Raw genomic sequence first — 42,458 nt, 5'->3', positions numbered from 1 at the left:
CGCGCCCGGCCCGCACTGGTTCGTGATCGATCCGGCGGGGCGGACGGGGTACGCCCGCCCACTCTCGTACGTCCGGCCGTGCCCGGCTACGGTCTGCGGGCCGAGGTCACGCGGTAGACGTCGTAGACGCCCTCGACGCCCCGTACGGCCTTCAGGACGTGCCCCAGGTGCTTCGGGTCGCCCATCTCGAAGGTGAACCGGGAGGTGGCCACCCGGTCGCGCGAGGTCTGCACGGCCGCCGAGAGGATGTTGACGTGCTGGTCCGACAGGACCCGGGTGACGTCCGACAGCAGCCGGGACCGGTCCAGCGCCTCGACCTGGATGGCGACGAGGAAGACGGAGGACTGGGTCGGGGCCCACTCCACCTCCAGCATCCGCTCGGGCTGCTGGGAGAGGGAGTCGACGTTGACGCAGTCGGCGCGGTGAACCGATACGCCACTGCCGCGGGTGACGAAGCCGATGATCGGGTCGCCCGGGACCGGGGTGCAGCAGCGGGCCAGCTTCACCCACACGTCGTCGACGCCCTTGACCACCACGCCGGGGTCGGCGTTGCCGCGCCGCTTGGTGCGGGCGCGGGACGGCGGGACGCTCTCCTCGATGTCCTCGTTGGCGGCCTCCTCGCCGCCGAGGGCCTGCACCAGCTTCTGCACGACGCCCTGCGCGGCCACGTGGCCCTCGCCGATCGCCGCGTACAGGGAGGAGATGTCGGGGTAGCGCATCTCGTGCGCGAGGGTGACGAGGGAGTCGCCGGTCAGGATCCGCTGGATGGGCAGGTTCTGCTTGCGCATGGCCCGCGCGATGGCGTCCTTGCCGTGCTCGATGGCCTCGTCGCGGCGCTCCTTGGAGAACCAGGCGCGGATCTTGTTGCGGGCCCGCGGGGACTTGACGAAGCCCAGCCAGTCGCGGGACGGGCCGGCGCCCTCGGCCTTGGAGGTGAAGACCTCGACCAGGTCGCCGTTGTCGAGGGTCGATTCGAGCGGCACGAGCCGCCCGTTGACCCGTGCCCCTATGGTGCGGTGGCCGACCTCGGTGTGGACCGCGTACGCGAAGTCCACGGAGGTGGCCCCGGCGGGCAGCGCGATGACGTCGCCCTTGGGCGTGAAGACGAAGACCTCGTTGCGGGAGAGGTCGAAGCGCAGGGAGTCGAGGAACTCGCCCGGGTCCTCCGTCTCCTTCTGCCAGTCGAGGAGCTGGCGCAGCCAGGCCATGTCGTTGACGGTGTCCTGGCCGGCGCTGCCCTTGGCGGCCTGCGGGACGTCGGTGCGGATCTTGGAGGCGCCGGCGACGGTCTGCTGCTTGTACTTCCAGTGCGCCGCGATGCCGTACTCGGCGCGGCGGTGCATGTCGAAGGTGCGGATCTGGAGTTCGACCGGCTTGCCGTTGGGTCCGATGACCGTCGTGTGGAGCGACTGGTACATGTTGAACTTGGGCATCGCGATGTAGTCCTTGAACCGGCCGGGGACCGGGTTCCAGCGCGCGTGCACGGTGCCGAGGGCGGCGTAGCAGTCCCGGACGGTGTCCACGAGGACGCGGATGCCCACCAGGTCGTAGATCTCCGCGAAGTCGCGGCCGCGGACGATCATCTTCTGGTAGACGCTGTAGTAGTGCTTGGGGCGGCCGGTGACGGTGGCCTTGATCCGGGCGGCCCGGAGGTCGACCATCACCTCGTCGGTGACGACGGCCAGGTACTCGTCGCGCTTCGGCGCCCGCTCCGCCACCAGGCGCACGATCTCGTCGTACATCTTGGGGTAGAGGATCGCGAAGGCGAGGTCCTCCAGCTCCCACTTGATCGTGTTCATGCCGAGGCGGTGGGCCAGCGGCGCGTAGATCTCGAGGGTCTCGCGGGCCTTCTTCTCCTGCTTCTCCCGCTTGAGGTAGCGCATGGTGCGCATGTTGTGCAGGCGGTCGGCGAGCTTGATGACGAGGACGCGGGGGTCCTTGGCCATGGCGACGACCATCTTGCGGACGGTCTCGGCCTGGGCGGCCTCGCCGAACTTGACCCGGTCGAGCTTGGTGACGCCGTCGACGAGGAGGGCCACGGCGTCGCCGAAGTCGCGGCGGAGCTGGTCGAGGCCGTACTCGGTGTCCTCGACGGTGTCGTGCAGGAGGCCCGCCATCAGGGTGGCGGGGTCCATGCCGAGCTCGGCGAGGATCGTGGTGACCGCGAGCGGGTGGGTGATGTACGGGTCGCCGCTCTTGCGCTTCTGGCCGCGGTGCCAGCGTTCGGCGACCTGGTACGCCTGCTCGATCTGGCGCAGCGTCGCCGTCTCGATCTTCGGGTCGTTGCTGCGGACTATACGGAGCAGGGGTTCCAGTACCGGGTTGTACGGGTTGGAGCGCTGCACGCCGAGACGGGCCAGCCGGGCCCGCACCCGGTTGGAGGACCCGGCCGGCTTGGCCGGGAGGGGCTTGGCCGGAAGGGGCTTGACCGGCGGGGCCGGCGGGGGCGTCGCTGCGGCCGCCGCGGCCGGATCGGCCTTGGGGTCGGGCTGCGCGGCGGAGAGTGGCTGGACCTCGTCTGGCAAGAGCGCTCCTCATGCGGATCCGGGGCCCGGTCAGGTCCGGATAAACCATGGTAGCGAGGGTTCCGCCGGCTCGTTCTCCCCGGCCGCTCCGCGAGATCCGGCCCCGCCGCCGTTCGAGGCCCGCCCCAGCCGTCCGCTACGCGGCTGCGGACGAAGCGGAACGGCGGGCCCCCGGGTGTCCCGGGAGCCCGCCGCCGCGACAGGGGTCAGACCACGATCAGCGCGTCCAGCGGAGCCCCCGCGAGGGCCCCGGCCAGCTTCGCGCGGCCCGGGAGGAACGACAGCTCCATCAGGACCGCGACGCCCGCGACCTCGGCCCCGGCCCGCCGGATCAGCTCCAGCGAGGCCTCGGCGGTGCCGCCGGTGGCGAGGACGTCGTCGATGACCATGACCCGGTCACCGGCCGACAGGTCCTCCGCGTGGACCTCGATCTCCGCCGTCCCGTACTCCAGCTCGTACGCCTGGGAGAGGGTGGCGCCCGGCAGCTTTCCGGCCTTGCGCACGGGGATGAAGCCGATGCCCGCCTTCACGGCGACCGGGGCGGCGAGGATGAACCCGCGCGCCTCCAGCCCGACGATCTTCGTCGCGCCGTACCGGCCGGCCAGCTCCACCAGGGTGTCGGTCAGCGCGCCGAACGCCTTGGGGTCGGCGAGCAGCGGGGTGATGTCCTTGAACACCACGCCCGGCTTCGGGTAGTCCACCACGTCCGTGATCCGGCTGAGCAGCAGCTCGCGGACCTCGGGGGTGCAGGAGGCGGTGGTCACCGGCGCCGCCTCCCCTGGCCGCCCTGGGAGACGACCTGCGGGTCCTCGTCCCGGCCGTCGGTGTCCGCGTCGACGTCCTCGCCCTTGGCGGCCGCGGCCGCCCGCTTGGCGAGCACCCGCTTCTTCAGGGCCTTCATCGCCGGCTCGCGCTCCTTCAGGTCCACGACCAGCGGGGTCGCGATGAAGATCGAGGAGTACGCGCCGGCCGCGAGGCCGACGAACAGCGACAGCGAGATGTCGTTGAGCATGCCCGCGCCGAGGAAGCCGCCGCCGATGAACAGCAGGGCCGCGACCGGCAGGAGCGCCACGACGGTGGTGTTGATCGAGCGGACCAGCGTGCCGTTGATGCTGCGGTTGGCGACGTCGCTGAAGGTCCAGCGGGTCTGCTTGGTGATGTCCTTCGCGCCCTCCTTGAGACCGTCGAAGACGACGACGGTGTCGTAGAGGGAGTAACCGAGGATGGTCAGCAGACCGATCACGGTGCCCGGGGTGACCTCGAAGCCGACGAGCGCGTACACGCCGACGGTGATGGTGAGGTCGTGGATCAGCGCGATCAGGGCCGCGACGGCCATCCGCCACTCGAAGGCGATGGCGAGGTAGACCACCACGAGGACCATGAAGATCGCGAGGCCGGTCCAGGCCTTGTTCGCGATCTGCTCGCCCCAGCTCGGGCCGACCAGGTCCGCGTTGATCTGGCCCGCGTCGACCTTGAGGTCGGTGCCGAGCTGCTTCTTCACGGAGGCGGCGGAGTCGGTGTCCAGACCGGAGATCTGGATGCGCAGGCCGCCGGTGCCGAGCTCCTGCACGATCGCGTCGTGCCCCGAGGCCTTCTCCGCGGCCTCGGTGGCGTGGGCGACGGACACGCTCGTCTTCGGGGTGGTGAAGACGGCACCGCCCTTGAACTCGATGCCCATGTTGAGGCCCTGCACGGCCAGGGCGACGGCCGCCGTGATCGTGATCAGGATGGAGACGCCGTACCAGACGAAGCGCTTGCCGACGAAGTCGTAGCCGACCTCACCGCGGTACAGCTTGGCGCCGAGATCTCCCAGCTTCGACATCTCACGCCTCCTTTGCGTCGACGGGGGCGGGGACGGGGCCGGTGCGGCGGGACCGGCGCAGCGGGGGCTTGGCGCCGAGCCGCTTCGGGTCCAGCCCGGACCACGGGTGACCGCTGGAGAAGAACTTCGTCCGCGCCAGCAGCGTCATGACGGGCTTGGTGAAGAGGAACACCACGACCACGTCGAGCAGGGTGGTCAGACCCAGCGTGAAGGCGAAGCCCTGGACCTTGCCGACGGTGACGATGAAGAGCACCGCGGCAGCGAGGAAGGACACGAAGTCGGAGACCAGGATCGTGCGCCGGGCGCGCGGCCAGGCCCGCTCGACGGCCGGACGCAGCGTGCGGCCCTCGCGGATCTCGTCGCGGATGCGCTCGAAGTACACGATGAACGAGTCCGCGGTGATGCCGATGGCGACGATCGCGCCGCAGACGGCGGGCAGGTTCAGGGCGAAGCCGATGCCCTTGCCCAGCAGCGCCATGATCGTGTAGGTCAGGACCGCGGACACCAGGAGGCTGATGATCGCGATGAAGGCCAGGCCGCGGTAGTAGACCAGCAGGTAGATCACGACGAGGGCCAGGCCGATGGCGCCGGCGATCAGACCGGCCTTCAGCTGCTCCCCGCCGAGCGCGGCGGTGACGGTGGTGACGCTGTCCTCCTGGAAGGACAGCGGCAGGGCGCCGTACGAGAGCATGTTGCCCAGGTCCTGCGCGGACTGCTGGGTGAAGCCGCCGGAGATCTCGGCGTTGCCGCCGGTCAGCGCCTGGCTGACGGACGGGTCGGAGATGACCTCGCCGTCGAGGACGATCGCGAACTGGTTCTGCGGGGGCGTCTTGGTGGCGAGCTCACCGGTGATCTTGGCGAACTTGTCGGCGCCCTTGTCGGTGAACTGCATGGTGACGATCCACTGACCGCGCTGCTGGTCGATGACGCCCTTGGCGTCCTTCACGTCCGTGCCGGCGACCTGGGCGGGACCGAGGATCCACTTGCCCCACTGGGCGCCGCGCTTGCCACAGGCGATCATCGGGTCCTCGGGCTTGACGCCCTTGCCCGCGGCGGCGCGCTGCTCCTCGTCGGTGCAGTTGAGCGCCGCGAACTTGGCCTGGAGCCCGGCGACGGCCGGGTCGGCCGGCGGCGTCGGCACGGGGGCCGGGGCCGAGGGGGAACCGGAGGCCTGGGCGGACGGCGTGGCCTTGTTGTCGTCTGCCTTCTTCGACTCGCTCGCCGAGGGCGAGGGAGTGGGGGTGCCCGGGGCCTTGAGGGCCTCGCTGAGCACACGGCCCTGGGAAGTGGCGCTGGACGACGGGGTGGCCTGCGCGGACGGCTTGGAGCCGCCCTCGGCCTTCGGGGCGCCGGAACCGCTCGCGGAGGGGCTCGGGGAGCCGCTCGGCTTGGTCTCGGGGGCGGCGGGGGCGCCGTCCGCGAAGGCGAGCACGGGGCGGAAGTACAGCTGGGCGGTGGTACCGACCTGCTCGCGCGCCTGCTGCTCGTTCGTCCCCTTGGGGATGTTCACGATGATGTGGTCGCGGCCCTGGGTCTGGACCTCGGCCTCCGACACGCCGAGACCGTTGACACGGCGCTCGATGATGCCGACCGCGGTGTTCATGTTGGTCTCGTTGACCGCGTCCGGCTTGCCGGGCTCACTCTTCGCCTTGAGCGTGATGCTCGTGCCGCCCGCGAGGTCGATGCCCAGGCGAGGGGTCGTCTGATGAGAGAGGAACATCCCCGTGGTGAGCGCCACCATCGCGATCAGGATGAGGGCCAGGGCGCGCCCCGGCCTCCCCTGAGCCCCCGTGGGCCGCCGGCCCTTCTTCGGTGCTGCCACCTTGTCGTATCTCCCTGTCCAACCGTCCCGCGCCGGGTCAGCGCGCGGACGGCCACGAAATGTGTGGTGGGGACCCCTGCCCCCCGCAGAAGTTCACTGCGGGAACCGCGGCGGATGCCGGTCGGACACCACCGCGGCCCCTGCCCGGCGCTACTTGGCGCCGGGCTCGCCGTCGGTCTTGCCGTCCTTCGGCTCGTCGTCGCCCTTGGGCTCGTCCTTCTTGCCCAGGTCGAGCTTGGGGGCGTCGCCCTCGGTCAGCGAGGAGGCGTCGTCGGGGACGACCGGAGTGTCCTCCGGGGTCTCGGTGATGCCGTGGACGATGCGGTTGTACTCCTCGTCCTCCAGCACGGCGCCGATGGAGTTCTTCGCGTAGATCGCGTGGACGCCGGGGGCCACCTCGAGGGTGACGGTGTCGTCACCGATCTCCTTGACCGTGGCGTACATGCCGCCGATGGTGCGGACGCCGGTGCCGGGCGACATGTGGTCGCGCATCTGCGCGGCCTGCTGCTGCTTCTTCTTCGCGGAGCGGGTCATCAGGAACATCGCCCCGATGAGCACGATGAACGGGAGGAGTGTCACGAGATTCACGGGACGGAGATCCTTCGCACGACCGCACGGGAGACGGCCTTTTTCTACGGGGGTGGGCACGCCGACCCGAAGGGTCGGCATCGGCGGAGTCTAGGCGAGTCAGCGCCGATGGAACAACGCCCAGCATGGCACCGCAGTTCCTGACCGGTCGAACCTCCGCGCCGTCAGGCCCCGAACAGGCCCTGTTGTCCGCTTGATCCGCCGGCCGGGTGCTGCGGGGGAACAAGTCCCAGGTGAGCCCATGCGGCGGGGGTCGCGACCCGGCCCCGCGGGGTACGGGCGAGCAGGCCCTCCCGGACCAGGAAGGGCTCGGCGACCTCCTCGACCGTCTCCCGCTCCTCCCCCACGGCGACGGCGAGGGTGGACAGGCCGACGGGGCCGCCGCCGAACAGCTTGAGCAGGGCTTCGAGCACGCCCCGGTCCAGCCGGTCCAGTCCGCGCGCGTCCACCTCGTACACCTGGAGGGCCGTGGCGGCCACCTCGCGGGTGATCACCCCGTCGGCCCTCACCTGCGCGTAGTCGCGGACGCGGCGCAGCAGCCGGTTGGCGATGCGCGGGGTGCCTCGGGAGCGGCCGGCGATCTCGGCGGCGCCCGCGGTGTCGATCTCCACGTCGAGGAGGCGGGCCGAGCGGTGAATGACTCGTTCCAGCTCCTCGGGGGCGTAGAACTCCATGTGCCCGGTGAAGCCGAAACGGTCCCGCAGCGGCGGGGGCAGGAGGCCGGCCCGGGTCGTCGCCCCGACGAGGGTGAACGGGGGCAGCTCCAGCGGGATCGCGGTGGCGCCGGGGCCCTTGCCGACGATCACGTCGACGCGGAAGTCCTCCATGGCCATGTACAGCATCTCCTCGGCGGGCCGGGACATGCGGTGGATCTCGTCGAGGAAGAGGACCTCGCCCTCCTGGAGGGAGGAGAGGATCGCGGCGAGGTCGCCGGCGTGCTGGATGGCCGGGCCGGAGGTGATCCGGATGGGAGCGCCCATCTCCGCGGCGATGATCATGGAGAGGGTGGTCTTGCCGAGGCCGGGCGCGCCGGAGAGCAGGACGTGATCGGCGGTGGCGCCGCGCTGGCGGGCCGCCTTCAGGACGAGGTCCAGCTGCTGGCGGACCTTCTCCTGGCCGACGAACTCGCCGAGGTCCTTGGGGCGCAGGGCCGCCTCGACGGCGGTGTCCTCACCGTCGGCCGCCGCCGCGACCAGCCGGTCCGGCTCGGTGGTGTCGGTTTCGTCGTCCCAGTTCACTCTGCTCAGTCTGCCTTCTCGCTATGAAGAGCCCCGCCGGCCTTCGGGGCGGCGGGCGCGCAGCGCGCGTGGGGGACCCGCGGTCAGCGGGTGCGGTTGAGGGTCTGGAGGGCGGCCCGCAGCAGCTGCGGTACGGGGGCCGGCCCGCCGGCGGCGATGGCCGCCTCCGCCTGCGGGGTCACCGCGTCCACCGCGTCCTCCGCCTCGCGGGAGGCGTAGCCGAGGCCGATGAGCGCCGCGGTGAGCTGCTCCGTCCAGGGGGCCGGTCCGGCCGCCACGGGGGCCCGCTGCGCCCCGACCACGGCGGAGGCCGCGCCCAGCTTCCCCTTCAGCTCCAGGAGCAGCTTCTGCGCCCCCTTCTTCCCGATCCCCGGCACCGCCACGAGCGCCTTCTCGTCCCCCGACTCGACGGCGAGGCGCAGCGCGTCGGGGCGGTGCACCCCGAGCATCGCCTGGGCCAGCCGCGGCCCGACCCCGCTGGCGTTCTGGAGCAGCTCGAAGACCTGGCGCTCGTCGTCGTCGGCGAAGCCGTAGAGGGTCAGGGAGTCCTCACGGACCACCAGGGAGGTGGCCAGCCGGGCCGGTTCGCCGACGCGCAGCCCCGCGAGGGTGTTCGGGGTGCAGTGCACGGCCATGCCCACTCCCCCGACCTCGATCACGGCCAGGGCGGGGGCGAGCGCGGCGACCGGGCCGCTGACGAAGGCGATCATCTCGTACGGCCTTTCAAGGCGGAGGCGTGCTGGGCTGCCGCCTGCTGGAGGCGGTTCTGGGCGGGGGCCCGCCAGATGTGGCAGATGGCGAGGGCCAGCGCGTCGGCGGCGTCGGCCGGCTTCGGCGGTTCGGCCAGCCGCAGCAGCCGGGTGACCATGGCCCCGACCTGCGCCTTGTCGGCCCGGCCGCTGCCGGTGACGGCGGCCTTGACCTCGCTGGGGGTGTGCAGCGCGACGGGTATCCCGCGGCGCGCCGCGCACAGCATGGCGACGGCGCTGGCCTGGGCGGTGCCCATCACGGTACGGACGTTGTGCTGGCTGAACACCCGCTCCACGGCGACGAGTTCGGGCCGGTGCTCATCGAGCCACTCCTCGATGCCGCGCTCGATGGCGACGAGCCGCTGCCCGAGCTCGGCGTCCGCGGGGGTCCGTACGACGCCGACGCCGATCATGGTCAGGGGCCGCCCGGCGGCCCCCTCGACGACGCCGACACCGCACCGCGTCAGCCCCGGGTCCACACCCAGTACCCGCACCACGCCCCCTCCGATTGACAGTCGCGCCGTCAGACTAACCGCCGCCTCTGACAACAGGACGGGCCGACGGGGTGTGTCCCCGTCGGCCCGTCACTGGTGCCGCTGTGCCGGTCAGGCGTCGACCTTCTCCATGACCTCGTCCGAGACGTCGAAGTTGGCGAAGACGTTCTGCACGTCGTCGCTGTCCTCCAGCGCGTCGATCAGCTTGAAGATCTTGCGTGCGCCCTCTTCGTCGAGCTCGACCTGCATGGTCGGGACGAAGCTGGAGTCGGCGGAGTCGTAGTCGATGCCGGCCTCCTGGAGCGCGGTGCGGACCGCGACCAGGTCGGTGGCCTCGCTGATGATCTCCCAGGTGTCGCCGTTGTCGTTCACCTCTTCGGCGCCCGCCTCCAGGACCGCGTCGAGGACGTCGTCCTCGGAGAGCTCGGCCTTGGGCAGCAGGATGACGCCCTTGCGGTTGAACAGGTACGAGACCGAGCCCGGGTCGGCCATCGAGCCGCCGTTGCGGGTCATGGCGACGCGGACGTCGGAGGCGGCACGGTTGCGGTTGTCGGTGAGGCACTCGATGAGCACCGCGACACCGTTCGGGCCGTAGCCCTCGTACATGATCGTCTCGTAGTCGGCGCCGCCGGCCTCGAGGCCGCCGCCGCGCTTGACCGCGGAGTCGATGTTCTTGTTCGGGACCGACTGCTTCTTGGCCTTCTGAACGGCGTCGAACAGCGTGGGGTTGCCCTCGATGTCGGCACCGCCCATACGGGCCGCGACCTCGATGTTCTTGATCAGCTTCGCGAAGAGCTTGCCGCGCTTGGCATCGATCACGGCCTTCTTGTGCTTCGTCGTAGCCCATTTAGAGTGGCCGGACATCCGCCTGTCTCCTTCGCGTAACCAACAGTGTTCATCTCAGATCCTACCGGGACCTGATTACAGCACCGCGCGCACCATGTCGACGAAGTACGCGTGGACGCGGTCGTCACCGGTCAGCTCCGGGTGGAACGAGGTCGCGAGGACGTTGCCCTGGCGCACGGCGACCGTGTGGCCGTCGTACGTGGCGAGGACCTCGGCGGAGGCGCCGACCGACTCGACCCAGGGGGCGCGGATGAAGACGCCCTCGACGGGGCCGCCCGCTATGCCCGAGAACTCGATCTTCGCCTCGAAGGACTCGTTCTGGCGGCCGAAGGCGTTGCGGCGGACGATCATGTCGATGCCGCCGAGCGTCTCCTGGTCGTCACGGCCGTCGAGCAGCTTGTCGGCGAGCATGATCATGCCGGCACAGGTGCCGTACACGGGCATGCCGGCGCGGACGCGCTCGCGCAGCGGCTCCAGCATGCCGAACAGGACCGCGAGCTTCGACATGGTCGTGGACTCGCCGCCGGGGATCACCAGGGCGTCGACCTCGGCGAGCTCCTCGGGACGCCGGACCGGCCTGGCCACGGCGTCCGCCGCGGCCAGGGCGATCAGGTGCTCCCGTACGTCGCCCTGGAGGGCCAGGACACCGATCACGGGGGGGTTGTTCATCGTGGGGTGCCTTACCAGCCGCGGTTGGCGTAGCGCTCGGCCTCGGGGAGGGTGTCGCAGTTGATGCCGACCATGGCCTCGCCCAGGTTGCGGGACGCGTCCGCGATGACCTTCGGGTCGTCGAAGAAGGTGGTGGCCTTCACGATGGCGGCGGCGCGCTTGGCCGGGTCGCCGGACTTGAAGATGCCGGAGCCGACGAAGACGCCCTCGGCACCGAGCTGGCGCATCAGCGCGGCGTCGGCCGGGGTGGCGACGCCACCGGCGGAGAACAGGACGACGGGGAGCTTGCCGAGCTCGGCGACCTCCTTGACGAGCTCGTACGGGGCGCGCAGCTCCTTGGCGGCGGCGTACAGCTCGTTGTTGTCGTAGCCGCGCAGCTGGGCGATCTCGTTCTTGATCTGGCGCAGGTGGCGGACGGCCTCGACGACGTTGCCGGTGCCGGCCTCGCCCTTCGAGCGGATCATGGCCGCACCCTCGGCGATGCGGCGCAGGGCCTCGCCGAGGTTGGTGGCGCCGCAGACGAAGGGGGTGGTGAAGGCCCACTTGTCGGAGTGGTTGATCTCGTCGGCCGGGGTCAGGACCTCGGACTCGTCGATGTAGTCGACGCCGAGGGACTGGAGCACCTGGGCCTCGACGAAGTGGCCGATGCGGGACTTGGCCATGACCGGGATGGAGACGGCCTCGATGATCTCCTCGATCATGTTCGGGTCCGACATCCGGGCCACGCCGCCGTCCTTGCGGATGTCGGCCGGAACCCGCTCCAGGGCCATGACGGCCACGGCGCCGGCGTCCTCGGCGATCTTCGCCTGCTCGGCGTTGACCACGTCCATGATCACGCCGCCCTTGAGCTGCTCGGCCATGCCGCGCTTGACGCGGGAGGTGCCGATGGCCGACTCAGCGGACTGGGGAGAGGTGGGAAGCGTGCTCACGGTTGACCTCACTGGAAGGGAAGACGGGGTACTACTCGGCAGAGACAACCCCACCGACCAGTCCACTACAAGGGCCAATATGGAGCCGGTGGCCCTTTGATTTGTCCCCGACGGCGCTGGTGGACCCCGATCGGCCCAGTCCCGCGCCCGTCCGCGTCCTCCCGCCGGGGTCAGGCCGGGCGGTCCGCGAGGTCGGCCGGGGGTTCGTCGTCCATCTCGAAGGCGAGCGGGAACGGCGCGTGCCCGGCCAGCCGGAACCAGCGGACCTTGCGGTGCCGGCGCAGGGCGCGGGCGGCCCGGACGGCGTCGTTGAGGAAGCGCCGGGCCATCGGGACCCGGCGCACCGCCGCGGCCAGCTCCTCGGCCGCCTCCACGCCCCCGGGGGCGGTCTTGAGCACCTCGACCTGGTCGGCGTCGGCGAAGACCGCGCGCAGCGCCTGGCTGAGCTCGCTCTCGGCGACCTCGCGGTGCTCCTCCTCGGCCTGCCGGGCGGCGTGGGCGGCCTCGTAGAGCACGAGCGAGGAGGCGGGGTCGAGCGCCCCGGAGGTGGCGACCTCCAGGACGACGGAGGCGCGCCGCACGAGCTGTGCGTCCAGGGCGGCGCGGGCGGCGTCCATCCGGGTGTGCAGCCGGTCCAGCCGCCCGGCGGTCCAGCTGAGGTAGACCCCGACGGCGCCGAGCGCCAGCGCGATCCAGACAAGGTTTTCGATCACGGGCGGCGACACTACCGGCTCCGGCGTGCCGCCCGCCCGTCGCGCCGGTCTCCCGGGAGCCCCGGGAGAGCTACGACTCCCGGGAGAAACCGAGGCGGGTGCGCAGCGGGACGCGTTCGTCGGCGGCCACCGCCGCCGCGCCGTCGGTGACGGTCTCGTAGACGGCCAGGATGTCCGCGCCGACCGTCGACCAGTCGAAGCGGCGCACGTGCGCCGAGCCGCGGGCGCTCAGCTCCGCGCGCCGGGCCGGGTCGCGCAGCAGGGCGGTCGCGGCGGCCGCCAGGGAGTCGGCGTCCTCGTTGGCGAAGAGCTCCCCCGCCGCCCCCTGGTCCAGGACCTGGGCGAAGGCGTCGAGGTCGGAGGCGAGGACGGCCGCCCCTGCGGACAGGGCCTCGACCAGGATGATCCCGAAGCTCTCGCCGCCGGTGTTGGGGGCCACGTACACGTCGACGCTGCGCAGCAGCCGGGCCTTGTCCTCGTCGGAGACCATGCCGAGGAACTCCACCCGCGAGCGCAGCTCGGCCGGGAGCGAGGCGACGGCCTCCTCCTCGTCGCCGCGGCCGGCCACGAGCAGCCGTACGTCCGGGCACTCGGCGACGATCCGCGGGAAGGCGGCCATGAGCACCGGCAGGCCCTTGCGGGGCTCGTCGATGCGGCCGATGAAGCCGAGGGTCTGCCCGCCCCACTCGGGCTTGGGGTCGGCGTCGGCGAAGAAGTCCACGTCGACGCCGTTGGGGATGACGACGGCGTCCCCGCCGAGGTGCTCGACGAGGGTGCGCCGGGCGTACTCGCTGACCGCGATCCGCGCGCTGATCTTCTCCAGCGCGGGCTGGAGGATCGGGTAGGCCGCGATCATCGCCCGGGAGCGGGGGTTGGAGGTGTGGAAGGTGGCCACGATGGGCCCCTGCGCCGCCCAGCAGGAGAGCAGGCCGAGGGAGGGGGAGGCCGGCTCGTGGATGTGGATGACGTCGAAGACCCCCTCGTGCAGCCAGCGCCGTACCCGGGCGGCCGAGAGGAAGCCGAAGTTCAGGCGGGCGACCGACCCGTTGTAGGGCACCGGCACGGCGCGCCCGGCCGACACCACGTAGGGGGGCAGCGGGGTCTCGTCGTCGGCGGGGGCCAGGACGGACACCTCGTGGCCGCTGCGGATCAGGTGTTCGGCCAGGTCGCGGATGTGGAACTGGACGCCGCCCGGTACGTCCCAGGAGTACGGGCAGACGATGCCGATCTTCACTACGGGCGCTCCTCCAGGTCGTCGAGCCACAAGCGCTGGAGCATGTGCCAGTCCTCCGGGTGCTCGGCGATCCCCGAGGCGAAGGCGTCGGCCACCGCCTGGGTCATGGCGGCGGTCTTATCGGCCCGGGTCCCGTCCGCGGGCACCTCCACCTCGGGGTGGATCCGGCCGTACATCTTCGGGGCGTCCCCGTAGTACAGGGTGGCCGGCAGCAGGGCCGCCCCGGTCTGCTGCGCCAGCAGCGCGGGCCCGGCGGGCATCCGGGCGGTGGCGCCGAAGAAGTCGACCTCGACGCCGGAGGACGACAGGTCCCGGTCGGCGACCAGGCAGATCAGCCCGCCGGAGCGCAGCCGGCGGGCGAGGGTGCCGAAGGCGGCTCCGCCGCTGTGCGGCAGGACCTCCATGCCCAGGCTCTCCCGGTAGGCGACGAAGCGGTCGTAGAGGGACTCGGGCTTGAGCCGCTCGGCGACGGTGGTGAAGGGGATGCCGAGGTGGCCGGTGACCCAGGCCCCGGCGAGGTCCCAGTTGGCCAGGTGCGGCAGGGCCACGATCACTCCGCGCCCGGAGGCGAGGGCCTCGCGCAGGATGTGCTCGTCCTTCATGGTCACGTCCGTGCCGAACCGCCGGGGGTCCATGGCGGGCAGCCGGAAGGATTCCATCCAGTAGCGCATGTACGAGCGCATGCCCGCCTGCGAGAGCGCGCGCAGCCGCTCGGGGCCGGCGTCCGGCACCACCCGGGCCAGGTTGGACTCCAGGCGCAGCACGCTCTTGCCGCGCCGCTTCCAGGCCACGTCCGCGATCTTCCGGCCGAGGGCCGCGGCGGCCGGCTCGGGCAGCTTCTTGACGCCCGCCCAGCCGAGTCCGTAGAGCCCGTCGACGAGCTTGTCCTTGCCCGAGGCCATCAGGCCGCACCGCCCTCGGCGGGGGCCGCCGCGTCGGCCTCGGCGGCCTCACGGCGTACGGTGACCACCCGCTGGACCAGCGTGACGAGCGAGCCCGCCGCCACCACCCACAGGGCGATGGGCAGCAGGACCCCGATCCACGAGGGGACGCCGAAGGTCTGGAGCCCGGACACGCCGGCCGCGACCAGCGAGATCACCAGGCGTTCGGCGCGTTCGACGAGCCCGTTGACGGCCACCGGCAGGCCGATCGCCTCGCCTCGGGCCTTGGTGTACGAGACCACCTGGCCGCTGGCCAGGCAGAAGATCGCCACCGCGCACAGCACGTTGTCGTTCCCGGAGCCCGCGTACCAGAGCGCGAGGCCGCCGAAGATCGCCGCGTCGGCCACCCGGTCGAGGGTGGAGTCGAGGAACGCGCCCCAGCGGCTGGAGACCCCGGCCTGGCGGGCCATGTTCCCGTCCACCAGGTCGGAGAAGACGAAGAGGGTGATGGTGATCGTGCCCCAGAAGAACTCGCCCCGGGGGAAGAAGACCAGCGCCCCGGCCACCACGCCGGCGGTGCCGATCAGCGTGACCGCGTCGGGGCTCACCCCCCGACGGAGGAGAAATGCGGCGAACGGCGTGAGAACACGCGTGAAGAACGCACGCGCGTACTTGTTCAGCATGGCCTTCCCGGAGGGTCGCTGGGCCGCGCGGCCACCACGGCCACCGGCTGGCCCATCGTAGCCAGCGCGCCGGGTGCGGGGCGCGCCGCACCCTCCGGTTCGCCGGGCGCAATGCTTCGGCCATCCCCTCCCGGGTGCCCCTTCACGCCGCCGCCCGTGACCGGTACGACGTATGGACGCAGTGTGACGCCGGTGCAAAGCTCGAATAACCCCGATCACCCTCCTTCACCGCGACACCGGGAGGCACGAGCATCATGGGACCCACATCACACCAAGCCGGGGCCGCCGGCAGGGCACTGACGGCCGACCGCCCCGACTCCGTACGGAACGTCGTGCTGGTCGGCCACAGCGGCGCAGGCAAGACCACCCTGGTCGAAGCCCTGGCCCTGACCGCGGGGGCCGTGAACCGCGCCGGACGGGTCGAGGACGGGGGCACCGTCTCGGACTACGACGAGATCGAGCAGCGCCGCCAGCGCTCCGTCCAGCTCTCCCTGGTCCCGGTCGAATGGGCCGGAATCAAGATCAACATCTTGGACACCCCCGGATACGCCGACTTCGTCGGGGAACTGCGGGCCGGGCTGCGCGCCGCCGACGCGGCCCTCTTCGTCGTCTCCGCCGCCGACGGGATCGACGGGGCGACCCGGATGGTGTGGGACGAGTGCGAGGCCGTCGGCATGCCGCGCGCCATCGTCGTCACCCATTTGGAGGCAGCCCGCTCCGATTACTCCCAGATGGCCTCCGTGTGCGGCGAGATCTTCGGCGCCGACGACCCGGACGCCGTGATCCCCCTCTACCTCCCCCGCTACGGCACCCCCGGCCCCGACGGCCACGCCCCCGTCACCGGCCTGCTCGGCCTGCTCTCGCGGCGGGTCCACGACTACGCCTCCGGCGAGCGCGCCGAACGGGACCCGGACCCCGACGAGCTCGCCCTCATCGACGGCGCCCGCTCCCGCCTCATCGAGGGGATCATCGCCGAGAGCGAGGACGAGACCCTCATGGACCGCTACCTCGGCGGCGAGGACATCGACCTCAAGACCCTGGTCGACGACCTGGAGCGGGCCGTGGCCCGGGGCACCTTCCACCCCGTCCTGATGGCCGCGCCGGCCGCCGACGGGGCCCGCCAGGGCCTGGGCACCGTGGAACTCCTCGAACTGGTCACCGGCGGCTTCCCCACCCCCGCCGAACGCGCGCCCCTCACCGTCACCTCCCCCGACGGCAGCCCGCGCCCCGACGTCGTCTGCGACCCCGCCGGGCCGCTGCTCGCCGAGGTCGTCAAAACCTCCTCCGACCCCTACGTCGGCCGCGTCTCCCTCGTCCGCGTCTTCTCCGGCACCCTGCGCCCCGAGGAGACCGTCCACGTCTCGGGACACGGGATGGAGGACCGGGGCCACGAGGACCACGATGTCGACGAGCGCATCGGCTCCCTCACCTCCCCCTTCGGCAAACAGCAGCGCACCCTCGGCACCTGCATCGCCGGCGACCTCGCCTGCGTGGCCAAACTCACCCGCGCCGAGACCGGCGACACCCTCTCCGCCAAGGACGCCCCGCTGCTGATGGAGCCCTGGGCGATGCCCGAGCCGCTGCTCCCCCTCGCCATCGAGGCCCACAGCAAGGCCGACGAGGACAAGCTCTCCCAGGGCCTGGCCCGGCTCGTCGCCGAGGACCCCACGATGCGCCTGGAGCAGAACGCGCACACCCACCAGCTCGTCCTGTGGTCCCTCGGCGAGGCCCACCAGGACGTGGCCCTGGAACGGCTGCGCACCCGCTACGGGGTCCAGGTCGACCCCGTCCCGCACAAGGTCAGCCTGCGCGAGACCTTCGGCGCCAAGGCCGCCGGGCGCGGCCGGCACGTCAAGCAGTCCGGCGGGCACGGCCAGTTCGCCATCTGCGAGATCGAGGTGGAACCGCTCCCGCCCGGCAGCGGCATCGAGTTCGTCGACAAGGTGGTCGGGGGCGCGGTGCCCCGCTCGTTCATCCCGTCCGTGGAGAAGGGCGTACGGGCGCAGGCGGCCCGAGGCGTCGCGGCCGGCTACCCGCTGGTGGACGTACGGGTCACCCTGCTCGACGGCAAGGCGCACTCGGTGGACTCCTCCGACGCCGCCTTCCAGACGGCCGGCGCCCTGGCCCTGCGCGAGGCCGCCGCCCAGATCCCGGTCCACCTGCTGGAGCCCGTCGCCGAACTCGACGTCCTGGTCCCCGACGAGTACGTGGGCCCGGTCATGAGCGACCTGGCCGGACGCCGGGGCCGCGTCGTCGGCACCGAACAGGCCGAGCCGGGCCGGACCCGGGTGCGCGCCGAGGTGCCGGAGATCGAGATCGGCCGCTACGCCGTCGACCTGCGCTCGGTGTCCCACGGCACGGGCCGGTTCGGCCGCAGCTACGCCCGGCACGAGCCGATGCCCCCGCAGCTGGCGGACAAGATGCGCGAACAAGCCGAGAAGGGAAGCCCGGTGACATAGCGTCACATCACACTCCGGCCACCGCCCACCCAACCCGCTTGCGGTGGGCGGTATTTCCCTGTCCCATGACCATGGGGTCGAGTACGCCGTTAGGCTCTTCGGCGCGGACGGCAAGACGGCAAGACGAGCAACACGGCATGACGAGCACGACGGCACGACGAGCAACACCGGCAAAGAGCACAGTGGCACGGCGATGGGGGCAGCGGTGGCGGACGACGGTTTCGACTTCAGGCCCGGAGCACAGATCCCTCTGCAGGGCGGCGGCGGACAGACCGCCGCGACCAACGCGCTGGCCTCCGCCGCGTACCGCGACGGCGGCGCGGACACCAAGCTGAGCACCATCCTCGGGGCCAACAGCGAGAACCACCCGGCCTCGGTCAAGGACCCGAAGATCTCCCTCTTCGAACCCAACCTCGGCGAGGCCTTCTGCCGCGCCGTCGAGGCCCGCACCCTGGGCGGGGGCCGCAAGCCGCTCATCCAGTCCTTCGGCGCCGACCCGCAGACGGTCGTGGAGCACTGCCTGGCCGCCTCCCGCATCCGCCGCGAGCGCGACCGCCGGCTGCGCCTGCTCATGCTGGTCTGCGGGGTGCTCTTCCTGCCCGGTCTGCTGATGTGGCTGGGCCTCTTCCAGCTGCGCAAGACCCTGGCCAAGGGCGGGGGCAAGAAGAACAGCTGGATCGGCACCGCCCTGCTGGTCGGCGTCGCCCTCGTGGCCGCCGTCCTGCTCTACCGGGTGGCCTACCGCCAGCCCGGCAGCGGGCTGCTGGAGCTCTACCTGCTCGGCGCCATCGTCGCCCCCGTCCTCGGCTGGTACGGCGCCCGCCGGATCTGCGAGCGGACCGCCGCCGACCTGCGCTCCCGCTGGGACGGCCTGCTCGGCGGCGGTGGCGTGGTCACCGCCAAGGTCCCCGAGGCGGTCCCCGGCAACCCGGACGAGAAGGCCCGCGAGGACCTCCGCCACCAGCTGGCGAAGCTCACCGCCGAGGACCGCAGCAACTCCGTCTTCTACGCCGGCCCCAAGGGCATCCTCGGCATGGGCACCCGCTGGGGCAGCTGGCAGATGGCGGAGGAGCTGACCCCGAAGACCGAGGGCCACGAGATCCACCCCTTCCGCAGCTGGGACGTCATACGCGCGATCGACACCCAGCTGCGCAAGCTGGAGCGCGGCCCCCTGCACACCGGCGGCTTCCCGCCCGCCTCGATCCAGCACTGGATCGTCACCCCCGTCGGCGAGGGCGCCGCCGAGGTGGCCCGCCCCGGCGGCGAGGACGTGGACACCTTCCTGATCAAGCCGCACGAGATCACCCGCATCTGCAACGAGCAGCAGTTCAGCGCCGGCAACCGGCACTACCTGGGCATCCAGTGGCCGCTCTGGGACGGCCAGCTCGTGATCACGATGCTGGTCACGGTCACCGTCCTCTACAAGACCCTGCGCGTGGACGTCACCGCGCACGCCCTCGGCCCGGTGCACGGACTGTTCACCACCAAGTCCAAGCCGCCCGTCGTCGAGGTCCCCAAGTCGATCCGGTTCTGGGAGACGGTCGAGCGCCCGCTGCCGCTGGTGGACGCGAGCGAGGTGGTACGGCTCGCGGTGCGCGCGCCCCTGACCTGGTACCCGCCGCTGCTGGACTACTTCGGCGGCAAGCTGGTCCTGCCCGAGCCGTTCGGCCTGCGCCACGTCTGGGCGGGCTCGATGTGGCGCCACCGCTTCATGGCGGACGACGCCCTGCGCACGGTGGCCCCGGTCCTGCGCGCGGTGCACGCGGCGGCCTTCAAGGTGCTCGACGAGAACGGCGTGGACACCTCGGCCTTCACCAACCGCTCCTCGATCATGAACGGCCTGATCCAGGAACCGGCCCCGCGCAAGGCGGACGTGTACGACGCGTAGGTAGGCTGGAGGGGTCCGAACCGCCCCGGGGAGGTGCCGCCGTGACCGAGCGCAAGCCGCCCGGGGTCAGCTTCGAGTCCTTCGTGGACCGGCAGATCAGGGAGGCCGCCGAGCGGGGCGAGTTCGCCCGGCTGCCGGGCCTCGGCAAGCCGCTGGCCTCCCTGGACGCCCCGTACGACGAGCTGTGGTGGATCAAGGGGAAGCTGCACCGCGAGGGCTTCTCCGCACTGCCGCCCGCGCTGGCGCTGCGCAAGGAGGCCGAGGACGCCCGCGAGGCGGCCCTGGCGGCCCCGACCGAGCGCCGGGCCCGGGAGCTCCTGGCGGGGGTCAACGAGAAGATCCGCACCGCCCTGCGCCGCCCCCCGCCGGGACCGCCGCTGAACCTCACCGAGTTCGACGTGGAGGCGGTCCTGGCGGAGCGGCGGACAACCCGTTCCGCCGAGTAGCGACCAGTCAAGGAGGGGGAGACTGACCCCGCATTCCCTCGCGTTCTACGTGGACGTGATCACATCCGGAACGGTCCTCGGGGCCCGGCCGACGGACGGCCCCGACCGGGTCACCGAGATCCTGGGCACCGGCTTCGCCGAGAACCGCGCGTACGCGGACACCATGGCGCGCGACTACGGACTGGTCGAGTTCTTCTGGCTCCGCCAATCGCCCGACCACCCCTGGGAGGGGCACCACTTCACCCTGCAGGTGCACCGCCTCGCGTACTGGGGCGGCGGCATCGTCAACCCGGCGATCCGCGACCGGTACGGCCGCTTCGACCGCCATCTGCGCTTCGACCGGCTGCGGCGGCTGCTGGCCAACCGCGGCGTGGGCCTGGAGGACGTCCCGGACGCCAACGCGCCGGCCTACACCCTGCACTGGCAGCCCGCTTCACAGGTCTCCGTCATGGCCTTCCGGAAACGCGAGTGGGGGCGGGCTCCCCGGCGCGGCAACCGGCTCGTCGGCGACGTGAACAGCATCTCGTCGTCGATGACCGCCGAGCAGGTGGCCTGGAACAGGGCGCGCTACGGCCCGCAGGACGCCCCGGGGCCGTCGCGCCGCGGCTAGTCGTTCGGCCAGGAGTCGGCGAGCATCTGGCGGGTGTCCGCGAGGAGTTGCGGGAGGACCTTGGTGTGCCCGACGACCGGCATGAAGTTCGTGTCCCCGCCCCAGCGGGGGACGATGTGCTGGTGCAGGTGCGCGGCGATGCCCGCGCCGGCTGCGGCGCCCTGGTTCATGCCGATGTTGAAGCCGTGCGCCCCGGAGGCCTTGCGCAGCGCGACCATGGCCCGCTTGGTGAGGTCGGCCAGCTCGGCCGTCTCGGGGCCGTCGAGCTCGGTGTAGTCGGCGACGTGCCGGTACGGGACGACCATGAGGTGGCCGCCGTTGTACGGGTAGAGGTTCAGCACGGCGTAGACGTGCTTGCCGCGGGCGACGATCAGGCCGTCCTGGTCGGACATCTCCGGGATCCCGCAGAAGGGACACCCGTCCCCGGCCTCCGGGCCGGTCGGCTTGTTCTCGCCCTGGATGTAGGCCATCCGATGAGGGGTCCACAGCCGCTGGAACCCGTCGTGCGTGCCCACACCGTTCTGCCGCTCCGGCTCAGTCGTCATAGGACGCAGCATATGACCTCGTCCGGAGGAACGAGGAAGGCCCCCGGAAAGTGATCACCAGGTGATCGCTCCCGGGGGCCTCCGCCCGGATCAGACCTGGTCGCGGTCGGCGACGACCTTGGCCAGCTTCGCCAGCGCCTCGTCCTTCGGGATGCCGTTCTCCTGCGAACCGTCGCGGTAGCGGAAGGAGACGGTGCCCGCGGCCATGTCCTCGTCACCGACGATGATCATGAACGGGACCTTGAGCTTCTGGTGGTTGCGGATCTTCTTCTGCATCCGGTCGGAGGAGGCGTCCACCTCGACCCGCAGGCCCTGCTTCTTCGCCGCGGCGGCGAAATCCTGCAGGTACTCGACGTGCCCGTCGCCGATCGGGATGCCGACCGCCTGGACCGGGGCCAGCCACGGCGGCATGGCGCCCGCGTAGTGCTCCAGCAGCACCGCGAAGAACCGCTCGATCGAGCCGAACAGGGCGCGGTGGATCATGACCGGGCGCTGGCGGGAGCCGTCGGCCGCGGTGTACTCCAGGTCGAAGCGCTCCGGCAGGTTGAAGTCCAGCTGCACGGTCGACATCTGCCAGGTGCGGCCGATGGCGTCGCGCGCCTGCACGGAGATCTTCGGGCCGTAGAAGGCCGCGCCGCCCGGGTCGGGGGTCAGCGGGAGGCCCTGCTTCTCGGCGACCTGCTGGAGGACCGCGGTGGCCTCCTCCCAGACCTCGTCCGAGCCGACGAACTTCTCCGGGTCCTTGGTGGACAGCTCCAGGTAGAAGTCGGTCAGACCGTAGTCGCGCAGCAGGTTCAGCACGAAGGTGAGGGTGCGGTCGAGCTCGTCGGCCATCTGCTCACGGGTGCAGTAGATGTGCGCGTCGTCCTGGGTGAAGCCGCGGGCCCGGGTCAGGCCGTGGACCACGCCGGACTTCTCGTACCGGTACACGGTGCCGAACTCGAACAGGCGCAGCGGCAGCTCACGGTAGGAGCGTCCGCGCGCGTCGAAGATCAGGTTGTGCATCGGGCAGTTCATGGGCTTGAGGTAGTAGTCGGTACCACCGTCGAGCTGCATGGGGGGGTACATGCCCTCCGCGTACCAGTCCAGGTGGCCGCTCTTCTCGAAGAGGGCGCCCTTGGTGGCGTGCGGGGAGTAGACGAACTCGTAGCCCTCCTCCTCGTGCCGGCGGCGCGAGTAGTCCTCCATGGTCCGGCGGATGATGCCGCCGCGCGGGTGGAAGACGGCGAGGCCGGAGCCGATCTCGTCCGGGACGGAGAAGAGGTCGAGCTCGTTGCCGAGCTTGCGGTGGTCGCGCTTCTCGGCCTCGGCGAGGAAGTCGAGGTGGGCCTTCAGCTCCTCCTTCGACGGCCACGCGGTGCCGTAGATGCGCTGGAGCATCGGGTTCTTCTCGCTGCCGCGCCAGTAGGCGGCGGCGTTGCGCATCAGCTTGAACGCCGGGATGTTGCGGGTGGTGGGCAGGTGGGGACCGCGGCAGAGGTCCTTCCAGCACAGCTCGCCGGTCTTGGCGTCCAGGTTGTCGTAGATGGTCAGCTCGCCGCCGCCCACCTCGACGTTCGCACCGTCGTCGGTGGACGCGGAGCCCTTGATGCCGATGAGCTCCAGCTTGTACGGCTCGTCCGCGAGCTCCTCGCGGGCCGCCTCGTCGGAGACCACGCGGCGGGCGAACCTCTGGCCGCGCTTCTGGATCTCCTGCATCTTCTTCTCGATGGTCTTGAGGTCATCGGGAGTGAAGGGCTTGGCGACGTCGAAGTCGTAGTAGAAGCCGTCGCGGACCGGCGGGCCGATGCCCAGCTTGGCCTCGGGGAAGAGCTCCTGCACGGCCTGCGCCATGACGTGCGCGGTCGAGTGGCGCAGGATGTTCAGGCCGTCCTCGGAGGAGATCTCCACCGGCTCGACGGTCTCGCCGTCCCGGACCTCGTACGAGAGGTCCTTCAGCTCGCCCGCGACGCGCGCGGCGACGACGGTGCGCTCGCCGGCGAACAGCTCGGCCGCCGTAGTGCCCGTGGTCACCACGCGCTCGTCCCGCTCGGAATCGCGTTGGATGATCACACGGACGTCTGACACCGGTTTCTCCTGAAGTCTGGGGGCCCTCCCCGGCGGCAGCCGGGCGGGGAACGCGCCGGTGGTCCCGGCGCGTGTGAATCGTACCGAGCGGAGCGGCCGCGCCGCTAAACGGTTATGCCGGACGCCCCGCCGGCCGGGGTCGGGCGGGGCGGCCGGGGCGGCGGAATTCCACCGCGTGGTGCCGGGGCGCGCGGGTAGCGTGGCCGGGCCGTGTCCGCCGCGTCCCGAAGGGAACCCTCCCCCGTGCCGAACCCCCTCCTCCGTCCGCTCGACCTGGGCGACGAGGCCACCGCCGTCGCCGTGCACCGGATCGGGCGGGCCGCGTACGCGGTGGAGGCGGAGCTGATCGGGTTCGACGGGATCCCCGCGCTGGGCGAGAGCCTCGACCAGCTGCGGGGCCGGCCGCTGCGCTGGCTGGGTGCGGTGGCGCCGGACGGGGCGGTCGCCGGGTTCGTGGCCTGGGAGGAGCCGGAGGCCGACGGCCCCGTCACCCTGGACCGGCTCTGCGTGGACCCGTCCCGCTTCCGCGGCGGCACCGCCTCGCTGCTGCTGCGGCACGTACTGGAGGAGCTCTTCCCGGGCCGGCCGGTGGAGGTGACCACGGGCGCGGCCAACGCTCCGGCGGTGGCCCTGTACGAACGCCTCGGCTTCGTCCGGGGCGCCGACTTCTCCCCCGCCCCCGGCCTGCGGATGGCCTCCTTCCGGCACGGCGGGTAGCCGGTAGGGGCCCCGGGGAACCGGTTCGCCGCCGGGTGCGTCCCAGGGGGGCTCGGAGCAGAGCCGTCCAGGGGATCGAGGGACCATGCGCCGTACCGCCGTCACGTTCGCCGGCCTCGCCGCCGTCACCGCCGCGCTGGTCGGGGGCTGCGGCGGCGCCGCCTCCGGCCCGGCGGCTCCCGCGCCGCTCCCTACGTCCGGGGCGGCGGCGCCCCCCTGCCCGGGCGTCGACCGCCCGGCCACCGCCGCGCCGCCCACCACCGTCGGCGGGACCCCGGAGAACACCCCCGAGGCCGCCCGCCTGTCGCAGGCCGTCGGGGCGCAGGGCCGGGGGGCCTTCGCCGACGTCTACGGGAGCCACGTGACGGACCAGCCGCCCGGCCGGGTCGCGCTGTGCGTCACCGACCTCGCCCGGGGCCGGAAGCTGCTGGAGGCCGCCCGCAAGGCCGATCCCGCCGTCGACCCGGGCCGCGCGGACCTCTACCTGAGCCGCTACACCCGGCGTGCGCTGAACCAGGCCGTCGGCCGGCTGACCGCCGACCGGGCCCGCCCGCAGTTCCCGCTGTACAGCTTCTCCGCGGCCTCGGACGCCTCCGGGGTCTTGGTGACGAGCACCGACGGGGGCGTCGCCTCGAAGGAGCTGAAGGCCCACCTGGAGCAGCTCACCGGGGGCGTCCCCGTCACCGTCGAGCGGGGCGACCCCCTCACCGCCGCAGTGGGGGACCCGTCCGCCGGCGCCTCCGACCCGGCCCCGTGAGGCCGCGGGACCCGGGCCGCGGTCCCCCGCCGCGCGGTCAGTCGTCCGACGGCAGGACGTCCTCGGGGTCGAAGGCCGCGTCCAGGGACTTCATCAGCCGGTCCCGCTCCACCTCGTCGAGCGGGACCGGCGCCACGTCCGAGGCGTCGGCCAGCCGCCGGAAGCCGCCCCGCCGCGAGAGCCGGCCGCTGATCCGCACCGGGAGCCCGGCCAGGTGGGCCTGGACCGCGGTCCGGTACGCCTCCTCCCCGAGCGCGGCCCGGACGTACGGCACCTCCGCCCCGGCCAGCACCCGCAGCCGTACCGTCCCCCCGACCCCCGACCCCGCCCGGCGCATCCGCACCACGGCCCCCGCGAGCCGTACGGAGACGGCCGGCTCGGACCGGGTGTAGCGGGCGGAGGCCTCCCGCAGCACGGGCAGGTCGCCGGGCGAGAACTCCACCGGCTCCGGCCGGGCCGCGCACCCGGCCGGGACCCCCGCCGCCGGGGCCCAGGCCAGGGCGATCCGGGCCCCTTCCGAGCCCTGGACGAGGGCGATCAGCGCGTCGGCGAGCTCCCGGCTGACCCCGGCGGCGACGGCCGCGTCGAAGGCCTCCATGCCGCCGGTGGCCCGCTGGTAGTCCACCGCCTCGCGGGCCGCGTGCAGGGCGTGGTGCAGCCGCGTCACCAGCCCGCGCCCGCCGTCCACCGGCACGTAGGCGGCGAGCCGGCGGCCGTCGGGGCCGGGGCCGACCAGCACCTCGTCCAGGGCCCGCTCGGCCTGGGCGCGGTGGCGGGCCCCGTGGTAGCCGGCCCGGGCGCGCTCGGCGAGGGCCCCGGCCAGCAGCAGGCGGCGGGCCGCCGAGCGCAGCCGCTCCTGCGCCGTCCAGGCGGCCTCGCCGTGGAACCCGTACGGCGCCTCGGGGACCTCGCGCTCCCACCGGATCTCGTCGCTCGGCACGCTCAGCCCGAACAGGACCTCCCGCGCCGACGGCAGCCCGCTGCGGGACAGCGCGGTCAGCGCCTCCTCCAGCAGGTCCGCGCAGTCGGGGAAGGTCCGGGCCTCGGGGACGAGGAGGCTGGTGCCGCCGTGCCCGGGCGGGGTCCAGCGCCCGTAGCGGCCCGCCGCCCCGCCGCGCCGCAGCCAGCCGTGCCGGTGCAGGAGGGCCCCGAGGACCCGGGGGTCCACCTGGGCGGGATCGGGGGCGCCGGGGACCGCCGGCCGTACGGGCGGCGGCGGGAGCGGTTCCAGGCGCGGTGCGTGACGGTCCATCAGGGTGTCCCTCCCGACCCGACCCGGGTCATGATCTCGCACAGCGCCCGGTCGTCGAAGATCCGCGCGGTCGGGATCCGTACGGTGGTCCGGCGCCGGCCGGTCACCGGATGCCCGGCGAGGTTGGTCCAGTAGCAGCAGTGCCGCAGGTCGAGCCGGTCGTGCCCGGCACTCAGCCACTGCTCCCGCTCCCGCGGCACGAGCATCACGACGAGGATCTTGTGCACCGCGACGGGGGTGCGGGCCAGCTTCACCAGGTGCTCGTTGTCGAGGGTGAAGCCGAAAGTGGGCCCCGCCGGGCGCGGCGGGATCTGGTAGGTGGCCTTCAGCTGCACCTTGATGGTGACCTCGTCGTCGACGACGTGCTCGGGCGCGCCGTGGCTGACGTGCCAGTCGATCCCGTTGTCCGGGAACGGCTGGGACAGCGAGCAGCCGGCGGCGGCCGCGACGGCGTGCAGGTATCCCACCTGAAGGGTCTCCATACATGCGGTGGTGGCGAGTGTGCCGCGCAGCGGACCGGATCTCGCTCCGGTGTCCGCGTCCAGCACCCCGCCCGGTTCGGGCTGCGCGAGCGCCATGGCCGGCTCCCCATGCCTTCCGGGCTCTGCCGTGGGTGTGGTGGTGGTGACGGAATGCGGGGTGACGGCCGGTCACGTGTACGACCCCCCAGGGGAGTTGTCTCCGCACCCGGCCCGCCGCAAACGGCGTACGGGGTGAACGGCCCGGGTATCACGGAATCGGCGGGGGCGGCAAGGTCCCGGGGCGCCGACGCCCGGTACGCCCCATCTGCCGATCGGGGACGAGGAGTTCGCCATGACACGCTGGTACGAGGGGCCGCTGGCCGCCTTCGACACGGAGACCACCGGGGTGGACGTCGAGCAGGACCGGATCGTGTCCGCCGCGCTCGTCGTGCAGGAGTGCGCGGGCGGCCGGGTGCGCGCCACGCGCTGGCTGGTCAATCCCGGCGTCCCGGTGCCCCCGGGCGCCACGGAAGTGCACGGGCTGACCGATGACCACCTCCAGCGCAACGGCCGCTGGCCCGCTCCGGTGGTGGAGGAGATAGCCCGCGCGCTGGGCGAGCAGCAGGTGGCGGGCCGGCCGGTGGTGGTGATGAACGCGCCGTTCGACCTGACGCTGCTGGACCGGGAGTTGCGCCGGCACCGGGCGTCGACGCTCGCCCGGTACCTGGACGACCGGCCGCTGACGGTGCTGGACCCGCGGGTGCTGGACAAGCACCTGGACCGCTACCGCAAGGGCCGCCGGACGCTGACGGACCTGTGCGCGCACTACGGGATAGAGCTGGAGGGGGCGCACGACGCGTCGGCGGACGCGATGGCCTCGCTGGAGCTCGTACGGGCGGTGGGGCGGCGGTTCGCTTCGCGGCTGGAGCGGCTGACCCCGGCGGAGCTGCACCAGCTGCAGGCGGTCTGGCACGCGGCGCAGGCGCGCGGGCTCCAGGCGTGGTTCGCCCGGCAGGGCACGCCGGAGTCGGTGGATCCGCACTGGCCGCTGCGCCCGGAGGTGCAGGCGGCGGCCTGAGGGACCGTGGAACGCGGCCTTGGAATGCTGCCGTGGAACGCGGCCTTGGAATGCGGCCTTGGAATGCGGAAGGCCGGTCCGTCATCAGACGGACCGGCCTGTCCCGGTGGGCGATACTGGGATCGAACCAGTGACCCCTTCGGTGTGAACGAAGTGCTCTCCCGCTGAGCTAATCGCCCGGGAACGGACTGAACAATACAAGAGCCCCGGGGTCTGTTCAAACCGCTTCAGGCGGAGCGGTCAGCCGGGCCGCGAGGCCGCGCCGTCCGGCCCTCATCATCAGGGCGTGGTTGAGCCGCAGGACGGGCCGTCCGGCGAGGGCGAACCGCCGCAGCGGCGGGGCCCGCACCTCGACCTCCTGCTCGTAGACGGCCCGGGTCCGGCCGGGGGCGGCCCCGCCGCGCGGGCGTACCGTCCAGCGGGCCCAGCCGTCGAGGTCCCCGCCCAGCGCCACCTCCAGGACGCCCCGGTCGGGGTCGCGGAGCAGGCCGGTGAGGGTGACGTGGATCTCGTACGGGAGGACGGAGCGGATCACGGCGGTCCCGGAGCGCTCGTCGGCCGGGGTGACCCGGCGCACCTGCGGCCACCAGCCGGGGTAGTGCCCGGGGTCCGCCAGCAGGGGGTAGACGCGGGCGGGCGGGGCGTCGAGGTCCCACACGCCGCGGAAGCGGTAGTGCGTCCAGCGGGTCATGACACCAGTGTGCCGCCGGGCCGGGGCGTACTCAGGGGCGATCTGAGTACGCACGCCCATGTCCTGACGGCGTGACGGGCGACACACTCCGGCTATGGACACCCCTCTGCCGCCGGCCCGGGAGCTGGCGCTCATCGACGCCGAGCTGGCCCGACTGGACGCCCGGCGCGCCCACTTGCTGGCCCGCCGGGACTGGCTGCTGCGACTGCTGTGGCCGGCGGGGCCGGCGGCGGCGGGCGCGTTCGGCCCGCCGGCCGCGCCGTTCTCCCCCGCCGGTCCCGCCACCGCCGGTCCCGCGGCCGCCGCGGCCGCCGCCAAGCCGAGTGCGCAGAACGTGCTGCTGGTGCTGGGCGCGGTGCTGCTGGCGGTGGCCGCGCTGGCCTTCACCCTGGTCAGCTGGGGTTCCCTGGGCATCGGGGGCCGTTCGGCGGTGCTGGCCGTGCTGACGGCGGCGGCGCTGGCGGCGCCCGTGGCGCTGCTGCGGCGGGGACTGCGTTCGACGGCCGAGTCGGTCGCGGGGGTGGCGCTGGCGCTGACGGTGCTGGACGCGTACGCGCTGCACGCGGTGGGCCTGCCCGGCGCCGACGGCCTGGCCTACGCGGCGTGGGCGTCGGCGGCGCTGGCGGGGCTCTGGGCCGGGTACGGGGCGGGACTGCGCGGGCTGCGGCTCGCCCCGCTCGCGGCGGTGGGGGCGGCGCAGCTGCCGTTGCCGCTGGCGGCGGGCGCTGCGGGCGCGGACCTGACGGGGGCCGGCTGGGCGCTGCTGGTGACGGCGGCGCTGGACGCGGGGCTCGCCGTGGCGGTCGCGCGGCGGGCGGTGCGGGTGCCGGCGTGGGTGTGCGCGGCGGTGCTGGGCGGTTCGGCGTCGGTGGCGGGGCTGGCGGGCTCGCTGGTGGCGCCGGGGGCGGCCGGTCCGGCCCTGCTGCTGGCGGCGGGGGCCCTGCTGGGCGTGGCGGTGGCCTGGCGGGAGCCCCGGGCCTCGGCGGCCGCGGTGGCGGGCGGCCTGGCTGCGGTGTCGGCGGCGGGTGCGCTGGTCCCGGGCGGGACGGGTTCCGTGTGGTGGCCGGTGGCGGTGCGGGTGGCGGCGGGGCTCGCGCTGGTGGCGGCGGTACGGGTGGACGCGCTCCCGGAGCGGGTGCGGCGCGGGCTGGCCGGGGCCGGGGCGGGGGTGGCCGCCCTGGCCGCGCTGGCGGGGCTGCCGGCGGTGCTGTGGGCGGCGGTGTCGCGCCTGTCGGTGCCGGGCGAGGTGTGGGCCCCGACGGCCGTGCGCCCGGAGGCGGCGGGGCCGGGCCTGGCGGTGACCCTGCTGCTGGCGGCCGCCGCCTTCGGCCTCCTCTCCCGGGCCGGGACGACGGGGGCGGCACTCTCCGGCACCGCGCGCCGGGACGGCGCGGTCCGGGCCGACGGCTCCGCCGCGGCGACCGGTCCGGGCATGCCCGACGGAGCCGCGGCGGCGGGCGCCGCGCGATGGGCCGGAGCGTCCGCCGCGACCGGCGGCAAGGGCCGGACCGGCGCTTCCGCGGCGGCGGGCGGCACGCGCCCCGTCGGATTGCGCCGGAACGTCCCGGGGGTGCCGCTCCGGGTGTCCGGGGCGGCGGCGGTGGTGTGCGGGTGGGCCGGGCTGTTCGTGGCGCCGGCCGGGGCGGGGGTGCCGGTGGCGGCGTTGCTCGTGGCGCAGCTGGCGGTGACGGCGGCGGCCGGCGCGGTGGCCCTGCGGGCCGTGGAGCCGGCGGTGGTGCGGGCGGCCGGCGGGTGCGCGGTGGCCGGGGCCCTGGGGGTGTCCCTGGCTGCGCTGGACGGCCGTGTGGCGACCTTCTCGGTGTTCGGGGCGCTGGGCGCCGGGGGCGCGCTGGCGGCCTCGTACGGGGGCGCCCGCGCGGCCGTGCGGGGTGCCGGGGCGGTGGCGGCCGTCGGGTACGCGGCGGGGACGGTGGTGGCGCTGGGCGCCCTGGCGGACGTGGCGCCGGCCTGGACGGGGGCGGCGGTCCTGGCCGTCCCGGCGGTGGTGGTGGCCCTGGGGCCGCGGCTGGGCCCGGTGCGGGTCCCGGCGGAGGCCGCGGGTGCGGCGGCGGGGCTGCTGGGGCTCGCCCTGACGGCCGGGGATCCGCCGGTGTCGGCCCTGGTGCTGGCGCTGGGCTCGGTGGTGTGCGCGGCGGGGGCCGTGCGGGCCGACCGGCGGGGGCTGGGCTGGGCGGCGGGGGCGCTGGGCGTGGCGGCGGCCTGGGTGCGGCTGGGGGCGTCGGGGGTGGCGGTGCCGGAGGCGTACACGCTGCCGGTGACGGTGCTGGCCCTGGCGGTGGGGCTGGTGCGCCGCCGCCGGGATCCGGGGGTCTCGTCCTGGGTGGCGTACGGGCCGGGGCTGGGGGCGACCCTGCTGCCCGGCGTGGTGGCGGTGTGGGGTGACCCGTACTGGCCGCGCCCGCTGCTGCTGGGCGCGGGGGCGCTGGCGGTGACCCTGGCGGGGGCGCACCGCCGGCTCCAGGCCCCGCTGCTGCTGGGCGGGACGGCCCTGGCGGCGGTGGCGGTGCACGAGCTGGCCCCGTACGTGGTGCAGGTGGTGGGGGTGCTGCCGCGCTGGCTGCCGCCGGCGCTGGCGGGGCTGCTGCTGCTGGCGGTGGGGGCGACGTACGAGCGGCGGCTGCGGGAGGCCCGCAGGCTCCGGGAGGCCCTCGGCCGGCTGCGCTGAGGGGCCGGGAACGGCAGAGGCCCCGGAGATTCATGAGAATCTCCGGGGCCTGTGCTCCGGGTGGGCGATACTGGGATCGAACCAGTGACCCCTTCGGTGTGAACGAAGTGCTCTCCCGCTGAGCTAATCGCCCGGGCACACCGCAAACATTACCGCATGTCAGCGGTGCTCCATGACCACCCCCGGACGATCACTGGTCCTTGAGGTGCCAGGGCAGCGTGAGGCCGTACTTCCACAGGTAGAAGCCGACCAGCGCGCCGGCGATGACCAGGCCCACGCTGGTGAGGATGATGTTGCGGCGCCGGACCCTGGGGTCCAGCGCCTTCTGCGCGGCCTCGGTGACCTTGCGCTTGGTCCAGCGCAGGACGAGGTTGGCCCACGCGAACTCGGTGGCCCAGATCGCCAGGCCGGCGAAGATCGCGACCCAGCCCGGTCCGGGCAGGACGAGCATCGCGACGCCCGCGCCGATGACGACCAGGCCGACGACGAAGACGCCGACCTGCCAGCTCAGGTGCAGGCTGCGGTTGGCCTTGATGAAGGCGGGCGCCTTCGAGACGTGCGGCGCCTCGTCGGCGGCCACCCCGGCCGTAGCGGATTCGTTGATTCCGCGATCACTCCCCGTATTCATGGGGGCGAATCTACCGGAGCTCGAAGCACACGTGAATGCCGCTTTGGATCCGCCGTCCGAGGGACCCAGAGGTCCGCAAAACGGTCAGAGGGGTTTACAACGGCACCGTAGGTGGCATGTCGATTTCGCCGACGTGCGAATCCCCGAGCGCACACTGAGCGAAAGGCCCTGGCGCTTATGAACACCACGGTCAGCTGCGAGCTGCACCTGCGCCTCGTTGTGTCGAGCGAGTCCTCACTGCCTGTTCCGGCGGGCCTGCGGTATGACACGGCCGATCCCTACGCCGTGCACGCCACCTTCCACACCGGCGCCGAGGAGACGGTCGAGTGGGTCTTCGCCCGCGACCTCCTCGCTGAGGGCCTCCACCGGCCTACCGGTACCGGCGACGTCCGCGTCTGGCCGTCCCGCAGCCACGGTCAGGGCGTCGTCTGCATCGCCCTGAGCTCACCGGAGGGAGAAGCGCTGCTGGAAGCGCCCGCCCGAGCCCTCGAGTCGTTCCTGAAGCGCACGGATGCCGCGGTCCCGCCCGGGACCGAGCACCGGCACTTCGACCTCGACAAGGAGCTCTCCCACATCCTGGCCGAAAGCTGAGCCAGGCTCCTGACCGCACGGCACCGTCCGACTCGGGGCGACGGTGCCGCACGGACAACCCCATACGGCGGTACCGGCGCTGTTCCCGCGGGAGCCACCCGCGGGGGCGGCGCCGGTGTGCTGTCCCGGCGGCCTGTTGACGCCAACCGCTAGAGTCGGCCACCGGCGGCGGCACCGGCCCGTCGCCGCCAGGCCGGCCCTCCAGGAGCGACCCCCGTGCAGATCCCCCACGACACCCGTCGCGCGCTCGACGTCGTCGTCGCGCTGGTCAACACCGCGGCCGAGCCGGACCGGCCCGACGGGCTGGCCGACGTCGGCGCCCTGCGCGGCTTCGTCAAGGAGCACTCGATCAGCGACGTCGGCGAGCTCGGCGCCCGCGACCTCTCCGGCGTCCGGACGGTGCGCGGCAAGTTCGCACAGGTCTTCGCGGCGCCCAACTCCCGCGCCGCGTCCGCGCTGATCAACGAGCTGGTGGCCACCGCCGGCACCACCCCGCAGCTGACCGACCACGACGGCTACGACTGGCACGTCCACTACTTCGCGCCGGGCGCCTCGGTGGGCGACCACCTCGCGGCCGACGGGGGCATGGCACTGGCCTTCATCGTGGTCTCGGGCGAGCAGGAACGGCTGCGCCGCTGCGAGGCCCCGGACTGCCGGCGGGCCTTCGTGGACCTCTCCCGCAACCGCTCGCGCCGCTACTGCGACAGCCGCACCTGCGGGAACCGGCTGCACGTCGCCGCGTACCGGGCCCGCCGCAAGGGGGCCGACAGCCTCCCGGAGGGCGCCGGGTCAGAGCAGGTAGAGATCGTGCACGGCGGCGAGCAGCAGCAGTAGCCCGATCACCGCGAGGAAGATCATCAGCGGCGGCTGGGACAGGGCGAAGAGACAGCCGCGCGCCTCGGCGGGGGCGGGGGGCGCGGGGGCCAGGGCGACGGGGGCCTCGGCAACGGGGACGGGAGCCGGCGGCTCACCCTGTGATGTGTCGGGCATGTCGGGGCGATGATCGCGCGGCGAACCCCCCGGAAGCCCCCAACACGCCATGAATCACGCGGTAGTTCGCGGACTCTCCCCAGTTCGGGTGGTTTCCCCCGGGTTCTCCCCCGTGCCGCCCGGCCGGTGCGCTAGACGCCGCGACCCATCCCTAGATGCCGTGCTTCTTGAGGATCGCCTCGATGTCGGAGAAGTCCTCCGCCGGGGCGCCCTGCGGCCTCGGGGCGGGACCGGTGGCACCGCCGCCGAGGGCGGGGGCCGAGGCGCCGGGGGCGACGGCCTCCGGGGCCTTCGCGGAGCCTCCCGCGGCGCGGCGCTCCACGGCCCGGGTGGCCGTCAGCAGCACCCACGCCAGACCGAGCAGCCCCAGACCGATCCACACGGTCGGCTTGAAGACGATCCCGGAGAGCCACGCCACCACGCCGGTCAGCACCAGCCCCACCGGCACCAGCGCGTACGCGGCGATCCGCGCGGCCCTGAGGAACCGCCTGCGGTAAGCCGTCACGGCGGCGATGCCCAGGCCCGCCGCGGACACCGCGGAACAAATGGTCTCGGCGAGCATGCGGTCCTCCGGCGGTCTGCGGTGGGCGTTCTGTCCCTTCCATCCTGCACCGGCCACCGCCGCCGGGGCCATGTCCGCGCCCCCTCCCGGCCCGATCTCCGGGACATCTCGGGGTCGGATCTCCTCCCCGGGTGCCCCCGGGAGGTCTGGGAGACTGTCCGCATGACCGATTCCGTGATCCTCGACGTCTGGTGCGAACTCCAGTGCCCGGACTGCCACAGCGCTCTGGACGACGTGCGCGCCCTGCGGGCCCGCTACGGCGACCGGCTGGACATCCGGCTGCGCCACTTCCCGCTGGAGAAGCACAAGCACGCCTTCGCCGCCGCGCAGGCCGCCGAGGAGGCCCTGGAGCAGGGTCAGGGCTGGCCGTACGCGGAGGCGGTGCTCGCCAAGACCGCCGAGCTCGGCGCGCGCGGCGAGGCCGTGCTGCTGGACGTGGCGCGTGAACTTGGCCTGGACGCCGAGGAGTTCGACACCGCGCTGATCGACGGCCGGCACATCCTGATCGTCGACGCCGACCAGGCCGAGGGCAAGGCCATCGGCGTGACCGGCACCCCGACCTACGTGATCGACGGCCAGCGCCTCGACGGCGGCAAGAGCCAGGAGGGCCTGCGCGCCCGCATCGAGGAGATCGCCGACCGGCTGCTGGCCGCCGGCTGACCCGGCCTGGAGCCGGCCTGGAGCCGGCCGACCCGGCCTAGATGAGGTCCTTGGCGTAGTCGACGTCGGTGGTCCGGTAGCCGAGGGACTCGTACAGCCGCAGGGCCGGGGCGTTGCCGGCGAAGACGTGCAGCGCGATCACCCGGTGGCCCCGCTCGATCGCCGTGCGCTCCGCGAGGAGCATCAGGTCCCGGCCGTGGCCGCGGCCCCGGTGCTCCTCGACGACCGCGACGTCGTACACGTACGCCCCCGCGCCGCCCTCCCCGCGCGGCGCGAGCCACACGTGCCCGACCACCGTCCCGGCCGCCTCCAGGACGGCGAAGTCGGCCCCCGGGGTGTCCAGGCCGCGCGGGAGCAGCGCGTCGTGCTCCGTCTCCGATTTGGCCCGCGCCGCCTCCGCCCCCATCCCCCGGGCCGTCCAGCTCGCCGCGTACTCCTCGCGGGCCCTGGCGTCCCACGACGTGTACTCGGCCGACGTCATCGGGCGGCCCAGCACCCCTGCGGAGAGGGCCGGGGGGCGCTCCGGGAGCTCCTTGGCCATCTTCCGGCCGGTCTCCGCGTACCCGAGGGCCGCGGCGAGCCGCAGGCCGCCCGCGGAGCCCGCCGGGACCGAGATCCGCACCCGCCGGCAGCCCCAGCCGCGCAGCACTTCCTCGGCGGCCAGCGCGGCGACCGTGGCACGGCCCCGGCGGCGGTCCGGCTCGTCGACGGCCAGGTCCCGGATCTCCCCCACCGTCGGCCCGAAGGGCGTGTCGGCGGCGATCAGGAGCGTCCCGACGCGCCTGCTGTTGACGCGTACCTCGTACGGGCGCGAGCGCGCGCCGCCCTCACTCTGCTGAAGCGGCCCGCTGGGCCGCAGGGTCGTGGTCATCCGTCGAGTTCTACCCGCCCCGCGCGCCGGTGACCACGGTGCGCGTCGGCTCAGGGGTCGACGTCGGCGGCGGCGCGCTCCCGGAAGACCCTCATGGCCCCGGCGGTGACCGGCCCGGGGGCGGCGGCCAGGGTGCGCCCGTCGACGCGGTGGACGGCCTGGACGTCGCGCAGGGTGGAGGTCAGGAAGACCTCCTCGGCCCGCTCCAGCACGTCGAGGGGCAGGTCGCTCTCGCGGGCGCCGGTCCACTCGACGGCCAGGGCGCGGGTGATCCCGGGGAGGCAGCCGGAGGACACGGGCGGGGTGTGCGCCTCGCCGTCGAGGACGACGAAGACGTTGGATCCGGTGCCCTCGCAGAGCTGCCCGACGGTGTTGGCGAAGAGGGCCTCGGAGGCCCCCTCCCGCTGCGCCCGCGCGAGGGCGACCAGGTTCTCGGCGTACGAGGTGGCCTTCAGGCCGGCCACCGGGGAGCGCTCGTTGCGCACCCAGGGGACGGTGATCACGGCCGTGGTCCGGGGCGCGGGTGCGGTCGCGCCGAGGGCGACGGAGAGGGTCGGCCCGGTCCCGGCCCCGCCGGGGCCGAGCGGGGCCGGGCCGCCCGTGTAGGTGATCCGCAGCCGGCCGAGCGGCATCGGGTGGGCCTCCAGGACGGCGGCGCAGGCGCGGCGCACCTCGTCCGGGTCCGGGTCGGGCAGGCCGAGGCCGCGGGCGGAGCGGGTGAGCCGCTCCAGGTGCCGGGTGAGGGCGAAGGGGGTGCCGTTCTCGGTCTTGAGGGTCTCGAAGACCCCCTCGCCGACGGTCAGCCCGCGGTCGAGGACGGACACCTTCGCCTCGTCGGCCTCGCGCAGCGCCCCGTCGAGCCAGATCCTCACCGGACGGTTCCTCCACTCAGGTCGTGCGCCGCCCCGTCCGGACCCGGTACGGGCCCGCCCGAGGCCAGCGCGAGCAGCCGGCCGGCCTTCAGCTCGGTCTCGGCCCACTCCCGCTCGGGGTCGGAGCCCCAGGTGATCCCGGCGCCGGTGCCGAAGCTCAGGCGGGGGCCGCCGGGGGCCTCGCGGTCGATCCAGAAGGTGCGGATGCCGACGGCGAGGGAGGCGGTGCCCCGGTCGGCGTCGACCCAGCCGATGCCCCCGCAGTAGGGGCCGCGGGGGGCGGTCTCCAGCTCCTCGATGATCCGCAGGGCGGAGGACTTGGGGGCGCCGGTCACCGAGCCCGGCGGGAAGGTGGCGGCCAGCAGCTCGGGCCAGCCGGCGCCCTCGGCGAGCTCGCCGCTGACGGTGGAGACGAGGTGGACCAGGCCGGGGTGCTCCTCCAGGGCGCACAGCTCGGGCACGGCGACCGATCCGGTGGCGCAGACGCGGCCCAGGTCGTTGCGGACGAGGTCCACGATCATCACGTTCTCGGCGTGGTCCTTGGGCAGCAGGTCGGCGGCGGTGCGGCCGGTGCCCTTGATCGGTCCGGACTCGACCCGGCGGCCGGCCCGGCGCAGGTACAGCTCCGGGGAGGCGGTGGCGATCTCCACGCCGTGGGCGCGGAGCCGAATCGTTCCTGCGTAGGGGGCGGGGTTGCCGCGCGCGAGGAGGGCGGTCAGCGCGTCCACGTCGGCGGTGGCCGGATCGGGCAGCGGCGCGGAGACCACGCGGCAGAGGTTGGCCTGGTAGACCTCCCCCGCCGCGATGTACTCGCGGATCCGGCGGACGCCCGCGACGTACGCGGAGCGGTCCAGGGAGGAGGACCAGCGGTCCGCGGCGGGTCCGCGCCAGGCGCCGGGGACGGGCGCGGGGACGGGGTCGGGGCGTATGTCGCCGAAGCGCGCGCAGATCAGCCGGCCCTCGAAGTCGGCGCTCACCACCCAGAACCCGGTGGAGTCCAGGGCGGAGGGGTCGCTGGTGACGTCTCGGAGGTCGGTCGCGAGGAGGCCGCCGAAGCGGGCCAGGGGAGGCAGGTCGTGCACGGCTGCGAGTCTATGACCGGTGGCGCGATGGCGCCGGTGAGGTGACCGGCGGGTGACCTCTGGTGATCGGGTCGCCGGCACGTCGGCAGCACGCTGCGGAAACGCGTTTTTGAGCTGGCCCGGGAATCCGCTAGAGTTCAACACGTCGCCAGGGAGCGAAGGGGAAAAACCCCGGAGCGAACACGGTGACACTGCGGACGTAGCTCAGTTGGTAGAGCACCACCTTGCCAAGGTGGATGTCGCGAGTTCGAGTCTCGTCGTCCGCTCTGAGTGGGGGATCTTCCCGAGACCCCGCACACTCCGAGGTGGAGTGGCCGAGAGGCGAGGCAACGGCCTGCAAAGCCGTCTACACGGGTTCAAATCCCGTCTCCACCTCCAAGGACGATTAGCTCAGCGGGAGAGCGCTTCCCTGACACGGAAGAGGTCACTGGTTCAATCCCAGTATCGTCCACTGGTCCGCAAGGACCCGGTCCGCAAGGATCCCCGCGCGATTAGCTCAGCGGGAGAGCGCTTCCCTGACACGGAAGAGGTCACTGGTTCAATCCCAGTATCGCGCACGCAGTACCATCAGTACCCTGCACCACCTGTATGACCTGCGGTTCCTTACCGCAGCCCGCGCGATTAGCTCAGCGGGAGAGCGCTTCCCTGACACGGAAGAGGTCACTGGTTCAATCCCAGTATCGCGCACAGCAACCGGAAGCCCCGGCCGTCTCGACGGCCGGGGCTTCCGTGCGTGTACCGCTGTGAGAGGGCGCGATCGGGCGGGATCGGGCGTGAAAAAGGGTGTTGCCCGTCCGGCTCCCCAGCCGTACGGGCAACACCCTTCAACTGCCGTCCGTCGTTCCCCCGTCCCCACGGGGTTCGACGGGCCGATGTCCCGGTCCGGGCCGCTCTCCCGGACCCGGGGCGCCGCTCAGCGCCCCAGCATCAGGCCCACGGACGACGCCTGTGCCGCCACCTGGTCGAATCCTCCGAAGAGGAAGAACAGGAGGGCGGCCAGGGGGAGGACCATGGCCGCGGCCACCAGCGGGTGGCGCGTACCGGACTGATGGCCGTTGAACGCGAAGGGCTTGCGTCCCTGCCGTGCGATGTCCGCCATGATCCTCTCCCTGTCGTCTGGCAGCGGCGGGCTCGTGACCTCGGGGGACGAGTGCGCCACCCGCCGCTTGTCTTCAACACTAGGCGGCCGGAAGGCCCCTGGCCTCATGCCCTCGTACCCATTGCCGGGCCTCCAGGAGGATGAGGCGCACACCCCCGGACTACTCCCCTGGGTGGAGACGCGTCCCCCGCACCGGGGGTCTTCCCGGAGGGGACGGCATCAGGGGTCGACCGGAGGAGGTATCCGGAGGGTAGTGACTTCGCTCACTTCCGTCACTCCCCGCGCACGCGTGTCCTCGTACGGGGTGCTGACGGCGCTCGCGGGGGGCCGTGGGCGCCCTCCCCCGGCCACCGCCGCCAGGAAGGCCCCTGACGAGGCCAATCCCCTTGGTCCGAGGGCCCCTTGGGGGTGGCGGGTGAGGCAGTCCGGACGGGGGCCGAATCGTCTGGCACACCCTCAAGTGGCCTGCCCCGCACTGACGATCGAAACTCCGGTGGAGGGCGCGGCCTCTGAGCGCTCGTGCCGGATGGTCCGTAAGCTGTGCCAGGTCAGCAGGGCGACCGTCAGCGGGGTGGACATGGCGATGATGCGGCTCCGGCGCGAGGATCCGCGTGTCGTCGGCTCCTTCCGGCTGCACCGGCGGCTCGGCGCCGGCGGCATGGGCGTCGTCTACCTGGGGTCCGACCGGCGCGGCCAGCGCGTCGCCCTCAAGGTGATCCGGCCCGACCTGGCCGAGGACCAGGAGTTCCGCTCCCGCTTCGCCCGCGAGGTGTCCGCCGCCCGGCGGATCCGCGGCGGGTGCACGGCCCGGCTGGTGGCCGCCGACCTGGAGGCCGAGCGGCCCTGGTTCGCGACCCAGTACGTGCCCGGCCCCTCGCTGCACGACAAGGTGGCCGAGGAGGGCCCCCTGACGGCCGCCCAGATCGCCGCCGTCGGCGCCGCGCTGTCCGAGGGACTGGTCGCCGTCCACGAGGCCGGGGTCGTCCACCGCGACCTGAAGCCCTCCAACATCCTGCTGTCCCCCAAGGGGCCGCGGATCATCGACTTCGGCATCGCCTGGGCCACCGGGGCCAGCACCCTGACCCACGTCGGCACGGCGGTCGGCTCCCCCGGCTTCCTCGCCCCCGAGCAGGTGCGCGGGGCCGCCGTCACCCCGGGCACCGACGTGTTCTCCCTCGGCGCCACCCTCGCCTACGCGGCGATGGGCGACTCCCCGTTCGGGCACGGCAGTTCCGAGGTCATGCTGTACCGGGTCGTGCACGAGGAACCCCACCTGGTCGGCGTCCCGGACGCGCTGGCCCCGCTGGTGCGGGCCTGCCTGGCCAAGGACCCCGAGGAACGCCCGACCACCCTCCAGCTGTCGATGCGGCTCAAGGAGATCGCCGCCCGCGAGGCGCAGGGCCTGGGCGACGGCCGCCCGCCGGCGCAGCGGGCCCGCGTCGAGCGGCCCTCGGGCCGGCTGCCCGAGCGGACCGCCGGGTACGCGGGGCCGGACACGGAGCGGCGTACGGGCGGCGGGCGGACCGCCTCCGAGCGCGTGGGCGAGCGTCCCCCGGGCGCCACCCCCGCTCCCCGGCCGCAGGGGCCGCACAGCGGGGCGCGGCCGCGCCCGTCGGGCTCCCGCAACCCCGGGTCGACGGCGGGGCGCACGGGAGGCCGTACGGGGCCCCGCACCGGGCCGCGCACGACCGGTACGGGACGGCGGCCCTCGCGGCCGGACCCGAAGCTGCTGCGGCAGCGGCTGATCGTGTTCGTGGTCGTGACGCTGCTGGTGGCACTGGGGATCGCGCTCGCGCAGAAGCTGTGAGGCCGAGACGGCGAAGGGGCGCCCCGCCTTGCGGCGGGGCGCCCCTTCGGTGTGTGCGGGCGCTCGGCCCTAGGCGCGGGCGCCGCCCGCGACCGCGTAGAAGGCCACCGCGGCGGCCGCGCCCACGTTCAGCGAGTCCACGCCGTGCGCCATGGGGATCCGCACCCACTCGTCCGCGGCGACCAGCGCCTGCGTCGACAGGCCGTCGCCCTCGGCGCCCAGCATCAGCGCCACCCGCTCCAGGGTGTGCGGGGCCGCCACGTCGATCGGCGAGGCCTTCTCGTGCGGGGTGAGGGCGAGCAGCTTGAAGCCCGCCTCGCGGACGGTGTCCAGGCTCTTGGGCCAGGCCTCCAGCCGGGCGTACGGGACGGAGAACACCGCGCCCATCGACACCTTCACCGAGCGGCGGTACAGCGGGTCCGCGCAGTCCGGCGACAGCAGCACCGCGTCCATGCCGAGGGCGGCGGCGCTGCGGAAGATGGCCCCGATGTTGGTGTGGTCGTTCACCGCCTCCATCACGGCCACCCGGCGGGCCGAGCCGAGGATCTCCTGGGCCGTCGGCAGCGGCTTGCGCTGCATCGAGGCCAGGGCTCCGCGGTGCACGTGGTACCCGGTGACGCGCTCGGCGAGGTCCGGGCTCACGGCGTAGACCGGGGCCGGGATCTCGTCGATGACGTCGCGCATGACGTCCACCCACTTGGCGGACAGCAGCATCGAGCGCATCTCGTACCCGGCGTCCTTGGCCCGCCGGATGACCTTCTCGCCCTCGGCGATGAAGAGGCCCTCCGCGGGCTCTCTGCGCCGCCGCAGCTCGACGTCGGTCAGGCCCGTGTAGTCGCGCAGGCGGGGGTCGTCGGGGTCTTCGATGGTGATGAGATCAGCCACAGGGTGATACTGCCTTGTCCTGGGTGTGGTGCCAACGGCCTGTCAGGCGCCGGCGGTGGGGAGCTCGCCGGGAGCGGCGCCGGGGGTGTTCACGCGGACCACCTCGCCGATGACGATGACCGCCGGCGGGCGGACCTCCTCGGCACGGACGGTCTCGCCGACCGTGGCCAGGGTGGCGTCCACCCGGCGCTGGGTGGCGGTGGTGCCCTCCTGGACGACCGCGACCGGGGTGTCGGCGGAGCGGCCGTGCTTGACCAGGGCCTCGGCGATCAGCCCGATCTTGTCGACGCCCATCAGGATGACGAGGGTGCCGGTCAGCTTGGCCAGCGCGGCCCAGTCCACGAGGGAACGCGGGTCGTCGGGGCCGACGTGGCCGCTGACCACGGTGAACTCGTGCGCCACGCCGCGGTGGGTGACGGGGATCCCGGCCGCGCTCGGGACCGAGATGGAGCTGGAGATGCCCGGCACGACCGTGCAGGGGATGCCGTGCTCGGCGAGGGCCTGGAGCTCCTCCATGCCGCGGCCGAAGACGTACGGGTCACCGCCCTTGAGCCGGACCACGGCCTTGCCGGCCTTGGCGTGCTCGATGAGGGCGTTGTTGATGGCCTCCTGGGCCATGAACCGGCCGTACGGGATCTTCGCCGCGTCGATGACCTCGACGTGCGGCGGGAGCTCGTCGAGGAGGTCGCGGGGGCCGAGCCGGTCGGCGATCACGACGTCGGCCTCGGCGAGCAGGCGCCGGCCGCGCACGGTGATCAGGTCCGGGTCGCCCGGGCCGCCGCCGACGAGGGCGACGCCGGGGGTGTGCGGGCGGGCGGCGGTGAGCGAGCCGTCGCGCAGCCCCTCGACGACCGCGTCGCGCACGGCGGCGGAGCGGCGCGGGTCGTTGCCGCTGAGCACGGCCACGGTCACGCCCTCGACCCGGCCGGTCGCCGGGGTCCAGGCGGTCGCCGCCTCGGCGTCGTCGGCCCGGACGCACCAGACCCGCCGGGCCTCGGCCTCGGCGGAGGCGCGGTCGTTGGCCTCGCGGTCCCGGGTGGCGATCAGGGCGTACCAGGCACCGTCGAGGTCCCCGTCCTGGTAGCGGCGGCGCTCCCAGCGGATCTCCCCCGTCTCGGCCATCGCGTCCACGGAGGGGGTCGCGGACGGGGAGACCAGCAGGACGTCCGCACCGGCGGCGACGAGGGCGGGCAGGCGGCGCTGGGCGACCTGGCCGCCGCCGATGACGACGACGCGGCGCCCGGTCAGGCGCAGTCCTACGGGGTAGGCGGGGTGTGCCGGGTTTCCCATGGCGGTTGCGGCTCCTGATGCGGCGGGTGTGTTCGGCGGGCCGCTGCTGCGCTGGAGCGGCTGACGGACCGTGCGGGCGCCCGTCCGGCACCACGATACGACCCATAGCCGCTGGTGGTACCTGCGGGGGCGAAGTTTGGCGGGGTGGTGGGGGGTGTTCTCACGCCGGCACGCGGAGCGGCACTTCCGCCCCCTGGGGGCACCGGGGGCGGGGCGGGGACCGCCCCGCCCACCGGATGGGGGGTGGGGGGGGTGGGGGGTGGGGGCGAGG

Annotated in this window: 41 protein-coding genes and 7 tRNA genes; 17 read left to right on the top strand and 31 right to left on the bottom strand. The window is 73.4% G+C overall.

Annotation, left to right across the window (positions count from 1 at the left end; genetic code table 11):
• Positions 1-86: 86 nt before the first annotated feature.
• The 15 genes from AB0O29_RS18470 to pgsA all read right to left on the bottom strand — a co-directional run bounded on the left by AB0O29_RS18470 (position 87) and on the right by pgsA (position 15,193).
• Complete coding sequence (locus tag AB0O29_RS18470; protein ID WP_365152875.1) at positions 87-2,525, bottom strand: bifunctional (p)ppGpp synthetase/guanosine-3',5'-bis(diphosphate) 3'-pyrophosphohydrolase; 2,439 nt, start codon at positions 2,523-2,525, stop codon at positions 87-89.
• A gap of 206 nt (positions 2,526-2,731) precedes the next feature.
• Positions 2,732-3,289, bottom strand: coding sequence for an adenine phosphoribosyltransferase (locus AB0O29_RS18465; RefSeq protein WP_365152873.1), 558 nt, complete (start codon positions 3,287-3,289; stop codon positions 2,732-2,734).
• Entirely contained in the window at positions 3,286-4,347 is a 1,062-nt protein-coding gene (gene secF, locus AB0O29_RS18460) for a protein translocase subunit SecF (protein ID WP_365152871.1), read from the bottom strand. Before secF ends, AB0O29_RS18465 begins: the two co-directional genes overlap by 4 nt.
• Position 4,348: 1 nt before the next feature.
• Positions 4,349-6,169, bottom strand: a complete 1,821-nt coding sequence (gene secD / locus AB0O29_RS18455) for a protein translocase subunit SecD (protein ID WP_365152869.1) — start codon at positions 6,167-6,169, stop codon at positions 4,349-4,351.
• Between the two features lie 150 nt (positions 6,170-6,319).
• The gene (gene yajC / locus AB0O29_RS18450) at positions 6,320-6,757 is read right to left on the bottom strand and encodes a preprotein translocase subunit YajC (protein WP_365152867.1); all 438 of its coding nucleotides are present in this window, start codon (positions 6,755-6,757) and stop codon (positions 6,320-6,322) included.
• A 164-nt stretch (positions 6,758-6,921) separates the two neighbouring features.
• The gene (gene ruvB / locus AB0O29_RS18445) at positions 6,922-7,995 is read right to left on the bottom strand and encodes a Holliday junction branch migration DNA helicase RuvB (RefSeq protein ID WP_365152865.1); all 1,074 of its coding nucleotides are present in this window, start codon (positions 7,993-7,995) and stop codon (positions 6,922-6,924) included.
• Positions 7,996-8,078: 83 nt separating this feature from the next.
• Complete coding sequence (gene ruvA, locus AB0O29_RS18440; protein WP_365152863.1) at positions 8,079-8,705, bottom strand: Holliday junction branch migration protein RuvA; 627 nt, start codon at positions 8,703-8,705, stop codon at positions 8,079-8,081.
• Positions 8,702-9,238: a crossover junction endodeoxyribonuclease RuvC gene (gene ruvC / locus AB0O29_RS18435; protein ID WP_365152879.1), complete on the bottom strand. Its 537-nt coding sequence runs from the start codon at positions 9,236-9,238 to the stop codon at positions 8,702-8,704. Before ruvC ends, ruvA begins: the two co-directional genes overlap by 4 nt.
• Positions 9,239-9,349: 111 nt before the next feature.
• On the bottom strand, positions 9,350-10,102 hold the full coding sequence (locus AB0O29_RS18430; RefSeq protein ID WP_365152861.1) for a YebC/PmpR family DNA-binding transcriptional regulator: 753 nt from the start codon (positions 10,100-10,102) through the stop codon (positions 9,350-9,352).
• A 57-nt stretch (positions 10,103-10,159) separates the two neighbouring features.
• Positions 10,160-10,753, bottom strand: coding sequence for a pyridoxal 5'-phosphate synthase glutaminase subunit PdxT (gene pdxT / locus AB0O29_RS18425; RefSeq protein ID WP_365152859.1), 594 nt, complete (start codon positions 10,751-10,753; stop codon positions 10,160-10,162).
• A gap of 11 nt (positions 10,754-10,764) precedes the next feature.
• Positions 10,765-11,682, bottom strand: a complete 918-nt coding sequence (gene pdxS / locus AB0O29_RS18420; protein WP_045947873.1) for a pyridoxal 5'-phosphate synthase lyase subunit PdxS — start codon at positions 11,680-11,682, stop codon at positions 10,765-10,767.
• Between the two features lie 170 nt (positions 11,683-11,852).
• Positions 11,853-12,395: a hypothetical protein gene (locus tag AB0O29_RS18415; RefSeq protein WP_365152857.1), complete on the bottom strand. Its 543-nt coding sequence runs from the start codon at positions 12,393-12,395 to the stop codon at positions 11,853-11,855.
• 70 nt (positions 12,396-12,465) lie between these two features.
• The gene (locus AB0O29_RS18410) at positions 12,466-13,629 is read right to left on the bottom strand and encodes a glycosyltransferase family 4 protein (protein ID WP_365152855.1); all 1,164 of its coding nucleotides are present in this window, start codon (positions 13,627-13,629) and stop codon (positions 12,466-12,468) included.
• Entirely contained in the window at positions 13,629-14,531 is a 903-nt protein-coding gene (locus tag AB0O29_RS18405; RefSeq protein ID WP_365152853.1) for a phosphatidylinositol mannoside acyltransferase, read from the bottom strand. The genes AB0O29_RS18410 and AB0O29_RS18405 overlap by 1 nt, the downstream gene beginning before the upstream one ends.
• Positions 14,531-15,193 (bottom strand): phosphatidylinositol phosphate synthase, encoded by a 663-nt coding sequence (pgsA, locus tag AB0O29_RS18400; RefSeq protein ID WP_365152851.1) that lies wholly within the window; start codon positions 15,191-15,193, stop codon positions 14,531-14,533. The genes AB0O29_RS18405 and pgsA overlap by 1 nt, the downstream gene beginning before the upstream one ends.
• A 254-nt stretch (positions 15,194-15,447) precedes the next feature.
• Here pgsA and AB0O29_RS18395 point away from each other — a divergent pair, with 254 nt between their 5' ends.
• From AB0O29_RS18395 to AB0O29_RS18380, 4 genes are all read left to right on the top strand, one after another.
• On the top strand, positions 15,448-17,652 hold the full coding sequence (locus AB0O29_RS18395; RefSeq protein ID WP_365152849.1) for an elongation factor G-like protein EF-G2: 2,205 nt from the start codon (positions 15,448-15,450) through the stop codon (positions 17,650-17,652).
• Between the two features lie 205 nt (positions 17,653-17,857).
• Positions 17,858-19,540, top strand: coding sequence for a hypothetical protein (locus tag AB0O29_RS18390; RefSeq protein WP_365152847.1), 1,683 nt, complete (start codon positions 17,858-17,860; stop codon positions 19,538-19,540).
• A gap of 41 nt (positions 19,541-19,581) precedes the next feature.
• Positions 19,582-19,986, top strand: a complete 405-nt coding sequence (locus AB0O29_RS18385) for a DUF1992 domain-containing protein (RefSeq protein WP_365152845.1) — start codon at positions 19,582-19,584, stop codon at positions 19,984-19,986.
• 49 nt (positions 19,987-20,035) lie between these two features.
• Positions 20,036-20,596 carry a hypothetical protein gene (locus tag AB0O29_RS18380; protein WP_365152843.1) on the top strand — a complete coding sequence of 187 codons (561 nt, stop codon included), beginning with the start codon at positions 20,036-20,038 and terminating at the stop codon, positions 20,594-20,596.
• Here the strand turns inward: AB0O29_RS18380 and AB0O29_RS18375 are convergent.
• Together AB0O29_RS18375 and thrS are read right to left on the bottom strand one after the other, a co-directional pair.
• A complete protein-coding gene (locus AB0O29_RS18375; RefSeq protein ID WP_365152841.1) occupies positions 20,593-21,153 on the bottom strand; it encodes an HIT domain-containing protein in 561 nt (186 codons plus the stop codon). The genes AB0O29_RS18380 and AB0O29_RS18375 overlap by 4 nt on opposite strands.
• Positions 21,154-21,231: 78 nt before the next feature.
• Complete coding sequence (thrS, locus tag AB0O29_RS18370; protein ID WP_365152839.1) at positions 21,232-23,208, bottom strand: threonine--tRNA ligase; 1,977 nt, start codon at positions 23,206-23,208, stop codon at positions 21,232-21,234.
• Between the two features lie 243 nt (positions 23,209-23,451).
• On the opposite strand from thrS, the gene AB0O29_RS18365 reads away from it, so the two are divergent.
• Positions 23,452-23,925: a GNAT family N-acetyltransferase gene (locus AB0O29_RS18365; RefSeq protein WP_365152837.1), complete on the top strand. Its 474-nt coding sequence runs from the start codon at positions 23,452-23,454 to the stop codon at positions 23,923-23,925.
• Between the two features lie 85 nt (positions 23,926-24,010).
• The gene (locus AB0O29_RS18360) at positions 24,011-24,682 is read left to right on the top strand and encodes a hypothetical protein (RefSeq protein ID WP_365152835.1); all 672 of its coding nucleotides are present in this window, start codon (positions 24,011-24,013) and stop codon (positions 24,680-24,682) included.
• A gap of 37 nt (positions 24,683-24,719) precedes the next feature.
• On the opposite strand, the gene AB0O29_RS18355 is transcribed toward AB0O29_RS18360, so the two are convergent.
• Both AB0O29_RS18355 and AB0O29_RS18350 read right to left on the bottom strand, forming a co-directional pair.
• Complete coding sequence (locus tag AB0O29_RS18355; protein WP_365152833.1) at positions 24,720-25,934, bottom strand: hypothetical protein; 1,215 nt, start codon at positions 25,932-25,934, stop codon at positions 24,720-24,722.
• A complete protein-coding gene (locus AB0O29_RS18350) occupies positions 25,934-26,512 on the bottom strand; it encodes a DUF4365 domain-containing protein (RefSeq protein ID WP_344159266.1) in 579 nt (192 codons plus the stop codon). The genes AB0O29_RS18355 and AB0O29_RS18350 overlap by 1 nt, the downstream gene beginning before the upstream one ends.
• Before the next feature lie 235 nt (positions 26,513-26,747).
• On the opposite strand from AB0O29_RS18350, the gene AB0O29_RS18345 reads away from it, so the two are divergent.
• Positions 26,748-27,473: a 3'-5' exonuclease gene (locus AB0O29_RS18345; RefSeq protein ID WP_365152830.1), complete on the top strand. Its 726-nt coding sequence runs from the start codon at positions 26,748-26,750 to the stop codon at positions 27,471-27,473.
• A gap of 107 nt (positions 27,474-27,580) precedes the next feature.
• Here AB0O29_RS18345 and AB0O29_RS18340 read toward each other — a convergent pair.
• A tRNA-Val gene (locus AB0O29_RS18340) sits at positions 27,581-27,652 on the bottom strand.
• Positions 27,653-27,690: 38 nt separating this feature from the next.
• Positions 27,691-28,164: an SRPBCC family protein gene (locus AB0O29_RS18335; RefSeq protein WP_365152828.1), complete on the bottom strand. Its 474-nt coding sequence runs from the start codon at positions 28,162-28,164 to the stop codon at positions 27,691-27,693.
• 94 nt (positions 28,165-28,258) lie between these two features.
• Between AB0O29_RS18335 and AB0O29_RS18330 the strand changes: the two genes are divergently transcribed.
• Positions 28,259-30,850 (top strand): hypothetical protein, encoded by a 2,592-nt coding sequence (locus AB0O29_RS18330; RefSeq protein ID WP_365152826.1) that lies wholly within the window; start codon positions 28,259-28,261, stop codon positions 30,848-30,850.
• A 61-nt stretch (positions 30,851-30,911) separates the two neighbouring features.
• Here AB0O29_RS18330 and AB0O29_RS18325 read toward each other — a convergent pair.
• Both AB0O29_RS18325 and AB0O29_RS18320 read right to left on the bottom strand, forming a co-directional pair.
• Positions 30,912-30,983: transfer RNA gene (locus tag AB0O29_RS18325), tRNA-Val, on the bottom strand.
• 57 nt (positions 30,984-31,040) lie between these two features.
• Complete coding sequence (locus tag AB0O29_RS18320; protein ID WP_365152824.1) at positions 31,041-31,478, bottom strand: TIGR02611 family protein; 438 nt, start codon at positions 31,476-31,478, stop codon at positions 31,041-31,043.
• A 177-nt stretch (positions 31,479-31,655) separates the two neighbouring features.
• Here AB0O29_RS18320 and AB0O29_RS18315 point away from each other — a divergent pair, with 177 nt between their 5' ends.
• Together AB0O29_RS18315 and AB0O29_RS18310 are read left to right on the top strand one after the other, a co-directional pair.
• Positions 31,656-32,069, top strand: coding sequence for an SsgA family sporulation/cell division regulator (locus AB0O29_RS18315; RefSeq protein WP_030011909.1), 414 nt, complete (start codon positions 31,656-31,658; stop codon positions 32,067-32,069).
• Between the two features lie 216 nt (positions 32,070-32,285).
• Complete coding sequence (locus tag AB0O29_RS18310) at positions 32,286-32,903, top strand: CGNR zinc finger domain-containing protein (RefSeq protein WP_365152822.1); 618 nt, start codon at positions 32,286-32,288, stop codon at positions 32,901-32,903.
• Here AB0O29_RS18310 and AB0O29_RS18305 read toward each other — a convergent pair.
• Both AB0O29_RS18305 and AB0O29_RS18300 read right to left on the bottom strand, forming a co-directional pair.
• Complete coding sequence (locus AB0O29_RS18305; protein WP_365152820.1) at positions 32,859-33,059, bottom strand: hypothetical protein; 201 nt, start codon at positions 33,057-33,059, stop codon at positions 32,859-32,861. The two genes, AB0O29_RS18310 and AB0O29_RS18305, sit on opposite strands and share 45 nt — an antisense overlap.
• Before the next feature lie 151 nt (positions 33,060-33,210).
• Entirely contained in the window at positions 33,211-33,621 is a 411-nt protein-coding gene (locus tag AB0O29_RS18300; RefSeq protein ID WP_365152818.1) for a hypothetical protein, read from the bottom strand.
• A 162-nt stretch (positions 33,622-33,783) separates the two neighbouring features.
• Between AB0O29_RS18300 and AB0O29_RS18295 the strand changes: the two genes are divergently transcribed.
• Positions 33,784-34,281 (top strand): DsbA family protein, encoded by a 498-nt coding sequence (locus tag AB0O29_RS18295; protein ID WP_365152816.1) that lies wholly within the window; start codon positions 33,784-33,786, stop codon positions 34,279-34,281.
• Positions 34,282-34,318: 37 nt separating this feature from the next.
• On the opposite strand, the gene AB0O29_RS18290 is transcribed toward AB0O29_RS18295, so the two are convergent.
• Genes AB0O29_RS18290 through AB0O29_RS18280 form a run of 3 tightly spaced genes read right to left on the bottom strand, consistent with a single transcriptional unit; the run spans position 34,319 to position 37,106 of the window.
• Positions 34,319-35,152, bottom strand: coding sequence for a GNAT family N-acetyltransferase (locus AB0O29_RS18290; protein WP_365152814.1), 834 nt, complete (start codon positions 35,150-35,152; stop codon positions 34,319-34,321).
• A gap of 50 nt (positions 35,153-35,202) precedes the next feature.
• Positions 35,203-36,024 (bottom strand): aminotransferase class IV, encoded by an 822-nt coding sequence (locus AB0O29_RS18285; protein ID WP_365152812.1) that lies wholly within the window; start codon positions 36,022-36,024, stop codon positions 35,203-35,205.
• Positions 36,021-37,106 (bottom strand): chorismate-binding protein, encoded by a 1,086-nt coding sequence (locus AB0O29_RS18280; RefSeq protein ID WP_365152810.1) that lies wholly within the window; start codon positions 37,104-37,106, stop codon positions 36,021-36,023. Before AB0O29_RS18280 ends, AB0O29_RS18285 begins: the two co-directional genes overlap by 4 nt.
• A 193-nt stretch (positions 37,107-37,299) precedes the next feature.
• Between AB0O29_RS18280 and AB0O29_RS18275 the strand changes: the two genes are divergently transcribed.
• The 5 genes from AB0O29_RS18275 (at position 37,300) to AB0O29_RS18255 (ending at position 37,793) form a co-directional block, all read left to right on the top strand.
• A tRNA-Gly gene (locus tag AB0O29_RS18275) sits at positions 37,300-37,372 on the top strand.
• A gap of 38 nt (positions 37,373-37,410) precedes the next feature.
• Positions 37,411-37,484: transfer RNA gene (locus tag AB0O29_RS18270), tRNA-Cys, on the top strand.
• A gap of 1 nt (position 37,485) precedes the next feature.
• Positions 37,486-37,557, top strand: a tRNA-Val gene (locus tag AB0O29_RS18265).
• 34 nt (positions 37,558-37,591) lie between these two features.
• Positions 37,592-37,663, top strand: a tRNA-Val gene (locus AB0O29_RS18260).
• Positions 37,664-37,721: 58 nt separating this feature from the next.
• Positions 37,722-37,793: transfer RNA gene (locus tag AB0O29_RS18255), tRNA-Val, on the top strand.
• A gap of 226 nt (positions 37,794-38,019) precedes the next feature.
• Here AB0O29_RS18255 and AB0O29_RS18250 read toward each other — a convergent pair.
• Positions 38,020-38,205, bottom strand: a complete 186-nt coding sequence (locus AB0O29_RS18250) for a hypothetical protein (protein ID WP_365152809.1) — start codon at positions 38,203-38,205, stop codon at positions 38,020-38,022.
• 577 nt (positions 38,206-38,782) lie between these two features.
• Between AB0O29_RS18250 and AB0O29_RS18245 the strand changes: the two genes are divergently transcribed.
• Positions 38,783-40,012 (top strand): protein kinase, encoded by a 1,230-nt coding sequence (locus AB0O29_RS18245; RefSeq protein WP_365152877.1) that lies wholly within the window; start codon positions 38,783-38,785, stop codon positions 40,010-40,012.
• 69 nt (positions 40,013-40,081) lie between these two features.
• On the opposite strand, the gene AB0O29_RS18240 is transcribed toward AB0O29_RS18245, so the two are convergent.
• Complete coding sequence (locus AB0O29_RS18240) at positions 40,082-40,897, bottom strand: RNA methyltransferase (RefSeq protein WP_365152807.1); 816 nt, start codon at positions 40,895-40,897, stop codon at positions 40,082-40,084.
• 42 nt (positions 40,898-40,939) lie between these two features.
• Positions 40,940-42,187, bottom strand: coding sequence for a uroporphyrinogen-III C-methyltransferase (gene cobA, locus AB0O29_RS18235; RefSeq protein ID WP_365152805.1), 1,248 nt, complete (start codon positions 42,185-42,187; stop codon positions 40,940-40,942).
• Positions 42,188-42,458 lie beyond the last annotated feature (271 nt).

It is taken from the genome of Streptomyces sp. NPDC089915 (genome assembly GCF_040684675.1).
Taxonomy (GTDB): domain Bacteria; phylum Actinomycetota; class Actinomycetes; order Streptomycetales; family Streptomycetaceae; genus Streptomyces.
This window is presented reverse-complemented; position numbering and strand designations above follow the sequence as displayed.

What these genes read in the sequence shown, in the direction of transcription:
- secF (WP_365152871.1), bottom strand. Translation starts at nt 4,347, where the DNA reads ATGTCGAAGCTGGGAGATCTCGGCGCCAAGCTGTACCGCGGTGAGGTC.
- ruvA (WP_365152863.1), bottom strand. Translation starts at nt 8,705, where the DNA reads ATGATCGCCTTCGTCAGCGGCCCGGTCGCCGCGCTCGCCCCCGCCCTG.
- AB0O29_RS18430 (WP_365152861.1), bottom strand. Translation starts at nt 10,102, where the DNA reads ATGTCCGGCCACTCTAAATGGGCTACGACGAAGCACAAGAAGGCCGTG.
- pdxT (WP_365152859.1), bottom strand. Translation starts at nt 10,753, where the DNA reads ATGAACAACCCCCCCGTGATCGGTGTCCTGGCCCTCCAGGGCGACGTA.
- AB0O29_RS18405 (WP_365152853.1), bottom strand. Translation starts at nt 14,531, where the DNA reads ATGGCCTCGGGCAAGGACAAGCTCGTCGACGGGCTCTACGGACTCGGC.
- pgsA (WP_365152851.1), bottom strand. Translation starts at nt 15,193, where the DNA reads ATGCTGAACAAGTACGCGCGTGCGTTCTTCACGCGTGTTCTCACGCCG.
- AB0O29_RS18395 (WP_365152849.1), top strand. Translation starts at nt 15,448, where the DNA reads ATGGGACCCACATCACACCAAGCCGGGGCCGCCGGCAGGGCACTGACG.
- AB0O29_RS18375 (WP_365152841.1), bottom strand. Translation starts at nt 21,153, where the DNA reads ATGCTGCGTCCTATGACGACTGAGCCGGAGCGGCAGAACGGTGTGGGC.
- AB0O29_RS18360 (WP_365152835.1), top strand. Translation starts at nt 24,011, where the DNA reads ATGCGCCGTACCGCCGTCACGTTCGCCGGCCTCGCCGCCGTCACCGCC.
- AB0O29_RS18355 (WP_365152833.1), bottom strand. Translation starts at nt 25,934, where the DNA reads ATGGACCGTCACGCACCGCGCCTGGAACCGCTCCCGCCGCCGCCCGTA.
- AB0O29_RS18350 (WP_344159266.1), bottom strand. Translation starts at nt 26,512, where the DNA reads ATGGCGCTCGCGCAGCCCGAACCGGGCGGGGTGCTGGACGCGGACACC.
- AB0O29_RS18345 (WP_365152830.1), top strand. Translation starts at nt 26,748, where the DNA reads ATGACACGCTGGTACGAGGGGCCGCTGGCCGCCTTCGACACGGAGACC.
- AB0O29_RS18335 (WP_365152828.1), bottom strand. Translation starts at nt 28,164, where the DNA reads ATGACCCGCTGGACGCACTACCGCTTCCGCGGCGTGTGGGACCTCGAC.
- AB0O29_RS18330 (WP_365152826.1), top strand. Translation starts at nt 28,259, where the DNA reads ATGGACACCCCTCTGCCGCCGGCCCGGGAGCTGGCGCTCATCGACGCC.
- AB0O29_RS18320 (WP_365152824.1), bottom strand. Translation starts at nt 31,478, where the DNA reads ATGAATACGGGGAGTGATCGCGGAATCAACGAATCCGCTACGGCCGGG.
- AB0O29_RS18315 (WP_030011909.1), top strand. Translation starts at nt 31,656, where the DNA reads ATGAACACCACGGTCAGCTGCGAGCTGCACCTGCGCCTCGTTGTGTCG.
- AB0O29_RS18305 (WP_365152820.1), bottom strand. Translation starts at nt 33,059, where the DNA reads ATGCCCGACACATCACAGGGTGAGCCGCCGGCTCCCGTCCCCGTTGCC.
- AB0O29_RS18300 (WP_365152818.1), bottom strand. Translation starts at nt 33,621, where the DNA reads ATGCTCGCCGAGACCATTTGTTCCGCGGTGTCCGCGGCGGGCCTGGGC.
- AB0O29_RS18295 (WP_365152816.1), top strand. Translation starts at nt 33,784, where the DNA reads ATGACCGATTCCGTGATCCTCGACGTCTGGTGCGAACTCCAGTGCCCG.
- AB0O29_RS18290 (WP_365152814.1), bottom strand. Translation starts at nt 35,152, where the DNA reads ATGACCACGACCCTGCGGCCCAGCGGGCCGCTTCAGCAGAGTGAGGGC.
- AB0O29_RS18250 (WP_365152809.1), bottom strand. Translation starts at nt 38,205, where the DNA reads ATGGCGGACATCGCACGGCAGGGACGCAAGCCCTTCGCGTTCAACGGC.
- AB0O29_RS18245 (WP_365152877.1), top strand. Translation starts at nt 38,783, where the DNA reads ATGGCGATGATGCGGCTCCGGCGCGAGGATCCGCGTGTCGTCGGCTCC.
- cobA (WP_365152805.1), bottom strand. Translation starts at nt 42,187, where the DNA reads ATGGGAAACCCGGCACACCCCGCCTACCCCGTAGGACTGCGCCTGACC.